Consider the following 44,486-nt stretch of genomic DNA (forward strand, 5'->3'; position numbering starts at 1 on the left):
GTACGAATTTTTAGATAAATTAGTAACAGTTTCTTTACCTCGTGTACGTGACTTCCACGGTGTCAGCAAAAAAGCTTTCGATGGTCGTGGTAACTATACTTTAGGTATTAAAGAACAATTAATCTTCCCAGAAGTTGATTATGATTTAGTAGATAAAGTACGCGGTATGGACATCGTAATTGTTACAACAGCGAACACTGACGAAGAGTCTCGCGAATTGTTGGCACAATTAGGTATGCCATTCCAAAAATAATATAAGGAGGCGAACTACGTGGCTAAAAAATCAATGATTGCTAAAAACAAACGTCCTGCTAAACATTCAACACAAGCTTATACTCGTTGTGAACGTTGTGGACGTCCACATTCAGTTTATCGTAAATTTCATCTTTGCCGTATTTGCTTCCGCGAACTTGCCTATAAAGGTCAAATTCCCGGCGTGAAGAAAGCTAGCTGGTAAACAAGTAAACTCGCATAAAGGAGGTAAATAGTTCAATGGTCATGACAGATCCAATTGCAGATTTTCTAACTCGCATTCGTAATGCGAACATGGTTAAACATGAAACTTTAGAAGTACCTGCTTCAAAAATCAAACGTGATATCGCAGAAATCCTGAAACGTGAAGGATTTATCCGCGACGTAGAATACATCGAAGATGACAAACAAGGCGTAATCCGTGTTTTCCTAAAATATGGTAAAAACGAAGAACGTGTTATCACAAACTTAAAACGTATTTCTAAACCAGGTTTACGTGCATACGTAAAAGCTGACGAAGTACCAAAAGTATTAAACGGTCTAGGAATTGCAATCATCTCTACATCAGAGGGTGTAATTACTGACAAAGAAGCTAGAGCGAAAAATATCGGCGGCGAAGTAATCGCCTACGTATGGTAATTCTAAAAAATACACAAGGAGGTGTCTCTAAGTGAGCCGTATTGGTAATAAAGTTGTTGTTCTTCCTGCTGGTGTTGAAATCAAGCAAGACGGAAACAACATTACAGTTAAAGGACCTAAAGGTGAATTAACACGCGAATTTTCTTCTGATATCAAAATGAACATCGAAGGAAACGAAGTGACATTCACTCGTCCAAACGATTCAAAAGAAATGAAAACAATCCACGGAACAACTCGTGCAAACTTCAACAACATGGTTGTTGGTGTTTCTGAAGGTTTCCAAAAAGCACTTGAACTTATCGGGGTCGGATACCGTGCCCAAGTACAAGGCAACAAATTAACTTTAAACGTTGGTTATTCTCATCCTGTCGAAATGACAGCACCAGAAGGCGTAACATTTGAAGTACCTGCGAACACACAAGTTATCGTTAAAGGCATCAACAAAGAAGTTGTTGGTGAATTAGCTGCTAACATCCGTGGCGTTCGTCCTCCAGAACCTTATAAAGGCAAAGGGATTCGCTATGTTGGTGAATTTGTACGCCGTAAAGAAGGTAAAACTGGTAAATAATAACAGCTGTGTAGAAAACAGAAGTCAACAACAAGCAACTGTCATTTTATGGGATTTTTCCAATAAAATGCTTTTGTCTTGTCTGCCAGCTTCTCTTTTCCGTAATCTGCTGACTGCTTGAAATATTAGTAGTAAACATTAAATCAAAGAGGTGAAAATTGTGATTACAAAACCAGATAAAAACAAAACACGTCAAAAGAGACATCGTCGTGTACGTAACAAAATCTCTGGTACTGCTGAGTGCCCACGCTTGAACATTTTCCGTTCTAACAAAAACATCTACGCGCAAGTCATTGATGACGTAGCGGGTGTGACGCTAGCAAGTGCCTCTGCCTTGGATAAAGAAATTTCAGGTGGAACAAAAACAGAAACAGCTGCAGCTGTTGGTAAACTAGTTGCTGAACGTGCCGCTGAAAAAGGCATCAAAAAAGTAGTCTTCGACCGTGGTGGATACCTTTACCATGGCCGCGTGCAAGCTTTAGCTGAAGCTGCTCGTGAAAATGGACTAGAATTTTAGGAGAAGGAGGAACACCATTCATGGTTTATATTGATCCAAAACATTTGGAATTAGAAGACCGCGTTGTAGCGATCAACCGTGTAACAAAAGTTGTTAAAGGTGGACGTCGTTTACGTTTCGCAGCTTTAGTTGTTGTCGGTGACAAAAACGGACACGTTGGTTTCGGTACTGGTAAAGCACAAGAAGTACCTGAAGCTATCCGTAAAGCAATCGAAGACGCGAAGAAAAACTTAGTTGAAGTGCCTATGGTTGGTTCTACTATCCCGCACGAAGTAATTGGCGTATTCGGTGGCGGCCGTATCCTTATGAAACCTGCAGTAGAAGGTTCTGGGGTAGCTGCTGGTGGACCAGTTCGTGCCGTATTGGAATTAGCTGGTGTAGCAGATATTACATCTAAATCACTAGGTTCAAACACACCTATTAACGTTGTTCGCGCAACTGTTGAAGGTCTAAAACAATTAAAACGTGCCGAAGAAGTGGCAGCACTTCGCGGTAAATCTGTAGAAGAAATTATCGGTTAAGGAGGACAAAAATAATGGCTGAATTAAAAATTACTTTAAAACGCAGTGTTATCGGACGTCCTCAAAACCAACGTGCTACAGTTAAAGCGTTAGGTTTAGGTAAAGTGAATAGTACTGTTACAAAACCTGCCAATGAAGCAATCAAAGGTATGGTTAACACTATTTCACATTTAGTGGACGTAGAAGAAGTTTAAGATTTATAGATTTGTAATAGAAGATTGCTTAAGGAGGTGCCAAACCTATGAAACTTCATGAATTAAAACCTGCTGAGGGCTCACGCCAAGTACGTAACCGTGTTGGACGTGGTACTTCATCTGGTAATGGTAAAACAGCTGGCCGTGGACAAAAAGGGCAAAAAGCCCGTTCAGGCGGTGGTGTTCGTTTAGGATTTGAAGGGGGTCAAACTCCATTATTCCGTCGTTTACCAAAACGTGGGTTTACAAACATTAATCGTAAAGATTACGCTGTTGTGAACTTAGATACTTTAAACCGTTTTGAAGATGGAACAGAAGTAACTCCTGTTGTCCTAAAAGAAGCAGGAATCGTTAAAAACGAAAAAGCGGGAATCAAAGTTCTTGCAGATGGTGAGTTAACGAAAAAATTAACTGTGAAAGCAGCTAAATTCTCGAAATCAGCACAAGAAGCTATCGAAGCTGCTGGTGGTTCAATCGAGGTGATCTAATTGTTCAAGCTATTAAAGAACGCCTTTAAAGTCAAAGACATTAGATCAAAAATCTTATTTACAGTTTTAATCTTGTTTGTATTTCGCCTAGGTGCGCACATTACTGTGCCCGGGGTGAATGCAAAGGGATTGTCTGATTTAAGTAGCTTACCCTTTTTGAATATGTTGAATATGGTGAGTGGTAGTGCCATGCAAAACTTCTCTATCTTCTCGATGGGGGTTTCGCCATACATTACAGCCTCTATTATTATTCAACTATTGCAAATGGATATTGTACCTAGATTTGTAGAATGGTCAAAACAAGGGGAAGTTGGGCGTAAGAAATTAAATCAAGCTACAAGATATCTAACGATTGTCTTGGGTGTGGCTCAGTCAATGGGGATCACTGCTGGTTTTAATAGCTTAAGTCAAACTGGGATTGTCAACAATCCAACCTTAGGTACCTTTGTGATGATTGCAGTTATTTTAACTGCTGGGACGATGTTTGTGACTTGGATGGGTGAACAAATTACAGAAAAAGGAATCGGAAATGGTGTTTCAATGATTATCTTTGCCGGGATTATTTCTCGTTTGCCAGGAGCAGTCAAAGAAATCTATGAAGATTACTTCGTCAATATCGAGTCTTCTCGTATTTGGCAATCTGTTATTTTCATTGCAATCTTAGTTATTGCTATTTTGGTGATTGTTACAGTCGTAACGTTCTTCCAACAAGCAGAACGTAAGATTCCAATCCAATATACAAAACGTGTTTCTGGTGCACCAACAAGTAGTTATTTACCGTTAAAAGTAAATGCTGCTGGGGTTATTCCAGTTATCTTTGCCAGCTCGTTAATTGCAACACCAAATGCCATTTTACAAGCTTTCTCATCAAAATTCGCTGGTGAAAATTGGTATGACATTATGACAAAAATCTTCAGTTATAACACAGTTCCAGGGGCAATCATCTATACTGTCCTAATCGTTGCGTTTACGTTCTTCTATGCATTTGTTCAAGTAAACCCTGAGAAATTAGCGGAAAACTTACAAAAACAAGGAAGCTACATTCCAAGCGTGCGACCAGGTAAAGGTACAGAAGAATATGTATCTGGCGTGTTAATGAGATTAAGTGTTGTCGGCTCAATTTTCCTAGGACTTGTTGCTTTACTTCCAATCATTGCGCAAATGGTTTGGAACTTACCTCAATCAATCGGTTTAGGTGGAACAAGTTTACTAATCGTTATCGGGGTTGCATTAGAAACAACGAAACAATTAGAAGGATTAATGATGAAACGTCAATATGTCGGCTTTATCAATAAGTAAGAATCGAGTGTTGAGGTTTTACCTCAGCACCATTCTCACATATGGCTAGCTTCATAAGCCGGTCTTTAAAATTAGGAGGAGAATATATGAACCTCATTTTAATGGGATTACCTGGAGCAGGTAAAGGCACCCAAGCAGAAAAAATCATTGATACGTATGGCATTCCACATATTTCTACTGGAGATATGTTCCGTGCAGCAATGAAAAATGAAACTGCCTTGGGCCTAGAAGCGAAATCTTATATCGATAAAGGTGAACTGGTTCCTGACGAAGTAACAAACGGAATTGTTAAAGAACGCCTTGCTGAACCAGACACAGACAAAGGATTCCTATTAGATGGTTTCCCACGTACACTGGATCAAGCAAAAGCATTAGATACAATGCTTAAAGAATTAAACAAAAAAATTGATGCTGTCATTGACATCCATGTAGAAGAAGATGTATTAATCGAGCGTTTAGCTGGACGATTCATCTGTCGCACATGTGGCGCAACGTATCATAAATTATTCAACCCGCCAAAAGTTGAAGGCACTTGTGATCGCTGTGGCGGACATGAATTCTACCAAAGAGAAGATGATAAGCCCGAAACGGTTAAAAATCGTTTGGCAGTCAACATTGAAAGTAGCGCACCAATCTTAGCTTTCTATAAAGAACAAGGCTTGATGCATACAATCGATGGCAATCGCGAAATCGATACTGTTTTTTCTGATGTGAAAAAAATCATTGACGAAAACTAATTTCCAATTGCCCGCAGTTTAACCCTGTTGTTGTATTCAGTTTCTCTTGCCAAAACATAACTAAATATGGTAGAATATATCAGTCCGACTTCTACAGTTTTGTGACATCAAAATGAATAACGAAGTTAGTTGAGAATTTCTAGGTGGGAGCTGGAGTTTCCGCCGTTTTATCGTGTGAAAACGCGAAACAAGTACAAGGAGGTACTGTGCGTGGCAAAAGAAGATATGATTGAAGTCGAAGGTACAGTCGTCGAAACTTTGCCGAATGCAATGTTTAAAGTCGAACTAGAAAATGGACACCAAGTTCTTGCTACTGTTTCAGGTAAAATCCGTATGCACTACATCCGTATCTTACCTGGTGACAAAGTAACAGTTGAATTATCACCGTATGATTTAACGCGTGGCCGTATTACTTATCGCTTTAAATAATTGTACTCCGTAAAACCACAGGAGGTATTATCATGAAAGTAAGACCATCAGTAAAACCAATGTGTGAACATTGTAAAGTAATTCGCCGTAAAGGACGTGTTATGGTTATTTGCCCAGCAAATCCAAAACATAAACAACGTCAAGGATAATTAGGAGGTGTAACGAATAATGGCTCGTATTGCAGGAGTAGACATCCCTCGTGACAAACGTGTAGTAGTTTCTCTTACTTACATTTATGGTATTGGTAACACTACAGCTAAAAAAGTTTTAGCAAACGTTGGCGTATCTGAAGATGTTCGTGTACGTGATTTAACAAACGAACAAACAGATGCGATTCGTGCGGAAATTGATAAGTTAAAAGTTGAAGGGGATCTTCGTCGTGAAGTGAACTTAAACATCAAACGCTTGATGGAAATCGGTTCATACCGTGGAATCCGTCACCGTCGTGGATTACCAACTCGTGGACAAAACACGAAAAATAATGCACGTACTCGTAAAGGCCCTACTAAAACAGTAGCAGGCAAGAAAAAATAATTCCTAAGTGAAGGAGGTTAGAACTTCATGGCAGCAAAAAAAGTTAGTCGTAAACGCCGTGTCAAAAAGAATATAGAATCAGGTGTAGCACATATCCATTCTACATTCAACAATACAATCGTAATGATTACTGATACACATGGTAATGCATTAGCATGGTCATCAGCAGGATCATTAGGCTTTAAAGGAAGCAAAAAATCAACTCCTTTTGCCGCTCAAATGGCTGCAGAAGCCGCAACTAAAGTGGCAATGGAACATGGACTTAAAACTGTAGACGTAACAGTTAAAGGACCTGGTTCTGGACGTGAAGCAGCAATTCGTTCATTACAAGCAACAGGTTTAGAAGTGACTGCAATTCGTGACGTGACTCCAGTTCCTCATAATGGATGCCGCCCTCCAAAACGCCGTCGTGTTTAATGAGCGCCACTCATTCTGAGTTTGAATTAGGAACGTCATTGAACAAGACACTTTTCGTTTTGAAAGGGGTATAGATAAGAATGATTGAATTTGAAAAACCAAGAATCGAAAAAATTGATGAAAATAGAGATTATGGTAAGTTCGTCGTTGAACCATTAGAACGCGGTTACGGAACTACTTTAGGTAACTCTCTACGTCGTATTTTATTGTCTTCTTTACCAGGAGCTGCAATTACGAATATTCAAATCGATGGTGTTTTACACGAATTCTCAACCATTCCAGGTGTACGAGAAGACGTAACACAAATTATTTTGAATATTAAAGGCTTAGCATTGAAATTATATGCTGAAGAAGAGAAAACCCTTGAGATCGATATTACAGGACCCGCTACCGTGACTGCCGGCGATATTATCGTGGACAGTGATGTTGAGATCCTAAATAAAGATTTAGTTATCTGTAGTGTTGCTGAAGGAGCTACTTTCCATGCTCGCTTAACAGTGAAACCTGGTCGTGGCTATGTTCAAGCAGACGAAAACAAAAAAGAAGATATGCCAATCGGTGTACTTCCAGTTGATTCCATCTACACACCCGTTCGTCGTGTTAACTACCAAGTAGAAAATACACGTGTTGGTCGTCGTGATGATTTCGACAAATTAACAATGGAAATATGGACAGATGGTTCAATCATTCCTCAAGAAGCACTAAGTTTAGCTGCGAAAATCATGACTGAGCATTTAGATATCTTTGTAAACCTTACTGACGAAGCGAAAAACGCTGAAATCATGGTGGAAAAAGAAGAAACTCAAAAAGAGAAAATGCTAGAAATGACGATTGAAGAACTTGATTTATCAGTTCGTTCATATAACTGTTTAAAACGTGCAGGCATTAATACTGTACAAGAACTTACAAACAAATCTGAACCAGAAATGATCAAAGTACGTAATTTAGGTCGTAAATCTCTTGAAGAAGTAAAACTTAAATTGCATGATCTAGGATTAGGATTACGTAAGGACGATTAAGACTTTTACGAAGTTTCCAGTCCTGCTTAACAGCAGTGGCTCGTGAGAACAGAAACGAAGGAGGGAACCCAACGTGAGTTACCGTAAATTAGGACGCACATCAAGCCAACGTAAAGCTATGCTACGTGATATTACAACTGATTTAATCATCAACGAACGCATCGTAACTACTGAAGCTCGTGCGAAAGAAGTACGTTCAACTGTAGAAAAAATGATTACTTTAGGTAAACGTGGAGATCTTCATGCACGTCGTCAAGCAGCTACTTTCGTTCGTAATGAAGTTGCTAGTGTTCGTGAAGAAGATGAGTCTATCGTTGTTGAATCAGCTTTACAAAAGCTATTTAACGATTTAGGACCTCGTTTCGCGGAACGCCAAGGTGGTTACACTCGTATCTTGAAGACAGAACCAAGACGCGGCGATGCAGCACCAATGGTAGTTATCGAATTTGTTAAATAATTAATAAACCGATCACTTTATAGATGTTTCTTTTAGAGTGTTATGATGTTGGAGGCGACTCCGAGTCTAGCTCTGCTTTCCCTGTTAAAGATGGCTTTAGCAGGGGAGCACTCATCATATAAAGGTGATTTTTTTTTGCTTTGGGAAAACGCTGTTTTCTCAAAGCTTTTTTGTTTCTTAAAAGCATTGCAGAAGCTTTTCCGGTTTGTTATACTGGTTATTAATTGGAATTTTCAGATAATTAAACATCTGAGTTAGTAGAAGGGGGAATTATATGTCGCAAATGTTTGCTTTTTCGTTGCTGATGGTTATTTTATACATTGGTGATGTAGTTTCTATCAAAACAAAAGCTTGGATTCCATCCGTTTTTGTTTGTGGTGTTTTATTTATTCTTGGTTATTGGACTATTTTTCCACAAAATATTGTGGAAGTGGCAGGGATTCCTACAGTGGTTGCCACTTTATTAATGTATCTGTTGATTACTAATATGGGTACTCTGCTCTCTGTTAAAGAATTGGTTAATCAATGGAAAACGATTGTGATTGCTTTGTCAGGTATTCTGGGCATTATTGCCTTGTTGTTAGCTGTAGGGACTTTTGTTTTTGACTTAAAAACAGTTTTAGTTGCAATCCCGCCGTTAGTAGGAGGTTTAGTTTCTTCATTAGTAATGTCAGAAGCGGCTCAATCAGCTGGTTTAGCCTCACTTTCGGTTTTGGCAATTTTAATTTATGTCATTCAAGGGTTTGCAGGTTATCCCTTAACTTCAATTGTTCTAAAAAAAGAAGGAAAGCGGAAGCTTCAAGAATATCGAGCAGGGACATGGCAGCCGGTTCATGAACAAGAGGGGCAAGAAACAGGAGCAGAACCAGATGTGCCTAAACTATTTGAAAAAGTACCCAAACGATATCATACAGATTATTCACGAATTTTACGTTTAGCCTTAGTTGCCACACTCGCTTATTATGTTTCTGTGTGGACGGCACCGTTTGTGACGATTAGTCCTTTTGTGCTGTGTTTATGTTTTGGCGTGATTGCAACGTCTTTAGGCTTTTTAGAAAAGCAACCATTACAGAAAGCAAATAGCTTTGGTTTTGCGATTTTAGGGTTAATGCTTTTTGTCTTTGATGGCTTAAAACAAGCCACACCTGAAATGTTGATGGATTTATTTTTACCAATGATTGGGATTATTGTGATTGGTGTTATCGGGATGTACATCTTTTCAGCAATTGTTGGTCGTGTATTAGGTGTGAGTAAAGAGATGGCATTCGCTGTTTCGTTGACAGCTTTATATGGCTTTCCAGCCGATTATATTATTACGAATGAAGTGATTCAATCATTGACAGAAGATGAACAAGAACAGGCAGCTTTAACGAGCCATTTAATGCCACCGATGTTAGTGGCAGGTTTCGTAACAGTCACTATTGTTTCGGTTATTTTAGCGGGTATTTTTTCAAGTATTTTATTAAGTTTGTAGAAACGGGGCGTAAGTATGAAAAAAATCAAAGCACTAGTCAAGCAGCATGCACAAGAAATGATTGCTTTTCGACGGGATTTACACCAACATCCAGAATTACAATTTGAAGAATTTCGAACGACAGAAAAAATCGCGGCAGTTCTTGATCAATTAGGAATTACTTATCGCAAAACAGAACCGACGGGTTTAATTGCTGAAATTGTGGGCGGCAAACCAGGCCGAGTGGTTGCGCTGCGGGCTGATATGGATGCCTTACCTGTACAGGAATTAAATGAAGATTTAGCTTATAAATCTTTAGAAGCTGGCAAGATGCATGCATGTGGGCATGATTCCCATACCGCGATGTTAGTAACAGCGGCTAAAGTATTAAAAGAAATCCAGGAAGAACTTCAGGGAACAGTAAGGTTAATTTTTCAACCATCTGAAGAAAATGCGCAAGGTGCTAAAGCAATGGTTGCGCAAGGCGCAATGACCGGTGTTGATGATGTATTTGGCTTACATATCTGGTCACAAATGCCTGTAGGAACCGCTTCGTGTCGAGTGGGCTCAAGTTTCGCATCCGCAGATATTTTTTCTGTTGATTTTAAAGGACGTGGTGGCCATGGTGCCATGCCAAACGCTTGTGTTGATGCGGCAGTTATAGCTTCTTCTTTCGTGATGAATCTGCAAACGATTGTTTCTCGGGAGACAGATCCTTTAGATCCAGTAGTTGTCACGATTGGACGGATGGATGTGGGGACCCGTTTTAATGTGATTGCTGAGAATGCACGTTTAGAAGGAACGGTTCGTTGCTTTAGTGTAGCAACGCGTAATCGAGTAGAACAGGCGCTGCAACGCTATGCGGAACAAACAGCCGCTATTTACGGTGGGACGGCTTCGTTAGATTATCAATATGGAACGTTGCCAGTGATTAATGATGAGCAAGATGCCTTGTTTGCTCAAACACTAATTAAGGAAAATTTTGGTGAAGCGGCCTTAAGACAAGAAGAGCCGACAACCGGTGGCGAAGACTTCAGTTATTATACTGAACATGCTTCTGGTTGTTTTGCCTTAGTGGGAAGTGGTAATCCGGAGAAAGATACGGAATGGGCACATCACCATGGTCGTTTCAATATTGATGAAGATGCGATGGCAATGGGTGCTGAGTTATATGCCCAATATGCGTTTGAATATTTGAAGACGCATTTTTAAAAGAAAATCAGTAACTTCTTGTTTTATGAGAACAAGAAGTTATTTTTATGAAAAATAGACCTGTCAAGACAGATAAGAGCTCCCATAATGACCGTTCTTTTGGTATAATAAAAAATAGTGTGAAGAATCAGAACAGATGATTGAAAAAACGCTACTTTTTTGGTAGTGTTAGAAAGAATAAATAGATTGAGGGAGTACGCGATGCAACCAATCATTGAACTAAATAATATCCAATTTAATTATCAACCAGAAGATGCTTCTCCCGCTTTAAAAGATGTGTCTTTTTCCATTCAACAAGGCGAATGGGTCGCTATTATTGGCCATAATGGTTCTGGTAAATCAACGTTAGCCAAAACGATCAATGGTCTGTTACTGCCAGCTGCTGGGACTATCAAAGTTGGCGGCAAAGAATTAAATGAAGCAAACGTCTGGGATATCCGGCGTATGGTAGGAATGGTCTTTCAGAATCCAGATAACCAATTTGTCGGTTCAACAGTCGAAGACGATGTGGCTTTTGGTTTAGAAAATCAAGGTATTCCGCGTGATGAAATGGTCGAACGTGTTCACGATGCCTTAGAACGGGTTCGTATGTTAGATTTTGCCAAGCGAGAACCTGCTCGGCTATCTGGCGGCCAAAAACAACGAGTAGCTATTGCTGGTGTGGTTGCTTTGCGACCAGATATTATTATTTTAGACGAAGCGACAAGTATGTTAGATCCAGAAGGTCGTGCAGAAGTGATTGCTACCATTCAAAAGATTAAAGAAGAAAGCAATTTAACAGTTATTTCTATTACCCACGATATTGATGAAGCGGCTAATGCGAATCGTATTTTAGTGATGCGCCAAGGACAATTGACAAACGAAGGAACACCAGAAAAGATTTTTTCTGCAGGAGAAGCGCTTGTTGAAATGGGCTTGGATTTACCGTTTCCTGAAAAATTAAAAGTAGCTTTGAAAGAGCGTGGCGTTGCTGTGCCAACGAATTATTTAACAGAAGAAGGGATGGTGGATTGGTTATGGACATCCGTTTTAAACAAGTAGATTTTACTTACCAACCCAATACTCCTTTTGAGCAACGGGCATTATTCGATATTAATTTAACGATTCAAGACGGCTCTTATACAGCGATTGTCGGACATACTGGCAGTGGCAAATCAACGCTATTACAACATTTAAATGCTTTGGTGAAACCAACTAAAGGCCAAGTGACAATTGGAGAGCGTGTAATTACGCCAGAAACAGATAATAAGAATTTAAAACCAATTCGTAAAAAAGTTGGGATCGTTTTTCAATTTCCAGAAGCACAATTGTTTGAAGAAACAGTGGAGCGAGACATCGCTTTCGGACCGAAAAATTTTGGTGTTTCAGACGAAGAAGCGAAAAAATTAGCTAAGAAAATGCTTGATTTAGTCGGCTTAGATGAAAAATACTTACAACATTCTCCGTTTGAGTTATCAGGTGGCCAAATGCGCCGTGTCGCAATTGCTGGTGTGCTAGCGATGGAACCAGAAGTCTTAGTATTAGACGAACCGACCGCTGGTTTGGATCCTAAGGGTCGTAAAGAAATGATGGAGATGTTTAGTCGTCTGCATAAGGAACATAATATGACCATCGTTTTAGTGACACATTTGATGGATGACGTGGCTAATTACGCAGATCATGTGATTGTTTTAGAAAAAGGACAAATCGTCCGAGCGGGAGCACCACAAGAAGTGTTTCAAGAGACACAATGGCTGAAAGAAAAACAATTAGGCGTGCCAACTGCAGCCGAATTTGCTGAAAAATTAGTGGCAAAAGGCTTTTCTTTTGAGCAATTACCATTAACGGCCGATCAATTAGCCGATCAGCTTCTGAAAAAAATGCAGGAAGCAGGTGAGGCAAAATGATGAATAAATTGATTTTTGGGCGTTATATTCCAGGCGATTCTTTTATCCATCGTTTAGATCCGCGTGCAAAATTATTAGCTAGTTTTTATTTTATTGGAATTATCTTTTTAGCAAATAATTGGCAGAGTTATGTTTTAATAGCAGCCTTTACTGCTTTTGCTATTTCATTATCAAAAATCAGCGCCCGCTTCTTTATCCGCGGTGTTCGGCCATTATTATGGCTAATTCTGTTTACTGTGGCTCTTCAAACCTTGTTTACACAAGGGGGAGAGGTGTACTTTCAGTGGGGAATTATTTCCATTACCCAGTTTGGTGTGACGAATGGGCTATTTATTTTCTGTCGTTTTGTTTTAATTATTTTCATGTCAACGTTATTAACTTTAACGACGGCACCATTAGAGTTATCAGATGCGATTGAATATTTGTTACGCCCACTTCGTGTGGTGAAATTTCCAGTTCATGAAGTTTCATTGATGTTATCAATTGCCTTACGTTTTGTCCCAACATTAATGGATGAAACGGAAAAGATTATGAATGCCCAACGTGCCCGTGGTGTTGATTTTGGTGAAGGAAACTTACTTCAAAAAATGAAAGCTATTGTTCCACTTTTGATTCCGCTTTTCGTAAGTAGTTTTAATCGTGCGGAAGACTTAGCGACTGCCATGGAAGCAAGAGGTTATCAAGGCGGTGAAGGACGGACGAAATACCGCATTCTTCATTGGCACCTACGAGATACAATAGTAATGTTTGGCTTTGTCTTGTTAACCATTGGCTTATTTGTATTAAGAACTTAGAAAAGGTGAAGAAAAATTATGCCCCGCTATAAAGCAATCATTGCCTATGATGGCACTCATTTTCATGGCTTTCAAAAGCAGCCTAATGAGCGTACCGTTCAAGAAGAAATAGAAAAAACGTTAGCACGCATGAATAACGGACGCTCCGTGACGGTTTTTGGTTCAGGACGAACAGATGCAGGTGTTCATGCAATGGGCCAAGTGATTCACTTTGATTATCCGCAGGAACGTCCGTTGGAAAAAATGCGCTTTGCGTTAGACACACAAACACCCGAAGACATTGCTGTGCGAAGCGTGGAACGTGTTTCAGAAGACTTTCATGCACGTTATCACGTGATCGAAAAAACCTATCAATTTAAAGTGGATATTGGCAAACCGCGAAGTCCATTTCGACGTTTTTATGCCAGTTATTTTCCGTATCCCATTGATCTCGAAAAAATCCAACAAGCTTTACCTGATTTATTAGGTACCCATGATTTTACCTCTTTCTGTGCCTCAGGAAGTTCAGTAGAAGATAAAGTCCGAACTATTCATGAAGCCAGTGTTCATGTCAATGAAACGGGGGATGAATTAACATTCACTTTTCGGGGCGATGGTTTCTTGTACAAAATGATTCGGATTTTAGTTGGTACGCTATTGAAAATCGGCAATGGGCGGCTGGAACCAACCGCGATTCCAGCAATTATCGCAGCCAAAGATCGAAATTTAGCAGGTCCGACTGCTCATCCAGAAGGATTGTATTTAGCAGAAGTGAAATATGAAAACTAAAAAGACGTAGACCTTACAAGAAAAGGTCTACGTCTTTTTAGTTGCAAAATTTAGATGTATTTAACAGCTGTTCCGTAAGCCACGACAGATTGCATGTCTGTGCCAATTGTGCCAGAATCAAAACGCATCATCACAACGGCATCTGCACCTAATTTAGAGGCTTCTGCTTTTAAACGTTCGATTGCTTGGTCGCGTGCTTCTCGTTGCATATCAGTGTAACCTTTGATTTCACCGCCAACTACGCTTTTTAGTCCAGCACCTAAATCTTTAAACATATTTTTAGAACGTGTGGTTAACCCGAAAACTTCTCCAATAATTTCATATTCTTGACCGCTAATTCTCTCGGTTGTTGTAACTAACATGGGCAATTTCCTCCAGTACTTATTGGTAACTTCAATTTACCATAGTCAAGAGTTTGGTACAACGAATATACATAAAAACGACACTACAAAAGATGCGCTTCCGCATTTTTCTAGTGCCGTTTTAGTAATAATTAATCAAGAATAGGATCTTTTTTAGAAATCATGACCCAAACCCAACTAATTAGAAAAGCAACCGTTGCTGGAACGACCCAGCCCATGCCAATAGTGAACAATGGTAAGTATTGGCCGGCTTTTTCTAAAAGCGTTGTTACAAACGCCGTATCTTTGATAAAGGCGGGGGAACTATTTAATGCATCTAAAACAGCAGCAATCAATGTGATATAGGTCGTTGCTTGATAGACTTCCCGTCGATGTTTGAAAATAGGACTGATGATTACCAAAAGCATTAAAGTAATCGCCAATGGATAAAGGAACATCAAGACTGGAACGGCAAATTGAATGATGTTGGTTAAGCCGACATTTGCAAAAATAGCTGGTAAAATAACAACAATTGCCAAGAATTTTTGATAGGAAACTTTCGGAAACATTTCTTCAAAAGTCTCAGAAAAGGCTGTACTTAAGCCGATACCGGTTTTTAAACAAGCAAGAACTACGATAAAAGCCAGTAAAATACTCCCTGGTAGGCCTAAATAGTAATTGGCAATTTGGGCTAAGGCAATCCCGCCGTTTTCACTGATTGGAAAAGCCCCGATACTCATTGTTCCCATATAAGCAAGTAAGGTATAGATAATCCCCATCAATACAACACTGAAAGCACCTGATTTAATCATTCCTTTAGCGATATCTCCTGGTTTTTCGACGCCCATATTTCGTAAAGTGGAAACGACAACAATCCCAAAAGCTAATGAAGCTAAAGCATCCAGCGTATTATAACCTTCTGTAAATCCTTTAAAGAAAGGACTTGAAATATAATTTTCACCAACAGCGGCACTGGCCACATGACCTAATGGTTTTACAAAGGCTAAAACAATCAAAATTCCTAGCAATGCTAAAAATAACGGATTTAAAAATTTACCCACATAATCTAAGATTTTACTTGGCTTTCTAGAGAAGAGCCAAACAGCTAAGAAAAATAATGCGGAAAAACCAGCAAGAACCAGCCATTGCAAGTCTTTAGGAACAAATGGTGCAAGACCAATCTCAAAAGAAGTAGTTGCTAACCTTGGTAAAGCAAAGAAAGGACCAATCGTTAAATATAATAGTAAGGTAAAAATAAGAGCATAACGACGATTAATCCGAGAAGCTAAGTCAAAAACACCTGAACTTTTAGAAACACCCATAGCAATGACACCAAGAAAAGGTAAGCCAATTCCAGTGGCTAAGAAGCCCAAGTTTGCTAAAAAGACGGAAGCCCCCGCTTCTTGTCCCATATGTACAGGGAAAATTAAATTTCCAGCACCGAAAAACAAACCGAATAACATTGAACCAACGTATAGATAATCACGCCAAACTAACTTTTTTTGCATAGATTCACACTCCTTAATATTGTCTTATTATTTAAAATAACAGAAGAAGAAACAGAGAGCAACCAGTTTTTATAGAAAACATTGGTTTTCTTATTTTTCTATGAAATAAGCATACTGATAATCATCACAATAGTGTCCATTTATATAAAATTCTTCTTTAAAATGTGCTTCCTGCACAAAACCATGTTTTTCATAGAATCGAATGGCTTCTTGATTGGTAGCCATTACTCGCAAACTCAGCTTATGAATCCCGCTTATCTGAGCCATCTCTTTGACATACGACAACAAAGAACCACCAATCCCTTGACCTTGGAAATCTGGCGAAACGCCAATACTTAGTAGCCATTGCTTTTGATGAGCTGCTAACGAAGTGGGCGGATGGACTTCAATAAATCCAGCAAGTTGTTGTCCGCTGATGGCAACAAAAATCGTTTCATCTTTCATTTTTTCCTGATATGCCGCAAGCGAGAGTGGTTGTATCTCGGCAGGGGTATTCTTTTTTGTCCAAATGATTTGATCCAAGGCATGTAATGCGGGCCAATCTGCTTCGGCAACTAAGCGAATAGTGAGTGAGGTAGACAAGATAATAGGGCTCCTTTTTCTGAAATTTTAAAATATAAAAAGACTATAGCATTTATTGTCTGAAAATTCAAATACTTTTAAAACGAAAAGAAAAATGGCTGCACCTTTTCGAGAAAATCAAAATATGCTACCATAGCTACCAGAGGATAGATGGTAAAAAAGAATCTATCTAAATGGAGGGTATGTTTGTGAAAAAAATGGCAGTATATTGTGGCGCCAGTCTGGGAAATGAGCCAATCTATCAGCAAGCTGCAGTAGCGTTAGCCGCTTGGATGAAAGAAAATCACTATGATCTAGTTTATGGCGGTGGCAATGTTGGTCTAATGGGTACGGTGGCTGACACGCTTTTAGCAGAAGGTGGAGAGGTAATTGGTGTCATGCCCACTTTTTTAATGGAGCGGGAGATTGCACATAATGGCATTACAAAGATGCATACAGTCAGTGATATGCATGCGCGTAAGAAAAAAATGATTGAATTGGCAGATGTGTATTTAGCTTTACCCGGTGGTCCCGGCACACTCGAAGAAATTAGCGAGGTGATCTCTTGGGGCCGAGTCGGTGAACATATGAATCCGTGTATTTTATACAATGTGAATGGTTACTATGACTTATTAGCTGCCTTTTTTGATAAAATGGTAGAAACTAGTTTCTTAACAGAAGCGGATCGAGCTAAAATTTTCATTTCAGATTCCTTAGAAGAAATTGGTGCATTTATTGATTCCTATGAACCGCCAATGATTCGTCAATACAAAAAATAACAAAAGAGGCAGTCACTCTAACCAGAATGACTGCCTCTTTTTTACTAGTTTTTCGTTAAAATCCGATGTAAGAACTCTTTTGTCCGAGCTTCTTTTGGATGGACAAAAATATCTTCAGCGGTCCCTTCTTCGGCAATGACACCTTTATCCATGAAAATAACACGATCGGATACGTCCCGCGCAAATTCCATTTCATGTGTTACAATCACCATTGTTAGCCCTGTATGGGCAAGATTTTTCATCGTTTTTAGCACTTCGCCAACCATTTCAGGATCCAATGCAGAAGTTGGTTCATCGAAAAGTAAAACATCTGGATCCATTGATAATGCTCGAGCAATGGCTACCCGTTGCTTTTGTCCACCAGATAATTGAGCAGGTTTGGCATCAATAAAACGAGCCATGCCAACTTTTTCTAAATTTTCTAAGGCAATTTTTTTGGCTTCTTCTTTGTTTCTTTTTAGGACAGTCATCTGACCAGAAGTACAGTTTTCTAAGACATTCATGTTATTAAATAAATTGAATGATTGGAAAACCATGCCTAAATGGGTCCGATATTTGGGCAAACTATAACCACGTTCTAAAACATTTTTACCATTATAGATGATTTTGCCATCTGTTGGTTTTTCTAACAAATTAATACAACGTAGTAACGTTGATTTACCAGAACCAGAAGAACCGATAATGGTGACAACTTCTCCTTTGTTGACGTTCATATTGATATCTTTTAATACTTCGTTTTCGCCAAAGCTTTTTCGTAAATGTTCAATTTCAATAATTGCACTCATCTGTTTGCCTCCTAGCTTTCTTTTCCTTCTTCAGTTAATTCTTCTACTTTAACGTAAGCAGAAGGGCCATCCATTTTACGTTCCACAACACGTAAGATTCGTGTGATCACAAAAGTCATTACCAAGTACATGATGCCGACAATTGTAAAGGTTTGGAAGAACTGGAAGTTTGCGCCAGAAGCAGCATTCCCTTGGAAGAATAAATCTGCAACACCGATAACACTTAACACGGCCGTATCTTTGATATTAATGACAAATTCATTCCCTGTTGCAGGTAAAATATTACGTAATACTTGGGGAATAACGACTTTACGCATTGTTTGTCCATGGGTCATCCCGATCGCTTGTGCTGCCTCGAATTGTCCTTTATCTACTGCGAAAATACCTCCGCGAACAATTTCAGACATATAGGCACCAGTATTCACAGAAACGATAAATAATGCGGCCACTGTTCGGTCTAAAGAGATGCCAAAAGCTAGAGCTAAACCATAGAAAATAACCATTGCTTGAACCATCATTGGTGTACCACGGAAAACTTCAATATAAATAGAAAGAATTAAATTTCCTAATTTTTGGAAGAAACGAGCGACTGGGTTTTCAGAATCTGGAATTGTACGGAAGACACCAATTAGTAAACCAAGGGTTGTTCCGACAACTGTCCCAATTAACGCGATAAATAGCGTTAAACCAGCACCACGTAAAAACATGTCGCCATATTGATTCCAAATATTTTTGAAATCGTTAATAAGTCCTGTTTTTTGTTCATCACTATCTGTTGCTGCAGGTTGATCCTTGATTGCTTGGTCCATAATTTTTGTCCGTTCATCTTGAGAAATACCTGCTAAAATTTTGTTTACTTTTTCAATGTCAGGATCGCCTTTACGCATGCCGACTGCTACTTGTGAGTCTTCAGCGCTAGCATCAAAGCCATTTTCTTTTGGAAATTCTAACATTTTTAATTCTTTATTGACACTAGTTGCTGTTATGCCTTCAGGGCGTTCACTAACATACCCATCAATCATGCCAGAAGCAAGTGCTGTTCGCATAGCTGAAAAGTTATCCATTGCTTGCTGTTTATTGACATTTGGAATTTGATCAATTAATCCGTAGTGGAATGTATTTAGTTGAGCTGTAATTTTAGCATCAGCTAAATCTTTCAAGCTTTTTGCATTAGCGTATTTGCCATCTTTTTTAACAATTACGACAAATTGTGATTCATAATAAGGATTTGTAAAAGCAATTTCTTTTTTTCGTTCAGCGGTTGGGCTCATTCCGGCGATAATGGCATCAATTTTTCCAGATTGTAAGGCGGGCGCCAAGCCATCCCATTTGGTTTGGACGATTACTAATTTACGACCTAAACCATCGGCAATTTTTTTAGAAATTTGAACATCATAGCCGCCTGCATAAGAGTTGCCTTGAATAGGCACTGCGCCATGTGCGTCATTTTTCTGTGACCAGTTAAAAGGGGCGTAGCCAGCTTCCATGCCGACACGAAATTCACCATTTTCCTCCGCCGAAGCGTTGGTTGTCATGCCAAGTAACGAAAATAGCGTGACAAGTAGTAGACTGAATGAAAAAACTTTTTTGTTCATCTTTTTCTCTCCTTTAAATTTCTTGTCTGATTGATCGTTTTGTCTTTTTTCAATCAACAAGCTTTGATAATCAGCTGAGCAAAAGCGATTCTGTCTTTTTAAAGGAGAATACTTCTGTCACAACCTATTTTTGAATACAAAAAAACAACCAAACAGATGTAAGGTTGCTAGGTAATGTCGAAAAAAATTCCTCAACGAAACATAGCACAACTTAGCATCACTACTAAGACAGTCCGCAAGCTCTTAACTTACGTCCCAACACACAACAGAAGAGGCTCCGTTATGCATTTCGGCGATTGATCCTAAACTTGCTTCCCAGTGTCCTCTCACTCCACAAGCGTAATAAAAACCGCGACCTCTACCTCTTTTTTGAGGCACTATTCAGTTATTAAATTCAGTTATTAATTTTAGGATAAATCCAGAAGAAAGTCAATATGTTCCAGCAAAGGAATTTATCAAGAGGACACAAACACCATGAAATTAGCGTAACATTTTCCCTACGAAATAGAAACTAATACGAAAAAAGCAACCATTCCTAAAGGAACAGTTGCTTTTTACTTAAGCTTTGACAGCTTTTGGTTCACGACCTAAAATAGCTTGAAGAACAGTCAATACACCTAAAGAAGCTAAAATTGTATAAATTAGACTTGAGTAAGTTAAGATACCGAAATCCCAAGTTTTGTAAACTAATAAAACAATTGCTAAGGCGATAATAGCGATAACGTTGAAGAACGCAAAAGCCCAAAGATTTCCGTTTTCTTTACGAGAAAGATAAAAAACAGAGAACCAAATGCTTAAAACGCCCCAAGCGATGCAGGCAATAATTGCAGCCCAATAAATAATAAATGCGACCATTGTTGTTTCACCTCACTTTTACTCATGCATATTTTACCACGAGTTGAGAAATTTGTCACAAACTCTTTCAAGATAAATCAATATATAGGTAAGAAGTTTTCAAAAAGTGGAAAAACTTTTGGTGCTAATGTTAAAATACGTTATAATATAGAAGATTAGGAGCTGAATCGATATGCAAGATATCACGCAAGCCGAGGCAATTCATTGGTTGGCAACCCAACAAAAAATCACATTTTTAACAGGTGCGGGTATCTCGACAGCCTCAGGTGTGCCAGATTATCGTTCCTTAAAAGGTGTCTATCAAGGAATCCAGCAACCGGAATACTTATTGAGCCGGACTTGCTTAAAAACAGAGCCAGAAAAGTTTTATCAATTCGTTAAAACGCTCTATCATCCAGACGCACAACCTAATATCATTCACCAGAAAATGGCACAATTAGAGCAAATGAAACGGGGAAAAATTGTTTCACAAAATATTGATGGGCTTCATCGAAAAGCAGGTAGCCAAGAAGTGGTGGACTTTCACGGTAATTTATATGAATGTTATTGCCAAACTTGTGGTACAACGGTTCCTTGGCAAGACTATTTACTTAGTGATCGGCACGCAGACTGTCATGGACAAATCCGTCCAGCTATTACTTTGTATGAAGAAGGATTATCCGAAGAGGCAATCGAAAAAGCCATTCAGGCCGTTGCTTCTGCCGACTTAATCGTGATTGTCGGCACGAGTTTTCAAGTGCATCCATTTTGCGATTTGATTCATTATAAACAACCAACAGCAACTATTTTAGCCATTAATCAAACGCCGCTATTTTTACAACAACCTTATTATTTTTTAGAAGCGAAAGCCGAAACGATATTTGCAGAATTAACGATAAAGGAGTAACGGAATGAAAGAATTTAAATCAGAAAAAGAAAAAATGATCGCAGGTGCACTATATTTTGCCTCAGATCCTGAATTAGTGGCTGATCGCAAAAAAGCCCGTGAACAAATGGCGTTAATTAACCAACAACCAGACACTTATATTCGTCGTCAATTAATAGAAGAAACATTTGGAAAAGTGGGTGTCGGGACGTACATCGAACCGATGATTCAATTTGATTACGGCTACAACATTTCTGTGGGAAAAAATTTCTATGCCAATTTTAATAACGTTTTTTTAGATGTTTGTCCAATTGAAATTGGCGATAACTGTATGTTTGGCCCCAATGTGCAACTTTATACAGCCGAGCATCCATTACAAGCGGCCAAGCGTAATAGCGGAATGGAATCAGGGAAACGAATTATCATTGGCAACAATGTTTGGATTGGCGGTGGAGCGATTGTCCTTCCTGGCGTAACATTAGGCGATAATGTAGTGGTGGCAGCAGGTGCTGTTGTGACCAAATCGTTCCCAGAAAACTGTGTGATCGCAGGTAATCCAGCACGGATAATTAAAGAATTGACTGAAGATGACGCTCCAACAACTTCTTTAGAACAACAACGAGCAAAGATTAACCAAATCGATAAGGAACTGGTCCGTTTATTAGAACAGCGGATGGACGTCGTCGCAGAGATTGCTGCAGTGAAAAAGAAAGCAGGTCATGCGGTTTTTGATTCTGAAAGAGAACAACAAGTATTAGAAACTATTCTGAATCATGTTGAAAATGCCGAGTATGAAGAAACATTATCTGAGACTTTCCAGGGAATTATGGACGCCTCTAAACGTTTCCAAGAAAAACATTTAGGAGAGTGAGGCGAAGGTCGTGGATGGAGAAATCAGAAGAAGAGAGATTGTTAAAAGATTAAGAGAGACCGAAAAGCCAATTAGTGCCACTCGTTTTGCAAAAGCTTTTGATGTCAGCAGACAAATTATTGTAGGAGATGTCGCTCTATTACGGGCGACAGGGGTCGAAATTGTCGCAACAGCTCGAGGGTATATGTTGGAACAACCTTTAGAAGGAATTGAACGGAAAATTGCTTGTCAACATACACCTGAACAAACGAGAGAAGAATTGTCAGTCATTGTTGCCAAAGGTGGAGAAGTGGTAGATGTGAGTATTGCACATCCGCTTTATGGGGAATTAATTGGCAGTTTGCGCATTCAATCAGAGAAAGATATTGATAAATTTATGGACAAGTATCAAAAAGAGCATGCTACATTACTATCAGTTTTAACAGGAGGCGTCCATCTGCATACTATTCGCTGTGCAGACGAAGAAACTTTCCAAGAAATCAAAGAGGCACTTCGAAAAAAAAGTATTTTGTTTGAAGGATAACGAGAAAAAGAGAGGACATTGATGTTTGTTCAAGCCCTTTCTTTTTTTTCTTAGAAAATTACCAAAAAAAGATAGAAGAATTTGTGAATTTTCTTCTATTTTTTTAACTTTTTGCTAGAAATTTTTTATGAAACAGTATACTATTAAAAAAGGAGCCATTTAAACAATAACTATGTCAATTATATATGTTGGTACATAAAAATAAATGGAGAAAAATAAAAAAGGAGAATGAGTATGAAAAAACAATTTGCCCTGTTCTCTACCTTATTACTTTTAGGTTCATCAATGCCAGTAGGTGCATTTGCAGAAGGTAATAACTTGGTAGCTGAAAATAGTTCTGTTGCAGAAACAACCGCAGAAGCAACAACTGCTGAAGCCACTGAAACGACAGCGACTAGTGAAACAACAGAAGCGACAGAAGAATCAACAACTGAAACAGAAAGTTCAACCGAATCAAGTGAATCTGCAACCACGGAGTCCACTGAAACGTCAGGAACCGAAACGACAGATTCCACAACGGATTCAACATCCACAAGTACGACAGAATCGACTACTGACTCCACCTCAACGAGTGCAACAGAGTCAACCACAGATTCTACGTCAACAAGTACAACTGAATCAAGTACCACGCCGACGACTACACCAAGTTCTTCTAAAGAACAGCCAAAACCTGGCACGAGTACTTCTGAATCAAAACAGCCGGCGAAACCAGTGACACCAACAGCGCCAGCTGAAAAGCCAGTAGAACAACCAGCAGCGTCAACACCGCAGCCCGAAATAGTCCCACCGGTTACAAATGAAACGGTTGGGTTAGTGGAAGACGATGAGACGTTTACGGTCAGCAAAACGAAGAAGACAGAAGAGTTTATTCAAGAAATCGGTGAATCTGCTCGGAAAGTGGCCAAGGACAAAAACTTATATGCTAGTGTGATGATTGCTCAAGCAATTTTAGAAAGTGGCAGCGGCAATAGTAAATTAAGCCAGAAACCAAACTACAATTTGTTTGGTATTAAAGGCGATTACAAAGGTCAATCTGTTTCTTTTATTACCTATGAAGACAATGGTTTCGGTAACCTATACACAGTAGAAGCAAAATTCCGTCAATATCCAACGTATAAAGAATCAATGGAAGATTATGCGAAATTATTGAAAAATGGTTTAGATTCCAATAAAGATTTCTATCATGGTGTCTGGAAAACGGAAGCCAAATCATACAAAGAAGCGACACGTTTCCTAACAGGAAAATACGCAACGGACAAAGATTACCATAAGAAATTAAATGCGTTAATTAAAACATACGATTTAACTTATTATGATAAAGAAAAAGCAACCGTTGAACCAATGGAATCAAATTTCCCAGCCTATAATGGCAAAAACTATGACACCTTTAATAGTTATGCTTGGGGCAACTGTACACAATATGTCTACAACCGTATTACGCAATTAGGTAAACGTGTGGACTTAACAATGGGGAATGGTCAAGATTGGGGCGAAACAGGTCGTGCACGCGGGTACAAAGTAAGTCGTACACCAAAAGCAGGCGCAGCGGTTTCCTTCCCAGCTGGCGTTTTAGGCGCAGACAATACTTATGGTCATGTCGCGTTTGTGGAAAAAGTCTTTAAAGATGGTAGCATCTTAATTTCTGAAATGAACGTGAAGGGATTAAACGTTGTTTCGACACGTACAATCTCAGCCGATCAAACACATTTAATGAACTATATCGTTCCAAAAGATAAATAAAAAAATCAGCTCTTTGTCAATAAGAACGGATGAGTTGTAAAAAGCAAAGTTGGAACTGAAGAATCAATTTTAATTCTTCAGTTTCAGCTTTTTTTTGTGGCAAAAAGTCTCTCCAATAAAGTTTAATACATTCAGATATTGCCAGGAGGCTTCAGGTCGGGATGAGTTAGCAACAGTCGCTGAGAGCTATATTTTTTTTAGGTAGAATCATTTACTTTTAGGTGAAAGATGTCTTATAATTGTAAGCGGATACAAAAATAAAAAAAGAGGTGGGTAAATGAATAAAAAAGAAATAAATCAAGTAGTTGCCAGTAGCTATCAATTGTATATTAATGGAGAGTGGACAACAGGTAGTGGTAACAAAATGATTGCTAGTTACAATCCTAGTAATGGTGAAAAATTAGCAGAATTTGTAGATGCCACAAATGCAGATGTGGATCGAGCTGTAGAAGCAGCCCAAGAAGCGTTTCAGACATGGAAAGATGTTGATGTTGTAACAAGAAGCAATCTTTTATTGAAAATTGCTGATTTGATTGAAGAAAATCAAGAACATTTGGCTATGGTGGAGACTTTAGATAATGGAAAACCGCTTCGGGAAACGCAATCAATTGATGTCCCTGCCAGTGCAGACCATTTTCGGTATTTTGCTAGTGTGATTCGTGGAGAAGAAGGGTCTGTCAAAGAATTTGATAAGGATACGTTATCCATTGTTGTGAAAGAACCCATTGGTGTTGTGGGTCAAATTATTCCGTGGAATTTCCCCTTATTAATGGGCGCTTGGAAATTAGCGCCAGCGTTGGCAGCAGGTAATACGGTTGTGATTCATCCGTCCTCGAGCACATCATTAAGTCTGTTGGAATTGTTTAAAATTTTTGATCAAGTCTTGCCGAAAGGAGTAGTGAATTTAATCACCGGTCGTGGTTCTGATTCAGGAAATTATATGTTGGCACATCCAGGGTTTGATAAGCTAGCTTTTACAGGTTCAACAGAGGTGGGGTACACTGTCGCTAAAGCGGCGGCCGACCGCCTAATTCCAGCCACTTTAGAACTTGGCGGAAAATCAGCCAACATTATTTTTGAAGATGCCAATTGGGAACGAGCATTAGAAGGTGTGCAGTTAGGAATTTTATTCAACCAAGGGCAAGTTTGTTGTGCTGGGTCTCGTGTGTTCGTTCAGTCAGGTATTTATGATCAATTTGTAGAAGCTTTAAAGGAAAAATTTGAACAAGTGAACGTTGGTTTCCCGTGGGAAAAAGATGTTGAAATGGGCGCTCAGATCAATGAGCATCAATTGGAAGAAATTTTAAAATATGTCGAAATTGGTGTGAAGGAAGGAGCTACACTGATTACTGGTGGGCAACGTTTAACAGAAAATGGGCTAGACAAGGGGGCATTTTTAGCACCTACGTTATTAGCGAATGGCACGAATACAATGTGCGTGGCCCAAGAAGAAATCTTTGGTCCTGTTGCAACAGTGATTAAATTTGAAACGGAAGAAGAAGTCATTCGTTTAGCTAATGATTCTGAATATGGTCTAGGTGGTGCCGTCTTTTCTCAAGATATCAATGTGGCATTACGGGTTGCTCGTGGTGTACGGACAGGTCGGATGTGGGTCAACACATACAATCAATTGCCTGCGGGCGCGCCATTTGGCGGTTATAAAAAATCAGGAATTGGTCGAGAAACGCATAAATCAATGCTAGATGCTTATACGCAAATGAAAAATATTTACATTGTGACAAAAGAAGAAGCAGATGGACTGTATTAAGTAGTGTAGTGAATTTTAGATAACAAACTTATTTTTGGTTATTGTTATTTTTCGAGCTAAACAAAACAATAATTTTTTAAAAAGTTGAGTGATGAGTAAAGTAAAACAGATTAAAAGTAAAGCCTGGTGCAAAAATCACTTTGGATTTTTGTACCAGGCTTTAAAGCGGAGTAACAATAGTGGTCACTCTTGGTTATTTTCAATTTTCGACTATTATAGAAGGAGTTATTTTGCTTCTTCTGCTTCAAATTTAGCAAAAGCTGTTTCAATAACTTCTTTTAATGCAGAAGCAGAAGCTTCCATTTTTTCTTGCTCAGCATCTGTTAATGGAATTTCAATGACTTGTTTAACTCCTTGGCGGTTGATGATCGCTGGTGCACCGATATAAATATCGTTTTGACCATATTCACCTTCTAAATAAACAGATAATGGTAACACAGAGTTTTCATCGTTTAGGATAGCTTTAGTGATACGCGCTAGTGCCACCGCGATTCCATAGAAAGTAGCTCCTTTTTTCTCGATGATTGTGTAAGCAGCGTCGCGTACGTTGAAGAATAAATTAACCATTGCTTCTTCATCGACGTCAGGATTATTTTTCACCCATTCGTAAATTTGTAAGCCAGCGACATTCGCATGTGACCAAACTGGGAATTCTGTATCTCCGTGTTCCCCTAAGATGTAGGCATGGACATTTCGTGCATCAACATCAACTAATTCGGCAATTGCTTGACGGAAACGAGCAGAATCTAGTGAAGTTCCTGAACCGATTACTCGTTCTTTCGGGAAACCAGAGAATTTCCAAGTTGAATAAGTCAAAATGTCGACTGGGTTTGCGGCAACTAAGAAGATGCCATTGAAACCAGAATCAACAATTGTTGTAACGATTTCTTTATTAATTTTCAAGTTTTTATGAACTAAGTCTAAACGAGTTTCGCCTGGTTTTTGAGGCGCACCAGCTGTTAAGACAACTAAGTCTGCATCATGGCAATCGTCATAAGTAGCAGCATAGATTTTTTTAGGAGAAGTAAATGCTAATGCGTGAGATAAGTCCAACGCGTCTCCTTCAGTTTTTGGTACATTAATATCAATAATCCCAACTTCTTGAGCAATATTCTGAGTTACTAAAGCAAAGGCATAGCTAGAACCTACGGCACCGTCCCCGACTAAAATTACTTTTTGGTGATCTTTATTCCCTGCGGCTGCAGTCATGTGTACCATTCCTTCCTCTACATTCTTTTTCGTGAGCAACGAGTTTTTATTTCCTGTTGCTAAAGTGATAGTAACATGGTTTGTAAAAAATGTCACGAACTTTGATTGTAAAAATGATACAGTTTTCAGACCTGTTTCAAAATGGTAGCTCTTACATGTGCGTAATTTCACTATCTTGCGCATATTTAAATTTCTAAAAAATTTTTTTACATCTTTCTTAATCTTCAAAGACTGCGAGTTTTTTTATTTCTATGGTATAATGAATAAAACTGGGTAGCGCATACGCTTCCCAGCCATTTTGTGTTGGCAAGCTTATAATCCAAGGAGAATGAAAGATGAAAGTAATCGTAGGACTGGGAAATCCCGGTAGTAAATACAAAGAAACAAAACACAACATTGGCTTTATTACGCTAGATGAAATTGCGTATCGGCAAAATGTTTCGTTTAATAATAGTAATTTTGAAGCAGATATTGCAGAGTTTTTTATAGGGACTGAGAAAGTATTGTTAGTGAAACCATTAACATTTATGAATGAATCAGGTCGCTCTGTTGGTCCGTTGTTGACCTACTTTGGGGTAGATGAGGAAGACTTGATTGTTATTTATGATGACTTAGACTTAGAGGTCGGTAAAATTCGTTTACGGCAAAAAGGTAGTGCTGGCGGCCACAATGGGATAAAAAGTCTGATTGCCCATTTAGGCACAAATGTCTTTCCTAGAATTAAAATTGGCATTGGTCGGCCCTCAAAAAATGATACAGTTATCCACCATGTACTAAGTACTTTTCCCAAAGAAACACACGAAGAGATGTTACTTGCTGTAAAAAAAGCAGCCGATGCCGCTTTATATGCATGCGAAGGACATACGTTTGTTGAAACAATGAATCAATTTAATGGAAAATAGCAGAAAGGAGGGCCCTTGTTTGAATATTATCGAACGAATTAGCCAAACAGAAATTGCTAAATCATGGCGCAGTCAACTAATGACAACAGGAACGCGCCAACTAATTACTGGGTTATCAGGCTCTGCTAAAACATTACTGATGGCAGGCGCTTTACAAAAGACGCATCAAAAAATTGTTATTGCGGTTCCAAACCTATACTATGCCAATCAATTAGTAGATGATTTTTTAAATATTTTACCTTCAGAACAAGTTCATCTATTTCCAGTAGATGAAGTGTTATCCGCCGAAATGGCCTTTTCTTCACCAGAAGCGCGCGCAGATCGAGTGAGTGCGTTAAATTTCCTGATGACAGCGAATGCAGGAATCGTGGTCGTACCAGTAGCTGGACTACGAAAATATTTGCCAACGAAAGAAACGTGGCAAAATGCGCAACTTCATTGGGAAATCGGGACAGAAGTAGAACCTGAGATCCTCGCGCAACGCTTAGTGTTAATGGGCTATGAACGCCAATCGATGGTCGGAAAGCCTGGCGAATTTAGTATTCGCGGAAGCATTGTTGATGTCTATCCGCTAAATGCCGAATACCCTGTTCGGGTGGAACTGTTTGATGTTGAAATTGACTCAATCCGTTATTTTGAAGCGGATACTCAACGCTCATTAGAAAATCTTGAAGAAGTAACGATTTCACCAATGACTGATTTAGTATTCTCAAAGGCAGATATGAATCATGGCATGACGAGGTTACAAGATGCTCTAGAAAAACGTTTAGCGACAGCTAAAGATCAAACGGAGACCGATTTTTTAGAAGAATATTTTGGTCAGTTGCTGTCTTCTTGGGAACAAGGGATTCCTACAGAAAATGCTCACTATTATACAGATTTTCTGTACCAACAAAAAACTACGCTGTTAGATTATTTACCAGAAAATAGTTTGCTTTTTGTGGATGATTATTCTCGTATGATGGAAACGGAGCGAGAGATCGCTAGAGAGGAAGCAGAATGGCAAACCCTGAAAATTGAAGAAATGCGCGTGTTTTCTGAACAAACTTTTGGCGTAGACTTTCATGATCAATTGCGAAAAACTGCACGAAATACGACCTTCTTTTCACTTTTTCAAAAAGGAATGGGGAATCTTCGTTTCCAAGAAGTCCATAATTTCCAATATCGTTCAATGCAACAATTCTTCGGTCAAATGCCGTTGCTAAAAGCGGAAGTGGACCGTTGGCAAAAGCAAAACCAAACGGTCGTTGTTTTTGTTCCTACGAAAGAACGGATTCAAAAAGTCGAAGAGCTATTTCAGGACTTTGACATACCTAGCGTAGTAAGCAATTGGGATCAGTTGTTAGATGGGCATGTCCAAATTGTCCAAGGGGCATTACAAACAGGGTTTGAATTACCTAAAAACAAGCTCGTGGCGATTACGGAAAAAGAAATTTTTCATACAACGACCAAAAAACGGGCACGTCGTCAAACAATTTCTAATGCGGAACGTTTGAAAAGTTATAGCGACTTAAAAACGGGCGATTATGTCGTTCATGCGAATCACGGGATTGGTAAATATATTGGTATGGAAACCTTAGAAGTTGATGGGGTCCATCAAGATTACATGACTATCTTGTACCAAAATGATGACAAGTTATTTATTCCAGTAACACAATTGAACTTGATTCAAAAGTTCGTTGCTTCCGAGTCTAAAACGCCGAAAATTAACAAGCTAGGCGGCAGTGAATGGACGAAAACTAAACGAAAAGTTGCTTCAAAAATTGAAGATATCGCGGATGATTTAATCTTACTTTATGCGACAAGAGAATCGGAAAAAGGCTATGCTTTTCCGCCAGATGATGCGTATCAAAAAGAATTTGAAGAGGCTTTTCCGTATTCTGAAACAGATGATCAATTACGTAGTGCTGCCGAAATTAAACACGACATGGAAAAATCTCGACCAATGGATCGTTTGTTAGTTGGCGATGTAGGGTTTGGTAAAACAGAAGTGGCTTTACGAGCGGCCTTCAAAGCTGTTAGCAACAATAAACAGGTCGCCTTTTTAGTGCCAACAACTATTTTAGCGCAACAACATTACGAAACGATTCAAGAGCGGTTTGAGGGCTTTCCTGTAGAAATTGGTTTATTAAGTCGTTTCCGCACGAAAAAACAGCAAAATGAAACAATTGAAAAAATTAAACATGGCCAAGTAGATATTGTGATTGGTACCCATCGTTTATTGTCGCAAGATATTAATTTTAGTGATTTAGGCTTGTTGATTATTGATGAGGAACAACGGTTTGGAGTGAAACATAAAGAACGACTAAAACAATTGCGTTCACAAGTGGATGTCTTGACGTTAACAGCAACGCCAATCCCAAGGACCCTTCATATGTCGATGTTAGGTGTCCGTGATTTATCTGTCATCGAAACCCCACCAGAGAATCGTTATCCGATCCAAACGTATGTCATGGAAAATAATCCTGGGGCGATTCGGGAAGCGATTGAGCGAGAAATGGCTCGAGATGGTCAAGTCTTTTATTTATACAATCGAGTAGATACGATTGAACGAAAAGTTGAAGAGTTACAAGCGCTAGTTCCAGATGCAAGAATTGCGTATGCACATGGTCAAATGACAGAAGTACAACTGGAGAATACTTTGTTTGATTTTATTGAAGGACAATATGATATATTAGTCACTACAACAATTATTGAAACAGGAGTAGATATTCCTAATGCTAATACCTTGTTTGTAGAAAATGCGGACTACATGGGCTTATCTACGTTGTATCAATTACGTGGTCGTGTGGGGCGTAGCAATCGAGTGGCCTATGCTTATTTTATGTACGAACAGCAAAAAATCCTAAACGAAGTTAGTGAGAAACGTTTAGAAGCAATTAAAGACTTTACGGAATTAGGTTCTGGGTTCAAAATTGCGATGCGTGACCTTTCCATTCGAGGGGCCGGAAACCTTCTTGGTGCCCAACAACATGGCTTCATTGATTCGGTTGGGTTTGATATGTACTCACAGATGTTATCTGAGGCAGTTGCTCGTAAACAAGGAAAAAATATCCAAGACCAAAAAACGTCTGTTGAAATTGATTTGGGCATTGATGCTTATATTCCAGGAACGTACATTACAGACGAACGACAAAAAATTGAAATTTATAAACGGATTCGTCAATTAGAAAATATGGATATGTACGAAGAATTAGAAGCGGACTTGTTAGACCGCTTTGGAGAGTATCCTGACGAAGTGGCGCATTTATTAACCACTGGCCGTATCAAAATGGATGGCGACCGTGCCTTGTTAGAAAGTATTCGTAAACGCGACCAAAAAGTCAAGTTTGTGTTAAGTAAAATTGGCACAAAAACATACTCTGTGGAGCAGTTGTTTGAAGCGTTATCGGCAACCAGCTTAAAAGCGGATCTAGCAGTTGAGAAAGAACAAATGACTATTTCCTTGAAGTTGCCGAAAGATTGTAAAGAAGCTGTTTGGATTCAAGAAATTGCTACTTTTACAACCGCATTGCGACAAGAAAAATACAAACATTCGCAAGAAACGGATTCCCTTTAAAAGGAGGCCTAGAAGATGGCACAAAAAGAAATGCAGCGAATGATGCAAGGTGCCGTTGTGTTAACCATTGCTTCCTTCATTGCAAAAGTGTTGAGTGCGTTTTATCGCGTTCCTTTTCAGAACTTTGTAGGGGATGAAGGATTTTACGTGTATCAGCAAGTTTATCCAATCTATGGGATTGCGATGACATTAGCATTGTCAGGCTTACCGCAATTTATTTCCAAAATTGTTGCTGAACAACCAGATATTCGGAGTCAAAAACAAGTGTTGCGCCAACTATATCCCTATGTGTTATGGTTAGCGATTGCTTGTTGGGCCTTCTTTTTCTTTGGTAGTCAAGAAATTGCTATTAGTATGGGGGATGCTGCACTCCAACCATTAATGGAAGTTGTTTCCTTTACCTTTTTACTCGTTCCAATTCTTTCCTTCTATCGTGGAAATTTTCAAGGTCATTTGTTGATGGTGCCTAGTGGTATTTCACAGGTGATGGAACAGTTTGTGCGTGTCGGGGTTATTCTAGTAGCTGCGTTGTCCTATCATTACTTTGGGGGCTCCATTTACCAAACGGGGACGGTGGCCATGAGTGGTGCGTTGGCTGGCGGTGTCTTAGCGGTACTTGTCTTATGGTACTACAATCGAAAAATTCTTAGTGGAAGTACGGAATACTTGCATCAATGGAAGATTATGCCTCAAACCACAGGACTATTTAAACGTTTAATGATTGAGGGTGGTTTGGTCTCTTTATATAGTGCTTTTCTGATTCTATTTCAATTAATTGATTCCTTTAAAGTAAAAAATGCTCTCATGCTTTTCGGGCTCTCTGATTTAGCTGCGAAAGTGGACAAAGGGGTCTATGATAGAGGACAACCACTAGTTCAATTAGGATTGGTAATTGCTTTAGCTTTAAGCTCGACCTTTTTACCAGGTTTGACAAAATATTTTATGAAAAAAGACCGTCAACAATTTTTACAAGTTGCAAAAATCTTTTTGCGTCTTACCACAACCTTGGCATCGGCGGCTTCGATTGGTCTGATGATGTTATTGCCGTACATGAACTTTACGCTTTTTAAAGATTATAAAGGCAACGATGTTTTAGGGGTGTATGTTTTATCCATCGCTTTTATGGCCATTATTCAGGCCTACCAAAGTATTGAACAAAGTCGCAATCGTTTTAAAGGTCCTTTAGTGGCAGCTGGTGTGGGCTTATTAGTGAAGTTGCTGACAACGGGCTTTTTCACCATTCGTTGGGGAACATTAGGTGCTAGTTGGTCTACCATCCTTGGGTTACTAGCGACGTTATTCGTTTTAGTCCGACAATCGGATGCAGCGATTAATTGTTTTGTTCGAGAACGAAGTTTTTTGAAAAAACTGTTGCTTAGTTTAGCAATCATGATGCTGTCATTACTGGTCTATCAAGGAATTATCTCCATCTTGTTCCAAGGTGTGCATCACCGAAGTCAAGCGTTTTTCGTTACAGTTTTAGGTGTTGCAGTGGGTGGTACAGTTTTTATTAGCACCATCATTAAGTTAGAATTATTTACGATACGTGAATGGTTAAGTTTACCGTATGGCGCAAAAATTTTACGGATGAGACAAAAAAAATAAAAGAGGTGAATGTGATGCGGTTAGATAAATTTTTAAAAGTTTCTCGCATTATTAAAAGAAGAACAGTTGCCAAAGAAGTCGCTGATAAAGGCCGGATTCAAATCAACGGAGTCTTAGCCAAATCTTCTAGTACTGTGAAGATTGGTGACCTTGTCAAAATTCAATTTGGGAACAGAATTTTAGAAGTAGAAGTCCTGCAACTAAATGACTCTACGAAAAAAGAAGATGCCACAAAAATGTATGAAATAAAATCAGAAACACGTGTCTCTGAAGAATAAACAGGTGAGGATGGAGCGCTTGGCAAGTTCATTGAAAAGATGAATATTCCAAGCGCTTCATCCTTTCAGCGTTTTAATGAAACAGACGCGCCGCTTTTGAAAAAAATTAATAAATCAACCGCTGTTATTTCAAAAGCAAAGAATATTTTAGAAAAAAGCTTGATTTTCTTTAACTTCTCTGAAATTAACATTAGACAAGGTTCTTAGATGTTGGTATAATAAAACGGACAATCCAAAGCGAGTGGAGCGAGACGATGGGAAAGAATGAAAAAAACTCGAAGAAAGTTGCGGCATTGGAAAATGACTACACGAAAGAACAGTATGTCGAATTCCAAAAACAACAGAAACAATTGATTTTTAGACGCAGACGCTTGGCAGCGATTTTTCTCGTGGCCTTCATTATTTTTGCCTTTTCTGGCATCCAATTGATGAAAGATTATCATCGCTTAGGTGCTTTCAAACAAGAACGAGCAGATGCAATTGCTGAATCCGTAGCAGTTGATAAGAAGGTCAAGGATCTAAAAAAAGACGTTGCTTTGTTAAAAGATGATGATTATGTGGCAAAATTAGCACGTAGCCGTTTCCTTCTCTCAAAAGAAGGCGAACAGATTTATCCCACACCAGAACAAATGAAAAAAACACAGACTTCTGGAGCGGAAGAAAGCAAGAGCAGTTCAGAAAAAAATAGTCAATCACAGTCTTCAACTGAAACAACTAAGTCTTCAGCTGAATAAACTGCAATTATAATTAGGGAAAAAATAGGAGGAACAATTTTTTTATGTCAATCGAAGTAGGAGCTAAATTGCCAGGAAAAGTGTCAGGGATTACTAACTTTGGTGCATTTATTGATTTAGGAGAAGGAAAAACTGGGTTAGTACACATCAGTGAAGTGTCTAATGGATTCGTTAAAGATATTCATGATGTATTAACAGTAGGTGACGAAGTAACAGTGAAAGTAACCTCAGTTGGTGACGACGGCAAAATTGGCTTATCGATCCGTAAAGCACAAGAGCCAGCAGAAGGGCAACAACCAAAACGTGAATTTCAACGTCGTGAAAACAATTATGAGAATCGTGACCGTAATCCACGCGCAGGGGGCAAAAAGCCTTTCAATAAACCACAAGCAAATAACAATAACAATAAACAAGATTTTGACTCATTGATGAGCTCTTTCTTGAAAGATAGTGATGACCGTTTATCTTCATTAAAACGTAATACTGAAGGCAAACGTGGCGGACGTGGCGGACGTCGCGGCTAAGCACAAACAAATAGGGGGACTGGGGATAACGAATGGGTTATTTCTCGGTTCCTCTTTTATTCTAAGGAAGAAAGAAGGGCGAACAATGTTTTGGCAGTTTTATAAACGAGGAAAAGAACAAGGATTTTGGCAACCGCATCAAACAATCGTGGTCGCCGTTTCTGGTGGTGTAGACTCCATGGCCCTTTTGACGTTAATGGAACAGGTGGCAGAAAAAGAACAATTACAATTGGTTGTTGCACATGTCAATCATCAATTGCGAGAAGCGTCGGCACAGGAAGCGCAATATCTCGCTACCTATTGTCAGCAGCGAGAGCTAACGTATTATGAAACACGTTGGGAAGACCCTGAAAAACAACGGAATTTAGAAGCAAAAGCGCGCACATTTCGTTATGAATTTTTTAAAGAAGTCATGGAAATTGAAGGTGCGGCGGTCTTAATGACGGCACATCATCTAGACGATCAAGCGGAAACGATTTTAATGAAGCTGATTCGAGGAACTAATTTTTCCCATTCCGCGGGCATCAAAGAGAGACGTCCTTTTGCGACAGGGGAATTGATTCGCCCGTTACTTATTTATCCAAAAGAAGAATTGTATCAATTTGCACAGCGCCAAGCATTCGTTTATTTTGAGGACGAAACAAACCAAACCAATGAATATTTAAGAAATCGGCTTCGTAATCAGGTTTTGCCGCTATTAAAGCAGGAAAATCCGCAATTCTTAGATCAGATTGCTTCTTTTAGTAATGAACAACGTTTTGCTCAAGAATTTATTCAAGAACAAATTGAGCCTCAATTATCTGAAGCCGTAGAACCGACCCAACAAGGCTGGCGCATTCCTTTGAAGAGATTATTAAAAGAAACGCCTGCGTACCAGCACTTCTTTTTAACCGCGTTTTTCCAAAAAACATTAGTGCCATTAGGGGTTTCGTTAAACCAACGCCAGATGACACAAATTTTAAAAGTTTTGAATGATGAACGGCAACCGCAAGGCTCGGTTATGTTAGAACAGCAATGGCAACTAGCTAAAAGTTATGATTGGCTATGCTTAGAACAAAAACAGGCTGCACTGCGAGAAGAAGTTACACATTTATTAGTACCTGGTGCGGGGATTTATTTATCGGAAACCGAGTGGCTAGGATTAATTGCGACAGACAAACCGTTTCCTCTTCCTGAAGAGATTAATCAATGGACGGGTCAGTTGTTAGCAATCCCGTTGACAACAGCCACACCTTTGACCGTTCGTCATCGCCAAAGTGGTGATCGGATTACATTAAAACCAGGGTTTACGAAAAAATTAAGCAGAGTTTTTATTGATCAAAAAGTGCCAAATGAAGCGAGAGAGAGTGCTTGGGTCATTACGGATGAGCAAGAGGAAATCATTTGGGTACCAAAATTTGCAAATTCCTATTTGAGTATTCCTTTAGAAACTGATAAAATACACTACAGACTCCTTTTTAAGACAAAGGAGTAATGCTGAAAGGAGCGCACTATGATAGAAAAAGATATTGAGAAAGTCCTAATCTCCAAAGAAGAAATTCTTGCGAAGTCTGCAGAGCTTGGCAAGCAACTGACAGAAGAATATCAAGGGAAAAATCCTTTAGTGGTCGGTATTTTAAAAGGTGCAGTACCATTTATGGCTGATTTGACTCGTGAAATCAATACTTATTTAGAATTGGACTTTATGGATGTATCTAGCTACGGCAACGCGACAGTTTCTTCAGGCGAAGTAAAAATTGTCAAAGACTTGGACACAAATGTCGAAGGTAGACATATTTTAATCGTAGAAGATATCATCGATAGTGGTCGTACATTAGCGTATTTAGTAGATTTGTTTAGATACCGTAAAGCTGCATCTGTGAAAATTGTTACCTTATTAGATAAACCAGAAGGCCGTGTAGTAGACATTAAAGCTGACTACGTAGGGTTTGATGTGCCCAATGAGTTTGTGGTCGGTTACGGATTAGACTATGCAGAAACGTACCGCAACTTGCCTTATATTGGCGTTTTAAAACCTGAAGTTTACGAATCAAATTAATATCTATCAAGGAATTAATTGTGTTACAATGTAAAGGTCAGGATTGATAAAAGAATAACATGAATTGTAATGATGAGCATAAGGAGGACAGGCATGAACAAAAAGAATAATGGCATGAAAAATGGTTTATACTACGTCTTAGTAGTACTTGCCATGGTCATGGTTGTCTATTTCATTTTTGGAAATAACAACCAACAATCGCCAGACATCGATTACTCAACCTTCCAACAACAATTGGAAGACGGAAAAGTCAAAGACATGACCATTCAACCAACCAATGGGGTTTACCGGATTGAAGGTCAGTATAAAGAAAAACAAGAAGTGAAAGACACAGGTGGTCTGTCATTGTGGGGCTCAACGCAAGCGTCGTCAAAAGGCTTCACAACAACCGTTTTACCTAGTGATACAACCTTAGCTGGCATTCAAGATGCGGCACAAAATAACAAGGTGAAGCTAGTTGTCAAAGAACAATCAACAAGTGGTGCTTGGTTGTCACTGTTGTTTAGTTTCTTACCATTAGTGATTATTTTCTTCTTCTTCTACATGATGATGAGCCAACAAGGCGGTGGTGGTGGCGGCGGTGGCCGTGTGATGAACTTCGGTAAATCCAAAGCCAAAGAAGCCGATAAAAAAGCTAACCGTGTCCGCTTCTCAGATGTAGCTGGTGCGGAAGAAGAAAAACAAGAATTAGTTGAAGTAGTGGAATTCTTAAAAGATCCACGTCGTTTCGCTGAATTAGGCGCACGGATTCCTGCGGGCGTACTATTAGAAGGACCTCCAGGGACTGGTAAAACGTTACTTGCTAAAGCCGTAGCAGGTGAAGCAGGGGTGCCATTTTACTCAATCTCAGGTTCAGATTTCGTTGAAATGTTTGTCGGGGTCGGTGCTAGCCGTGTCCGGGATTTATTTGAAACAGCGAAGAAAAACGCGCCTGCGATTATCTTTATCGATGAAATCGATGCAGTTGGTCGTCAACGTGGTGCTGGTATGGGTGGCGGACACGACGAACGTGAACAAACCCTTAACCAATTATTAGTTGAGATGGATGGTTTTGATGGCAATGAAGGAGTTATCGTAATTGCTGCAACGAACCGTTCAGACGTGTTAGACCCAGCGTTGTTACGTCCAGGTCGTTTTGACCGCCAAATCTTGGTAGGACGTCCAGATGTCAAAGGTCGTGAAGCGATTTTACGTGTTCATGCGAAAAACAAACCGTTAGCTGATGACGTTGATTTGAAAGTTGTTGCACAACAAACACCAGGTTTTGCTGGTGCTGATTTAGAAAATGTCTTAAACGAAGCAGCCTTAGTTGCCGCTCGTCGTAACAAGAAAAAAATTGATGCTTCTGATGTGGATGAAGCCGAAGACCGCGTAATTGCTGGTCCAGCTAAAAAAGATCGCGTGATTAATAAAAAAGAACGCGAAATGGTGGCTTACCATGAAGCGGGACACACAATCGTTGGTTTAGTCTTAAGCCGTGCCCGTGTTGTCCACAAAGTAACGATTATCCCTCGTGGTCGCGCAGGCGGTTATATGATTGCTTTACCAAAAGAAGATCAATTCTTAATGACTAAAGAAGATATGTTTGAACAAATCGTTGGCTTACTTGGTGGACGTACAGCAGAAGAAATTATCTTTGGCGTTCAATCAACAGGGGCTTCAAATGACTTTGAACAAGCAACAGGGATTGCCCGTAGCATGGTAACGGAATATGGAATGAGCGACAAATTAGGACCTGTTCAATATGAAGGAAACCATCAAGTCTTTGTCGGTCGTGATTATGGTCAAACAAAAGCTTACTCAGAACAAGTGGCGTTTGAAATCGATCAGGAAGTTCGTCGTATCTTAATGGATGCTCATACAAAAGCGCATGAAATTATCGAAGCGCACCGTGAACAACATAAACTAATTGCTGAAAAACTATTAGAATATGAAACATTAGATGCAAAAGCAATCAAATCATTATTTGAAACAGGTAAAATGCCTGAAGGTGCTGACAGCGACTACCCTAGTGAAAAAGAAGCGCAAACATTCGAAGAAGCAAAACGTGCTTTAGAAGAAAAAGAAGCGCAAAAACAAGTTGAAGAAAAACAAGACTTTGAAGAAGCGAAAAAAGAATTACATGATGAAGCAGAAGAAGTCAAAGTAGAAAGCGAACAAACAGAAAAAGAAGTCCAATCTGAAGAGAAAAAAGATTCAGATTCCAATTCTGAATATGATCGCAATAACTACGAAGATCGTTATAAATAACCAATTAGTAGAAGGTGTAGTATTTGTCGAGTTGACGAATACTGCACCTTCTATAATATTAAGATATTCTATAGAAGGAAGATTATTTGGTTGAAAAAACACCTGATTCCTAGTATTATCTGACTAATGGACAAAAAAGCACCAAGAGAAGAGGAAAAAGAATGGAAGATTATTTAGTAAAAGCCCTTTGTTATAAAGGTTCAATTCGAGCATATGCCATCAGTGCCACTGAAACTGTTAGCGAAGCGCAAAGAAGACATGATACATGGAGTTCTTCTACCGCAGCGTTAGGGCGCACATTGATTGGAGCCCTTTTACTAGGAGCGACTTTAAAAGGTGACGATAAATTAACTGTAAAAGTACAAGGAAATGGCCCAGCTGGCGCTATTATTGTCGATAGTAATGGCCGTGGAGAAACAAAAGGCTACATTAAAAATCCACATGTCAGCTTAAAGTTGAATGCAACAGGTAAAATTGATGTACGTGGCGCTGTCGGTAACGAAGGAATTTTCACAGTCATTAAAGATTTAGGATTAAAAGAAACCTTTTCTGGACAAACACCTATTGTTTCTGGTGAAATCGGTGAAGACTTTACATATTTTATGGCGGTCTCTGAACAAGTTCCTTCAGCTATCGGTTTAGGTGTATTGGTGGACACGGATGAATCTGTGAAAGCAGCCGGTGGTTTTATGATTCAAGTAATGCCAGGTGCCGATGAAAGTACCATTGATTTTATTGAACAGCGTCTAGCGGAAGTGCCACCAATTTCACAATTACTAGAAAATGGAGAAACACCTGAACAAGTCTTGTATCGCTTATTGGGAGAAGACGAAGTAGAAATTTTAGAAAAAATGCCTGTACAATTTAAATGTGACTGTTCCAAAGAAAAATTTGCGACCGCTTTGATTGCTGTTGGGATCGATGAATTAAATGCGATGATTGATGAAGATCATGGAGCAGAAGCAGTTTGTCAATTCTGTAACAATAAATATCACTATAGTGAAGAAGAATTAATTGAACTTCGCGATGAAGCGATTCGCAATACGAAACAAAAGTAGGAGGAAAGACTATGTGGAAAATTGGAGACGTTGAAATCCCCAACCGTGTTGTCGTAGCTCCGATGGCGGGTATTAGTAACGCCGCTTTTCGTGTGACTGTAAAAGAATTTGGCGCAGGATTAGTCGTTTGTGAAATGATTAGTGATAAAGGAATTAAATTAAGAAACAAAAAAACCTTAGAAATGCTATATATTGATGAGCGAGAATATCCTTTAAGTGTACAAATTTTTGGTGGAGATAAAGAAACATTAGTGGAAGCTGCTAAGTTTGTGGAAGAAAATACGCAAGCGGCGATTATTGATATTAACATGGGTTGCCCTGTCAATAAAATAATTAAAGCTGAAGCTGGTGCGAAATGGTTGCTGGATCCGAATAAAGTGCATGAGATGGTTCACGCAGTCTCTTCGGCAGTTTCTTTGCCTGTCACTGTAAAAATGCGAACAGGCTGGGATGAAGATCATCTATATGCTGTAGACAACGCTTTGGCTGCCGAACAAGCAGGCGCTTCGGCAATTGCTATGCATGGTCGGACACGTGTCCAAATGTACGAAGGGACAGCCAACTGGGACGTTTTAAAGGAAGTGAAAAAGCATTTAACCATTCCTTTTATGGGAAATGGCGATGTCAAAACGCCTGAAGATGCTAAACGCATGTTAGAATATGTTGGAGCGGATGGTGTGATGATTGGTCGAGCTGCTTTGGGCAATCCTTGGATGATTCAACGGACGAAAGAATACTTGGAAACGGGTGAATTGATGCCTGAGCCTTCACCAGCTGAAAAAATTAACATTGCAAAAGTTCATTTACAACGATTAGTGGATTTAAAAGGTGAAAAAATTGCGGTCCGTGAGTTTCGCCAACATGCTTCTTACTATCTAAAAGGAATCTCGCGAGCGGCCAAAGTCAAAGTTGCGATTAACCAAGTTGAAACACAACAAGCAGTTGTCGATTTACTTGATGCCTTTGTAGAGAAGATTTCCAAAGTTGCTGTAACTACTATAGAAGAATAAAAAATTCAAGCCGAAAGTAAAATTCGGCTTGCTTTTTTTCGAATTACTGTGGCATTATTAGGATAGGTTAAAATCAAGAATGGAGGAACAACAGTGGCAGAAGAACAACAAGCGCATTTAGAGGATTTAAATGATCAAATGCTCGTGCGCCGCGAAAAAATGGAAGCTTTACGTGAAGAAGGGATTGATCCTTTCGGTAAACGTTTCGATCGCACTCATAATTCAGCAGAACTTCATGAACAATATGATAATCATACAAAAGAAGAACTTAGTGAAATGAATACAGAAGTCAGCGTTGCTGGACGTATGATGACAAAACGTGGTAAAGGAAAAGCTGGTTTCGCCCATTTGCAAGACCGTGAAGGCCAAATTCAAATTTATGTTCGGAAGGACCAAGTTGGAGACGAAGCCTATGAACTATTTAAACATGCTGACTTAGGCGACTTCTTTGGTGTGACAGGTCAAGTAATGAAAACCAATACGGGGGAAGTTACTGTTAAAGCTCAAACAATTACGTTATTAACTAAAGCTTTGCGTCCGTTGCCAGATAAATACCATGGATTAACGAATGTGGAACAACGCTATCGTCAACGCTATTTGGATTTAATCAGTAACAAAGAAAGCTTTGATCGTTTCATGAAACGCAGTCAAATTATTAGCGAAATCCGTCGTTATCTAGATGGCAATGGCTATGTCGAAGTAGAAACGCCTGTCTTGCATAACGAAGCAGGAGGAGCTGCTGCTCGTCCATTTATCACACACCATAATGCATTAGATATGGACTTATACTTACGCATTGCCCTAGAGTTACATTTAAAACGTTTAATTGTCGGTGGCATGGAAAAAGTCTATGAAATTGGTCGTGTCTTCCGTAATGAAGGCATCGATACCACTCATAACCCAGAATTTACAATGCTAGAAGCTTATACTGCTTATACTGATTATCAAGATGTGATGGATTTAACAGAGGGAATTATTCGTAATGCTGCGGAAAAAGTCTTAGGAACTACTGATATCACGTACGATGGTCAAGCTGTTGACTTAGGCAGTCCTTTCAAACGTCTACACATGGTAGATGCGGTCAAAGAACAAACGGGCGTAGATTTTTGGCAAGAGATGACGATAGAAGAAGCCCGTGCGTTAGCTAAAGAACATAATGTTGAAATTACAGATGCCATGACAGTCGGTCATATCATTAATGAATTTTTCGAAACATTTGTAGAAGATACGTTGCAACAACCAACATTTATTTATGGTCACCCAGTCGCTGTTTCACCATTAGCGAAGAAAAATCCAGAAGATGGTCGTTTCACTGACCGCTTTGAACTATTTATTATCGGAAAAGAGTTTGCTAATGCATTTACAGAATTAAATGATCCAATTGACCAACGTGAACGTTTTGAAGAACAAGAAAAAGAACGGGAACAAGGAAATGATGAAGCACACGGAGTAGATGAAGATTTCATCGAAGCCTTAGAATATGGCTTGCCACCAACCGGAGGATTAGGTATTGGGATTGATCGACTAGTTATGTTATTAACCGATGCACAATCAATTCGTGATGTCTTGCTATTCCCAACAATGAGATAAAAAAAGATGCCTTAAGGGCATCTTTTTTTTGTATTCGCAAAAAATTAAATAAAAAAAGAATAGAAAAACAATTGAAACCAATTCTTTTTTTCTAAAAAAATCGAAGATGGGTAATAAAAAGAATGGGTAATCTGATAAAAAAACGAACTTTATCTAATCGGATAAGAAAGAATAATCGGTATTGAAAAAAAGTTTAAAAAAAGTGAAAATAATGATTGACCAATGCTTGAAATCTTGGTATATTATTACATGTCGCAAGGCGAGTCACACAGCTGAGCGATTCAGAAGTCAATAATTAAATAACAATTCTTGATTTCAAATCTCTCGAAAAAAGTTTGAAAAAACAACAAAAAAGTTGTTGACAAATAACAAATGAGATGGTAAGATATAGAAGTTGTCACAACAGACAACAACAACCGAGCAAAACAACTTAAAAAAACTTTTTTCAAAAAGTTCTTGACGTTCAAACGAAAGTTTGTTATGATATAAAAGTTGCTGCGAGGTAACGTAGACCTTTGAAAACTGAACAAAGAATAGACGAACCAAATGTGTAGGGCGTCTTGATTCAATTCAAGACAACAAACATTTTTAACAAGCAAGCAATATGCTGGCAAACAAATTGAGCTTAACAATCGTAAGATTGTTCTAACTTTTATTATGAGAGTTTGATCCTGGCTCAGGACGAACGCTGGCGGCGTGCCTAATACATGCAAGTCGAACGCTTCTTTCCTCCCGAGTGCTTGCACTCAATTGGAAAGAGGAGTGGCGGACGGGTGAGTAACACGTGGGTAACCTACCCATCAGAGGGGGATAACACTTGGAAACAGGTGCTAATACCGCATAACAGTTTATGCCGCATGGCATAAGAGTGAAAGGCGCTTTCGGGTGTCGCTGATGGATGGACCCGCGGTGCATTAGCTAGTTGGTGAGGTAACGGCTCACCAAGGCCACGATGCATAGCCGACCTGAGAGGGTGATCGGCCACACTGGGACTGAGACACGGCCCAGACTCCTACGGGAGGCAGCAGTAGGGAATCTTCGGCAATGGACGAAAGTCTGACCGAGCAACGCCGCGTGAGTGAAGAAGGTTTTCGGATCGTAAAACTCTGTTGTTAGAGAAGAACAAGGACGTTAGTAACTGAACGTCCCCTGACGGTATCTAACCAGAAAGCCACGGCTAACTACGTGCCAGCAGCCGCGGTAATACGTAGGTGGCAAGCGTTGTCCGGATTTATTGGGCGTAAAGCGAGCGCAGGCGGTTTCTTAAGTCTGATGTGAAAGCCCCCGGCTCAACCGGGGAGGGTCATTGGAAACTGGGAGACTTGAGTGCAGAAGAGGAGAGTGGAATTCCATG

The 44,486-nt window shown here is 39.3% G+C and carries 48 protein-coding genes, 1 rRNA gene and 1 riboswitch (2 of these 50 running past the window's edge); of the genes, 42 read left to right on the plus strand and 7 right to left on the minus strand.

Features of this window, described 5'->3' with window-relative positions:
• The 23 genes from rplE to truA form a co-directional block, all read left to right on the plus strand.
• Positions 1 to 253 carry the 3' end of a 50S ribosomal protein L5 gene (gene rplE / locus IGK96_RS00815; protein WP_002356213.1) on the plus strand. Its footprint begins 287 nt before the window's first position, so the window shows 253 of its 540 coding nt (coding positions 288-540); its start codon lies off the left edge, out of view; the stop codon is at positions 251 to 253.
• Between the two features lie 18 nt (positions 254 to 271).
• Entirely contained in the window at positions 272 to 457 is a 186-nt protein-coding gene (locus IGK96_RS00820) for a type Z 30S ribosomal protein S14 (protein WP_002356214.1), read from the plus strand.
• A 35-nt stretch (positions 458 to 492) separates the two neighbouring features.
• A complete protein-coding gene (gene rpsH / locus IGK96_RS00825) occupies positions 493 to 891 on the plus strand; it encodes a 30S ribosomal protein S8 (RefSeq protein WP_002356215.1) in 399 nt (132 codons plus the stop codon).
• 31 nt (positions 892 to 922) lie between these two features.
• On the plus strand, positions 923 to 1,459 hold the full coding sequence (gene rplF, locus IGK96_RS00830) for a 50S ribosomal protein L6 (RefSeq protein WP_002356217.1): 537 nt from the start codon (positions 923 to 925) through the stop codon (positions 1,457 to 1,459).
• A 160-nt stretch (positions 1,460 to 1,619) separates the two neighbouring features.
• Positions 1,620 to 1,976 carry a 50S ribosomal protein L18 gene (gene rplR, locus IGK96_RS00835; protein WP_002356218.1) on the plus strand — a complete coding sequence of 119 codons (357 nt, stop codon included), beginning with the start codon at positions 1,620 to 1,622 and terminating at the stop codon, positions 1,974 to 1,976.
• A 20-nt stretch (positions 1,977 to 1,996) separates the two neighbouring features.
• On the plus strand, positions 1,997 to 2,497 hold the full coding sequence (gene rpsE / locus IGK96_RS00840) for a 30S ribosomal protein S5 (RefSeq protein ID WP_002356219.1): 501 nt from the start codon (positions 1,997 to 1,999) through the stop codon (positions 2,495 to 2,497).
• A gap of 14 nt (positions 2,498 to 2,511) precedes the next feature.
• Entirely contained in the window at positions 2,512 to 2,691 is a 180-nt protein-coding gene (rpmD, locus tag IGK96_RS00845) for a 50S ribosomal protein L30 (RefSeq protein WP_002356220.1), read from the plus strand.
• Positions 2,692 to 2,738: 47 nt separating this feature from the next.
• The gene (rplO, locus tag IGK96_RS00850) at positions 2,739 to 3,179 is read left to right on the plus strand and encodes a 50S ribosomal protein L15 (RefSeq protein WP_002356221.1); all 441 of its coding nucleotides are present in this window, start codon (positions 2,739 to 2,741) and stop codon (positions 3,177 to 3,179) included.
• Positions 3,180 to 4,478, plus strand: coding sequence for a preprotein translocase subunit SecY (gene secY, locus IGK96_RS00855; protein WP_002359350.1), 1,299 nt, complete (start codon positions 3,180 to 3,182; stop codon positions 4,476 to 4,478).
• A gap of 86 nt (positions 4,479 to 4,564) precedes the next feature.
• Positions 4,565 to 5,215, plus strand: a complete 651-nt coding sequence (locus IGK96_RS00860; RefSeq protein WP_002356223.1) for an adenylate kinase — start codon at positions 4,565 to 4,567, stop codon at positions 5,213 to 5,215.
• 210 nt (positions 5,216 to 5,425) lie between these two features.
• Positions 5,426 to 5,644: a translation initiation factor IF-1 gene (gene infA / locus IGK96_RS00865; RefSeq protein ID WP_002356224.1), complete on the plus strand. Its 219-nt coding sequence runs from the start codon at positions 5,426 to 5,428 to the stop codon at positions 5,642 to 5,644.
• Positions 5,645 to 5,676: 32 nt separating this feature from the next.
• A complete protein-coding gene (gene rpmJ / locus IGK96_RS00870) occupies positions 5,677 to 5,793 on the plus strand; it encodes a 50S ribosomal protein L36 (protein WP_002288710.1) in 117 nt (38 codons plus the stop codon).
• 19 nt (positions 5,794 to 5,812) lie between these two features.
• On the plus strand, positions 5,813 to 6,178 hold the full coding sequence (gene rpsM, locus IGK96_RS00875) for a 30S ribosomal protein S13 (protein ID WP_002356225.1): 366 nt from the start codon (positions 5,813 to 5,815) through the stop codon (positions 6,176 to 6,178).
• A gap of 27 nt (positions 6,179 to 6,205) precedes the next feature.
• Entirely contained in the window at positions 6,206 to 6,595 is a 390-nt protein-coding gene (gene rpsK / locus IGK96_RS00880; protein ID WP_002356226.1) for a 30S ribosomal protein S11, read from the plus strand.
• Between the two features lie 80 nt (positions 6,596 to 6,675).
• Positions 6,676 to 7,614, plus strand: coding sequence for a DNA-directed RNA polymerase subunit alpha (locus IGK96_RS00885; RefSeq protein WP_002356227.1), 939 nt, complete (start codon positions 6,676 to 6,678; stop codon positions 7,612 to 7,614).
• A 73-nt stretch (positions 7,615 to 7,687) separates the two neighbouring features.
• Positions 7,688 to 8,071, plus strand: coding sequence for a 50S ribosomal protein L17 (gene rplQ / locus IGK96_RS00890; RefSeq protein WP_002356228.1), 384 nt, complete (start codon positions 7,688 to 7,690; stop codon positions 8,069 to 8,071).
• Positions 8,072 to 8,116: 45 nt separating this feature from the next.
• On the plus strand, positions 8,117 to 8,329 hold the full coding sequence (locus IGK96_RS00895; protein ID WP_002411018.1) for a hypothetical protein: 213 nt from the start codon (positions 8,117 to 8,119) through the stop codon (positions 8,327 to 8,329).
• 16 nt (positions 8,330 to 8,345) lie between these two features.
• Positions 8,346 to 9,545 carry a DUF819 family protein gene (locus tag IGK96_RS00900; RefSeq protein ID WP_002356229.1) on the plus strand — a complete coding sequence of 400 codons (1,200 nt, stop codon included), beginning with the start codon at positions 8,346 to 8,348 and terminating at the stop codon, positions 9,543 to 9,545.
• 15 nt (positions 9,546 to 9,560) lie between these two features.
• A complete protein-coding gene (locus IGK96_RS00905) occupies positions 9,561 to 10,736 on the plus strand; it encodes a M20 family metallopeptidase (protein WP_071646523.1) in 1,176 nt (391 codons plus the stop codon).
• Between the two features lie 201 nt (positions 10,737 to 10,937).
• The gene (locus tag IGK96_RS00910) at positions 10,938 to 11,777 is read left to right on the plus strand and encodes an energy-coupling factor ABC transporter ATP-binding protein (protein WP_010825659.1); all 840 of its coding nucleotides are present in this window, start codon (positions 10,938 to 10,940) and stop codon (positions 11,775 to 11,777) included.
• Positions 11,753 to 12,622, plus strand: a complete 870-nt coding sequence (locus IGK96_RS00915) for an energy-coupling factor ABC transporter ATP-binding protein (RefSeq protein WP_002381364.1) — start codon at positions 11,753 to 11,755, stop codon at positions 12,620 to 12,622. Before IGK96_RS00910 ends, IGK96_RS00915 begins: the two co-directional genes overlap by 25 nt.
• The gene (locus IGK96_RS00920; protein ID WP_002373841.1) at positions 12,619 to 13,416 is read left to right on the plus strand and encodes an energy-coupling factor transporter transmembrane component T family protein; all 798 of its coding nucleotides are present in this window, start codon (positions 12,619 to 12,621) and stop codon (positions 13,414 to 13,416) included. Before IGK96_RS00915 ends, IGK96_RS00920 begins: the two co-directional genes overlap by 4 nt.
• Before the next feature lie 18 nt (positions 13,417 to 13,434).
• Positions 13,435 to 14,184, plus strand: a complete 750-nt coding sequence (gene truA, locus IGK96_RS00925) for a tRNA pseudouridine(38-40) synthase TruA (protein ID WP_002370657.1) — start codon at positions 13,435 to 13,437, stop codon at positions 14,182 to 14,184.
• A gap of 50 nt (positions 14,185 to 14,234) precedes the next feature.
• Here truA and IGK96_RS00930 read toward each other — a convergent pair whose 3' ends face one another.
• From IGK96_RS00930 to IGK96_RS00940, 3 genes are all read right to left on the minus strand, one after another.
• The gene (locus tag IGK96_RS00930) at positions 14,235 to 14,546 is read right to left on the minus strand and encodes a heavy metal-binding domain-containing protein (protein ID WP_002381365.1); all 312 of its coding nucleotides are present in this window, start codon (positions 14,544 to 14,546) and stop codon (positions 14,235 to 14,237) included.
• Positions 14,547 to 14,677: 131 nt separating this feature from the next.
• Positions 14,678 to 16,033 (minus strand): branched-chain amino acid transport system II carrier protein, encoded by a 1,356-nt coding sequence (gene brnQ, locus IGK96_RS00935; RefSeq protein ID WP_002356239.1) that lies wholly within the window; start codon positions 16,031 to 16,033, stop codon positions 14,678 to 14,680.
• A 90-nt stretch (positions 16,034 to 16,123) separates the two neighbouring features.
• Positions 16,124 to 16,615, minus strand: a complete 492-nt coding sequence (locus IGK96_RS00940; RefSeq protein WP_002376398.1) for a GNAT family N-acetyltransferase — start codon at positions 16,613 to 16,615, stop codon at positions 16,124 to 16,126.
• 173 nt (positions 16,616 to 16,788) lie between these two features.
• On the opposite strand from IGK96_RS00940, the gene IGK96_RS00945 reads away from it, so the two are divergent.
• Positions 16,789 to 17,373 carry a TIGR00730 family Rossman fold protein gene (locus IGK96_RS00945; protein WP_002383869.1) on the plus strand — a complete coding sequence of 195 codons (585 nt, stop codon included), beginning with the start codon at positions 16,789 to 16,791 and terminating at the stop codon, positions 17,371 to 17,373.
• A gap of 44 nt (positions 17,374 to 17,417) precedes the next feature.
• Here IGK96_RS00945 and IGK96_RS00950 read toward each other — a convergent pair whose 3' ends face one another.
• The 3 genes from IGK96_RS00950 to IGK96_RS00960 form a co-directional block, all read right to left on the minus strand.
• A complete protein-coding gene (locus IGK96_RS00950; RefSeq protein ID WP_002356242.1) occupies positions 17,418 to 18,158 on the minus strand; it encodes an amino acid ABC transporter ATP-binding protein in 741 nt (246 codons plus the stop codon).
• Between the two features lie 11 nt (positions 18,159 to 18,169).
• The gene (locus tag IGK96_RS00955; protein WP_002381368.1) at positions 18,170 to 19,753 is read right to left on the minus strand and encodes an ABC transporter substrate-binding protein/permease; all 1,584 of its coding nucleotides are present in this window, start codon (positions 19,751 to 19,753) and stop codon (positions 18,170 to 18,172) included.
• Positions 19,754 to 19,947: 194 nt separating this feature from the next.
• Positions 19,948 to 20,122: riboswitch (Lysine riboswitch) on the minus strand.
• A 189-nt stretch (positions 20,123 to 20,311) separates the two neighbouring features.
• Positions 20,312 to 20,608, minus strand: a complete 297-nt coding sequence (locus IGK96_RS00960) for a hypothetical protein (protein ID WP_002356244.1) — start codon at positions 20,606 to 20,608, stop codon at positions 20,312 to 20,314.
• A gap of 172 nt (positions 20,609 to 20,780) precedes the next feature.
• Between IGK96_RS00960 and IGK96_RS00965 the strand changes: the two genes are divergently transcribed.
• From IGK96_RS00965 to IGK96_RS00985, 5 genes are all read left to right on the plus strand, one after another.
• On the plus strand, positions 20,781 to 21,494 hold the full coding sequence (locus tag IGK96_RS00965; protein WP_002391262.1) for an NAD-dependent protein deacylase: 714 nt from the start codon (positions 20,781 to 20,783) through the stop codon (positions 21,492 to 21,494).
• Positions 21,495 to 21,498: 4 nt separating this feature from the next.
• Positions 21,499 to 22,344, plus strand: coding sequence for a chorismate mutase (locus IGK96_RS00970; protein WP_061100541.1), 846 nt, complete (start codon positions 21,499 to 21,501; stop codon positions 22,342 to 22,344).
• A 10-nt stretch (positions 22,345 to 22,354) separates the two neighbouring features.
• Positions 22,355 to 22,867 (plus strand): transcription repressor NadR, encoded by a 513-nt coding sequence (locus IGK96_RS00975; protein ID WP_002356248.1) that lies wholly within the window; start codon positions 22,355 to 22,357, stop codon positions 22,865 to 22,867.
• A gap of 228 nt (positions 22,868 to 23,095) precedes the next feature.
• On the plus strand, positions 23,096 to 24,607 hold the full coding sequence (locus IGK96_RS00980) for a glucosaminidase domain-containing protein (protein ID WP_016616712.1): 1,512 nt from the start codon (positions 23,096 to 23,098) through the stop codon (positions 24,605 to 24,607).
• A 277-nt stretch (positions 24,608 to 24,884) separates the two neighbouring features.
• Positions 24,885 to 26,375, plus strand: coding sequence for an aldehyde dehydrogenase family protein (locus IGK96_RS00985; RefSeq protein WP_085406504.1), 1,491 nt, complete (start codon positions 24,885 to 24,887; stop codon positions 26,373 to 26,375).
• A gap of 225 nt (positions 26,376 to 26,600) precedes the next feature.
• Here the strand turns inward: IGK96_RS00985 and IGK96_RS00990 are convergent, their stop codons facing one another.
• On the minus strand, positions 26,601 to 27,584 hold the full coding sequence (locus IGK96_RS00990) for an L-lactate dehydrogenase (protein ID WP_002356251.1): 984 nt from the start codon (positions 27,582 to 27,584) through the stop codon (positions 26,601 to 26,603).
• Positions 27,585 to 27,919: 335 nt separating this feature from the next.
• On the opposite strand from IGK96_RS00990, the gene pth reads away from it, so the two are divergent.
• The 13 genes from pth to IGK96_RS01055 all read left to right on the plus strand — a co-directional run.
• Positions 27,920 to 28,486, plus strand: a complete 567-nt coding sequence (pth, locus tag IGK96_RS00995; protein WP_002361556.1) for an aminoacyl-tRNA hydrolase — start codon at positions 27,920 to 27,922, stop codon at positions 28,484 to 28,486.
• Between the two features lie 19 nt (positions 28,487 to 28,505).
• Positions 28,506 to 32,045, plus strand: coding sequence for a transcription-repair coupling factor (gene mfd, locus IGK96_RS01000; RefSeq protein ID WP_002388750.1), 3,540 nt, complete (start codon positions 28,506 to 28,508; stop codon positions 32,043 to 32,045).
• Positions 32,046 to 32,060: 15 nt separating this feature from the next.
• Entirely contained in the window at positions 32,061 to 33,650 is a 1,590-nt protein-coding gene (locus IGK96_RS01005; RefSeq protein ID WP_002368546.1) for a putative polysaccharide biosynthesis protein, read from the plus strand.
• Positions 33,651 to 33,664: 14 nt separating this feature from the next.
• On the plus strand, positions 33,665 to 33,928 hold the full coding sequence (locus tag IGK96_RS01010) for an RNA-binding S4 domain-containing protein (RefSeq protein ID WP_002356255.1): 264 nt from the start codon (positions 33,665 to 33,667) through the stop codon (positions 33,926 to 33,928).
• 254 nt (positions 33,929 to 34,182) lie between these two features.
• Positions 34,183 to 34,662 (plus strand): FtsB family cell division protein, encoded by a 480-nt coding sequence (locus IGK96_RS01015; protein WP_002356257.1) that lies wholly within the window; start codon positions 34,183 to 34,185, stop codon positions 34,660 to 34,662.
• Between the two features lie 44 nt (positions 34,663 to 34,706).
• Complete coding sequence (locus IGK96_RS01020; RefSeq protein WP_002356258.1) at positions 34,707 to 35,186, plus strand: S1 domain-containing RNA-binding protein; 480 nt, start codon at positions 34,707 to 34,709, stop codon at positions 35,184 to 35,186.
• 85 nt (positions 35,187 to 35,271) lie between these two features.
• Complete coding sequence (gene tilS, locus IGK96_RS01025; RefSeq protein ID WP_080296840.1) at positions 35,272 to 36,660, plus strand: tRNA lysidine(34) synthetase TilS; 1,389 nt, start codon at positions 35,272 to 35,274, stop codon at positions 36,658 to 36,660.
• Positions 36,661 to 36,678: 18 nt separating this feature from the next.
• Entirely contained in the window at positions 36,679 to 37,224 is a 546-nt protein-coding gene (gene hpt, locus IGK96_RS01030) for a hypoxanthine phosphoribosyltransferase (protein ID WP_002356260.1), read from the plus strand.
• 93 nt (positions 37,225 to 37,317) lie between these two features.
• Positions 37,318 to 39,474 carry an ATP-dependent zinc metalloprotease FtsH gene (gene ftsH, locus IGK96_RS01035; protein WP_002363441.1) on the plus strand — a complete coding sequence of 719 codons (2,157 nt, stop codon included), beginning with the start codon at positions 37,318 to 37,320 and terminating at the stop codon, positions 39,472 to 39,474.
• Positions 39,475 to 39,635: 161 nt separating this feature from the next.
• Complete coding sequence (gene hslO, locus IGK96_RS01040; RefSeq protein ID WP_002359370.1) at positions 39,636 to 40,532, plus strand: Hsp33 family molecular chaperone HslO; 897 nt, start codon at positions 39,636 to 39,638, stop codon at positions 40,530 to 40,532.
• Between the two features lie 11 nt (positions 40,533 to 40,543).
• On the plus strand, positions 40,544 to 41,542 hold the full coding sequence (dusB, locus tag IGK96_RS01045; protein WP_002356263.1) for a tRNA dihydrouridine synthase DusB: 999 nt from the start codon (positions 40,544 to 40,546) through the stop codon (positions 41,540 to 41,542).
• Between the two features lie 93 nt (positions 41,543 to 41,635).
• The gene (lysS, locus tag IGK96_RS01050; protein WP_002359372.1) at positions 41,636 to 43,132 is read left to right on the plus strand and encodes a lysine--tRNA ligase; all 1,497 of its coding nucleotides are present in this window, start codon (positions 41,636 to 41,638) and stop codon (positions 43,130 to 43,132) included.
• A 653-nt stretch (positions 43,133 to 43,785) separates the two neighbouring features.
• A 16S ribosomal RNA gene (locus IGK96_RS01055) occupies positions 43,786 to 44,486 on the plus strand; it runs 860 nt beyond the window's last position.

Origin of the sequence: Enterococcus sp. DIV0682 (assembly GCF_051712685.1) — a bacterium.
In the GTDB taxonomy this organism is placed as follows: Bacteria; Bacillota; Bacilli; order Lactobacillales; family Enterococcaceae; genus Enterococcus; species Enterococcus faecalis.

Excerpts from the sequence above, each read along its gene's own strand:
- rpsH (WP_002356215.1), top strand. The coding sequence starts at position 493 with ATGGTCATGACAGATCCAATTGCAGATTTTCTAACTCGCATTCGTAAT.
- rpsE (WP_002356219.1), top strand. The coding sequence starts at position 1,997 with ATGGTTTATATTGATCCAAAACATTTGGAATTAGAAGACCGCGTTGTA.
- rpmD (WP_002356220.1), top strand. The coding sequence starts at position 2,512 with ATGGCTGAATTAAAAATTACTTTAAAACGCAGTGTTATCGGACGTCCT.
- rplO (WP_002356221.1), top strand. The coding sequence starts at position 2,739 with ATGAAACTTCATGAATTAAAACCTGCTGAGGGCTCACGCCAAGTACGT.
- IGK96_RS00860 (WP_002356223.1), top strand. The coding sequence starts at position 4,565 with ATGAACCTCATTTTAATGGGATTACCTGGAGCAGGTAAAGGCACCCAA.
- rpmJ (WP_002288710.1), top strand. The coding sequence starts at position 5,677 with ATGAAAGTAAGACCATCAGTAAAACCAATGTGTGAACATTGTAAAGTA.
- rpsM (WP_002356225.1), top strand. The coding sequence starts at position 5,813 with ATGGCTCGTATTGCAGGAGTAGACATCCCTCGTGACAAACGTGTAGTA.
- rpsK (WP_002356226.1), top strand. The coding sequence starts at position 6,206 with ATGGCAGCAAAAAAAGTTAGTCGTAAACGCCGTGTCAAAAAGAATATA.
- IGK96_RS00885 (WP_002356227.1), top strand. The coding sequence starts at position 6,676 with ATGATTGAATTTGAAAAACCAAGAATCGAAAAAATTGATGAAAATAGA.
- IGK96_RS00895 (WP_002411018.1), top strand. The coding sequence starts at position 8,117 with ATGTTGGAGGCGACTCCGAGTCTAGCTCTGCTTTCCCTGTTAAAGATG.
- IGK96_RS00900 (WP_002356229.1), top strand. The coding sequence starts at position 8,346 with ATGTCGCAAATGTTTGCTTTTTCGTTGCTGATGGTTATTTTATACATT.
- IGK96_RS00905 (WP_071646523.1), top strand. The coding sequence starts at position 9,561 with ATGAAAAAAATCAAAGCACTAGTCAAGCAGCATGCACAAGAAATGATT.
- IGK96_RS00910 (WP_010825659.1), top strand. The coding sequence starts at position 10,938 with ATGCAACCAATCATTGAACTAAATAATATCCAATTTAATTATCAACCA.
- IGK96_RS00915 (WP_002381364.1), top strand. The coding sequence starts at position 11,753 with ATGGACATCCGTTTTAAACAAGTAGATTTTACTTACCAACCCAATACT.
- IGK96_RS00920 (WP_002373841.1), top strand. The coding sequence starts at position 12,619 with ATGATGAATAAATTGATTTTTGGGCGTTATATTCCAGGCGATTCTTTT.
- truA (WP_002370657.1), top strand. The coding sequence starts at position 13,435 with ATGCCCCGCTATAAAGCAATCATTGCCTATGATGGCACTCATTTTCAT.
- IGK96_RS00930 (WP_002381365.1), bottom strand. The coding sequence starts at position 14,546 with ATGTTAGTTACAACAACCGAGAGAATTAGCGGTCAAGAATATGAAATT.
- brnQ (WP_002356239.1), bottom strand. The coding sequence starts at position 16,033 with ATGCAAAAAAAGTTAGTTTGGCGTGATTATCTATACGTTGGTTCAATG.
- IGK96_RS00945 (WP_002383869.1), top strand. The coding sequence starts at position 16,789 with ATGGAGGGTATGTTTGTGAAAAAAATGGCAGTATATTGTGGCGCCAGT.
- IGK96_RS00950 (WP_002356242.1), bottom strand. The coding sequence starts at position 18,158 with ATGAGTGCAATTATTGAAATTGAACATTTACGAAAAAGCTTTGGCGAA.
- IGK96_RS00955 (WP_002381368.1), bottom strand. The coding sequence starts at position 19,753 with ATGAACAAAAAAGTTTTTTCATTCAGTCTACTACTTGTCACGCTATTT.
- IGK96_RS00960 (WP_002356244.1), bottom strand. The coding sequence starts at position 20,608 with ATGGTCGCATTTATTATTTATTGGGCTGCAATTATTGCCTGCATCGCT.
- IGK96_RS00965 (WP_002391262.1), top strand. The coding sequence starts at position 20,781 with ATGCAAGATATCACGCAAGCCGAGGCAATTCATTGGTTGGCAACCCAA.
- IGK96_RS00970 (WP_061100541.1), top strand. The coding sequence starts at position 21,499 with ATGAAAGAATTTAAATCAGAAAAAGAAAAAATGATCGCAGGTGCACTA.
- IGK96_RS00980 (WP_016616712.1), top strand. The coding sequence starts at position 23,096 with ATGAGTATGAAAAAACAATTTGCCCTGTTCTCTACCTTATTACTTTTA.
- IGK96_RS00985 (WP_085406504.1), top strand. The coding sequence starts at position 24,885 with ATGAATAAAAAAGAAATAAATCAAGTAGTTGCCAGTAGCTATCAATTG.
- IGK96_RS00990 (WP_002356251.1), bottom strand. The coding sequence starts at position 27,584 with ATGACTGCAGCCGCAGGGAATAAAGATCACCAAAAAGTAATTTTAGTC.
- pth (WP_002361556.1), top strand. The coding sequence starts at position 27,920 with ATGAAAGTAATCGTAGGACTGGGAAATCCCGGTAGTAAATACAAAGAA.
- IGK96_RS01005 (WP_002368546.1), top strand. The coding sequence starts at position 32,061 with ATGGCACAAAAAGAAATGCAGCGAATGATGCAAGGTGCCGTTGTGTTA.
- IGK96_RS01010 (WP_002356255.1), top strand. The coding sequence starts at position 33,665 with ATGCGGTTAGATAAATTTTTAAAAGTTTCTCGCATTATTAAAAGAAGA.
- IGK96_RS01015 (WP_002356257.1), top strand. The coding sequence starts at position 34,183 with ATGGGAAAGAATGAAAAAAACTCGAAGAAAGTTGCGGCATTGGAAAAT.
- IGK96_RS01020 (WP_002356258.1), top strand. The coding sequence starts at position 34,707 with ATGTCAATCGAAGTAGGAGCTAAATTGCCAGGAAAAGTGTCAGGGATT.
- tilS (WP_080296840.1), top strand. The coding sequence starts at position 35,272 with ATGTTTTGGCAGTTTTATAAACGAGGAAAAGAACAAGGATTTTGGCAA.
- hpt (WP_002356260.1), top strand. The coding sequence starts at position 36,679 with ATGATAGAAAAAGATATTGAGAAAGTCCTAATCTCCAAAGAAGAAATT.
- ftsH (WP_002363441.1), top strand. The coding sequence starts at position 37,318 with ATGAACAAAAAGAATAATGGCATGAAAAATGGTTTATACTACGTCTTA.
- hslO (WP_002359370.1), top strand. The coding sequence starts at position 39,636 with ATGGAAGATTATTTAGTAAAAGCCCTTTGTTATAAAGGTTCAATTCGA.
- dusB (WP_002356263.1), top strand. The coding sequence starts at position 40,544 with ATGTGGAAAATTGGAGACGTTGAAATCCCCAACCGTGTTGTCGTAGCT.